52 protein-coding genes, 1 tRNA gene and 1 pseudogene (2 of these 54 cut by a window edge) are annotated in these 55,083 nt (G+C 73.9%); 27 read left to right on the top strand and 27 right to left on the bottom strand.

Annotated elements, in window-relative coordinates:
- Both ACFZCF_RS23980 and ACFZCF_RS23975 read right to left on the bottom strand, forming a co-directional pair.
- On the bottom strand, positions 1-523 hold the 5' portion of the coding sequence (locus ACFZCF_RS23980; RefSeq protein WP_388447237.1) for a glycosyltransferase family 2 protein. Its footprint begins 524 nt before the window's first position; the window shows 523 of its 1,047 coding nt (coding positions 1-523); its start codon is at positions 521-523; its stop codon lies beyond the left edge, outside the window.
- Positions 520-1,356, bottom strand: coding sequence for a glycosyltransferase family 2 protein (locus tag ACFZCF_RS23975; RefSeq protein WP_388447235.1), 837 nt, complete (start codon positions 1,354-1,356; stop codon positions 520-522). Before ACFZCF_RS23975 ends, ACFZCF_RS23980 begins: the two co-directional genes overlap by 4 nt.
- Before the next feature lie 639 nt (positions 1,357-1,995).
- Here ACFZCF_RS23975 and ACFZCF_RS23970 point away from each other — a divergent pair.
- Positions 1,996-2,802, top strand: coding sequence for an SGNH/GDSL hydrolase family protein (locus ACFZCF_RS23970; RefSeq protein ID WP_388447233.1), 807 nt, complete (start codon positions 1,996-1,998; stop codon positions 2,800-2,802).
- On the opposite strand, the gene ACFZCF_RS23965 is transcribed toward ACFZCF_RS23970, so the two are convergent.
- Positions 2,786-3,814 carry a protein kinase gene (locus ACFZCF_RS23965; RefSeq protein WP_391288643.1) on the bottom strand — a complete coding sequence of 343 codons (1,029 nt, stop codon included), beginning with the start codon at positions 3,812-3,814 and terminating at the stop codon, positions 2,786-2,788. The genes ACFZCF_RS23970 and ACFZCF_RS23965 overlap by 17 nt on opposite strands.
- Before the next feature lie 297 nt (positions 3,815-4,111).
- On the opposite strand from ACFZCF_RS23965, the gene ACFZCF_RS23960 reads away from it, so the two are divergent.
- Positions 4,112-4,384: a hypothetical protein gene (locus ACFZCF_RS23960; RefSeq protein ID WP_388447229.1), complete on the top strand. Its 273-nt coding sequence runs from the start codon at positions 4,112-4,114 to the stop codon at positions 4,382-4,384.
- Positions 4,385-4,536: 152 nt separating this feature from the next.
- On the opposite strand, the gene ACFZCF_RS23955 is transcribed toward ACFZCF_RS23960, so the two are convergent.
- The 3 genes from ACFZCF_RS23955 to ACFZCF_RS23945 all read right to left on the bottom strand — a co-directional run bounded on the left by ACFZCF_RS23955 (position 4,537) and on the right by ACFZCF_RS23945 (position 7,516).
- On the bottom strand, positions 4,537-5,733 hold the full coding sequence (locus tag ACFZCF_RS23955; protein ID WP_388447227.1) for a CaiB/BaiF CoA transferase family protein: 1,197 nt from the start codon (positions 5,731-5,733) through the stop codon (positions 4,537-4,539).
- 71 nt (positions 5,734-5,804) lie between these two features.
- On the bottom strand, positions 5,805-6,581 hold the full coding sequence (locus ACFZCF_RS23950) for an ABC transporter permease (protein WP_391288640.1): 777 nt from the start codon (positions 6,579-6,581) through the stop codon (positions 5,805-5,807).
- Positions 6,578-7,516, bottom strand: a complete 939-nt coding sequence (locus ACFZCF_RS23945; RefSeq protein ID WP_388447223.1) for an ATP-binding cassette domain-containing protein — start codon at positions 7,514-7,516, stop codon at positions 6,578-6,580. The genes ACFZCF_RS23950 and ACFZCF_RS23945 overlap by 4 nt, the downstream gene beginning before the upstream one ends.
- A gap of 60 nt (positions 7,517-7,576) precedes the next feature.
- On the opposite strand from ACFZCF_RS23945, the gene ACFZCF_RS23940 reads away from it, so the two are divergent.
- A complete protein-coding gene (locus ACFZCF_RS23940) occupies positions 7,577-8,320 on the top strand; it encodes a TetR/AcrR family transcriptional regulator C-terminal domain-containing protein (protein WP_391288637.1) in 744 nt (247 codons plus the stop codon).
- Here ACFZCF_RS23940 and ACFZCF_RS23935 read toward each other — a convergent pair.
- The 4 genes from ACFZCF_RS23935 to hmgA form a co-directional block, all read right to left on the bottom strand.
- The gene (locus ACFZCF_RS23935) at positions 8,307-9,539 is read right to left on the bottom strand and encodes a type ISP restriction/modification enzyme (protein WP_391288635.1); all 1,233 of its coding nucleotides are present in this window, start codon (positions 9,537-9,539) and stop codon (positions 8,307-8,309) included. The genes ACFZCF_RS23940 and ACFZCF_RS23935 overlap by 14 nt on opposite strands.
- Positions 9,540-9,563: 24 nt before the next feature.
- A complete protein-coding gene (locus ACFZCF_RS23930) occupies positions 9,564-10,553 on the bottom strand; it encodes a hypothetical protein (protein ID WP_391288633.1) in 990 nt (329 codons plus the stop codon).
- 115 nt (positions 10,554-10,668) lie between these two features.
- Entirely contained in the window at positions 10,669-11,418 is a 750-nt protein-coding gene (locus tag ACFZCF_RS23925) for a UTRA domain-containing protein (RefSeq protein WP_391288631.1), read from the bottom strand.
- A gap of 65 nt (positions 11,419-11,483) precedes the next feature.
- A complete protein-coding gene (gene hmgA / locus ACFZCF_RS23920) occupies positions 11,484-12,797 on the bottom strand; it encodes a homogentisate 1,2-dioxygenase (RefSeq protein ID WP_391288629.1) in 1,314 nt (437 codons plus the stop codon).
- A gap of 166 nt (positions 12,798-12,963) precedes the next feature.
- Here hmgA and ACFZCF_RS23915 point away from each other — a divergent pair, with 166 nt between their 5' ends.
- The 10 genes from ACFZCF_RS23915 to ACFZCF_RS23870 all read left to right on the top strand — a co-directional run bounded on the left by ACFZCF_RS23915 (position 12,964) and on the right by ACFZCF_RS23870 (position 26,258).
- Positions 12,964-15,261 carry a right-handed parallel beta-helix repeat-containing protein gene (locus tag ACFZCF_RS23915; RefSeq protein WP_391288627.1) on the top strand — a complete coding sequence of 766 codons (2,298 nt, stop codon included), beginning with the start codon at positions 12,964-12,966 and terminating at the stop codon, positions 15,259-15,261.
- Positions 15,258-16,139 carry a hypothetical protein gene (locus ACFZCF_RS23910; protein WP_391288625.1) on the top strand — a complete coding sequence of 294 codons (882 nt, stop codon included), beginning with the start codon at positions 15,258-15,260 and terminating at the stop codon, positions 16,137-16,139. Before ACFZCF_RS23915 ends, ACFZCF_RS23910 begins: the two co-directional genes overlap by 4 nt.
- Positions 16,136-17,425, top strand: coding sequence for a hypothetical protein (locus ACFZCF_RS23905; protein ID WP_391288624.1), 1,290 nt, complete (start codon positions 16,136-16,138; stop codon positions 17,423-17,425). Before ACFZCF_RS23910 ends, ACFZCF_RS23905 begins: the two co-directional genes overlap by 4 nt.
- Positions 17,426-17,444: 19 nt before the next feature.
- Positions 17,445-18,092 carry a TetR family transcriptional regulator gene (locus ACFZCF_RS23900; RefSeq protein WP_388447205.1) on the top strand — a complete coding sequence of 216 codons (648 nt, stop codon included), beginning with the start codon at positions 17,445-17,447 and terminating at the stop codon, positions 18,090-18,092.
- Positions 18,093-18,188: 96 nt separating this feature from the next.
- The gene (locus ACFZCF_RS23895) at positions 18,189-20,405 is read left to right on the top strand and encodes a molybdopterin-dependent oxidoreductase (protein ID WP_391288621.1); all 2,217 of its coding nucleotides are present in this window, start codon (positions 18,189-18,191) and stop codon (positions 20,403-20,405) included.
- A gap of 118 nt (positions 20,406-20,523) precedes the next feature.
- Positions 20,524-21,948 carry a CitMHS family transporter gene (locus tag ACFZCF_RS23890; protein ID WP_388447201.1) on the top strand — a complete coding sequence of 475 codons (1,425 nt, stop codon included), beginning with the start codon at positions 20,524-20,526 and terminating at the stop codon, positions 21,946-21,948.
- A 117-nt stretch (positions 21,949-22,065) separates the two neighbouring features.
- Entirely contained in the window at positions 22,066-22,719 is a 654-nt protein-coding gene (locus tag ACFZCF_RS23885; protein WP_388447199.1) for a hypothetical protein, read from the top strand.
- Positions 22,706-23,491, top strand: a complete 786-nt coding sequence (locus ACFZCF_RS23880) for a class F sortase (protein ID WP_391288619.1) — start codon at positions 22,706-22,708, stop codon at positions 23,489-23,491. Before ACFZCF_RS23885 ends, ACFZCF_RS23880 begins: the two co-directional genes overlap by 14 nt.
- 249 nt (positions 23,492-23,740) lie before the next feature.
- Positions 23,741-25,132 (top strand): aldehyde dehydrogenase family protein, encoded by a 1,392-nt coding sequence (locus ACFZCF_RS23875; protein WP_391288617.1) that lies wholly within the window; start codon positions 23,741-23,743, stop codon positions 25,130-25,132.
- 46 nt (positions 25,133-25,178) lie between these two features.
- Positions 25,179-26,258, top strand: coding sequence for a zinc-binding dehydrogenase (locus ACFZCF_RS23870; protein ID WP_388447193.1), 1,080 nt, complete (start codon positions 25,179-25,181; stop codon positions 26,256-26,258).
- A 22-nt stretch (positions 26,259-26,280) separates the two neighbouring features.
- On the opposite strand, the gene ACFZCF_RS23865 is transcribed toward ACFZCF_RS23870, so the two are convergent.
- The 3 genes and pseudogenes from ACFZCF_RS23865 to ACFZCF_RS23855 form a co-directional block, all read right to left on the bottom strand.
- Entirely contained in the window at positions 26,281-27,216 is a 936-nt protein-coding gene (locus ACFZCF_RS23865; protein WP_388447191.1) for a DMT family transporter, read from the bottom strand.
- A gap of 105 nt (positions 27,217-27,321) precedes the next feature.
- The gene (locus tag ACFZCF_RS23860; protein WP_388447189.1) at positions 27,322-28,017 is read right to left on the bottom strand and encodes an ArsR/SmtB family transcription factor; all 696 of its coding nucleotides are present in this window, start codon (positions 28,015-28,017) and stop codon (positions 27,322-27,324) included.
- Between the two features lie 213 nt (positions 28,018-28,230).
- Positions 28,231-28,857: pseudogene (locus ACFZCF_RS23855) on the bottom strand (TetR/AcrR family transcriptional regulator); the annotation flags it as partial.
- Between the two features lie 67 nt (positions 28,858-28,924).
- On the opposite strand from ACFZCF_RS23855, the gene ACFZCF_RS23850 reads away from it, so the two are divergent.
- The 3 genes from ACFZCF_RS23850 (at position 28,925) to ACFZCF_RS23840 (ending at position 31,184) form a co-directional block, all read left to right on the top strand.
- Positions 28,925-30,076: an acyl-CoA dehydrogenase family protein gene (locus tag ACFZCF_RS23850; RefSeq protein ID WP_391288613.1), complete on the top strand. Its 1,152-nt coding sequence runs from the start codon at positions 28,925-28,927 to the stop codon at positions 30,074-30,076.
- A 72-nt stretch (positions 30,077-30,148) separates the two neighbouring features.
- A complete protein-coding gene (locus ACFZCF_RS23845) occupies positions 30,149-30,439 on the top strand; it encodes a YiaA/YiaB family inner membrane protein (protein ID WP_388447185.1) in 291 nt (96 codons plus the stop codon).
- Between the two features lie 109 nt (positions 30,440-30,548).
- Positions 30,549-31,184 (top strand): TetR/AcrR family transcriptional regulator, encoded by a 636-nt coding sequence (locus ACFZCF_RS23840; protein WP_388447183.1) that lies wholly within the window; start codon positions 30,549-30,551, stop codon positions 31,182-31,184.
- A 62-nt stretch (positions 31,185-31,246) separates the two neighbouring features.
- Here ACFZCF_RS23840 and ACFZCF_RS23835 read toward each other — a convergent pair whose 3' ends face one another.
- A complete protein-coding gene (locus tag ACFZCF_RS23835; protein WP_388447181.1) occupies positions 31,247-31,708 on the bottom strand; it encodes a MaoC family dehydratase in 462 nt (153 codons plus the stop codon).
- Positions 31,709-31,828: 120 nt separating this feature from the next.
- Here ACFZCF_RS23835 and soxR point away from each other — a divergent pair, with 120 nt between their 5' ends.
- A complete protein-coding gene (soxR, locus tag ACFZCF_RS23830) occupies positions 31,829-32,305 on the top strand; it encodes a redox-sensitive transcriptional activator SoxR (protein ID WP_388447179.1) in 477 nt (158 codons plus the stop codon).
- 450 nt (positions 32,306-32,755) lie between these two features.
- Here the strand turns inward: soxR and ACFZCF_RS23825 are convergent, their stop codons facing one another.
- From ACFZCF_RS23825 to ACFZCF_RS23815, 3 genes are all read right to left on the bottom strand, one after another.
- Positions 32,756-33,367: a hypothetical protein gene (locus tag ACFZCF_RS23825; protein ID WP_388447177.1), complete on the bottom strand. Its 612-nt coding sequence runs from the start codon at positions 33,365-33,367 to the stop codon at positions 32,756-32,758.
- A gap of 176 nt (positions 33,368-33,543) precedes the next feature.
- Positions 33,544-34,842 carry a serine-threonine protein kinase gene (locus tag ACFZCF_RS23820; RefSeq protein WP_391288731.1) on the bottom strand — a complete coding sequence of 433 codons (1,299 nt, stop codon included), beginning with the start codon at positions 34,840-34,842 and terminating at the stop codon, positions 33,544-33,546.
- Positions 34,843-35,141: 299 nt separating this feature from the next.
- The gene (locus ACFZCF_RS23815; RefSeq protein ID WP_388447175.1) at positions 35,142-36,392 is read right to left on the bottom strand and encodes an exo-beta-N-acetylmuramidase NamZ domain-containing protein; all 1,251 of its coding nucleotides are present in this window, start codon (positions 36,390-36,392) and stop codon (positions 35,142-35,144) included.
- Between the two features lie 199 nt (positions 36,393-36,591).
- On the opposite strand from ACFZCF_RS23815, the gene ACFZCF_RS23810 reads away from it, so the two are divergent.
- Together ACFZCF_RS23810 and ACFZCF_RS23805 are read left to right on the top strand one after the other, a co-directional pair.
- On the top strand, positions 36,592-37,368 hold the full coding sequence (locus ACFZCF_RS23810) for an SDR family NAD(P)-dependent oxidoreductase (RefSeq protein WP_391288608.1): 777 nt from the start codon (positions 36,592-36,594) through the stop codon (positions 37,366-37,368).
- Between the two features lie 84 nt (positions 37,369-37,452).
- Positions 37,453-38,046, top strand: coding sequence for a TetR/AcrR family transcriptional regulator (locus ACFZCF_RS23805; RefSeq protein WP_388447171.1), 594 nt, complete (start codon positions 37,453-37,455; stop codon positions 38,044-38,046).
- A gap of 4 nt (positions 38,047-38,050) precedes the next feature.
- Here the strand turns inward: ACFZCF_RS23805 and ACFZCF_RS23800 are convergent, their stop codons facing one another.
- From ACFZCF_RS23800 to ACFZCF_RS23790, 3 genes are all read right to left on the bottom strand, one after another.
- On the bottom strand, positions 38,051-39,265 hold the full coding sequence (locus tag ACFZCF_RS23800; RefSeq protein ID WP_391288606.1) for an acyl-CoA dehydrogenase family protein: 1,215 nt from the start codon (positions 39,263-39,265) through the stop codon (positions 38,051-38,053).
- A 6-nt stretch (positions 39,266-39,271) separates the two neighbouring features.
- Positions 39,272-40,297 (bottom strand): phosphotransferase family protein, encoded by a 1,026-nt coding sequence (locus ACFZCF_RS23795; RefSeq protein WP_388447167.1) that lies wholly within the window; start codon positions 40,295-40,297, stop codon positions 39,272-39,274.
- A gap of 343 nt (positions 40,298-40,640) precedes the next feature.
- Complete coding sequence (locus tag ACFZCF_RS23790; protein WP_391288603.1) at positions 40,641-41,552, bottom strand: MBL fold metallo-hydrolase; 912 nt, start codon at positions 41,550-41,552, stop codon at positions 40,641-40,643.
- A 212-nt stretch (positions 41,553-41,764) separates the two neighbouring features.
- Between ACFZCF_RS23790 and ACFZCF_RS23785 the strand changes: the two genes are divergently transcribed.
- Positions 41,765-42,694, top strand: a complete 930-nt coding sequence (locus ACFZCF_RS23785) for a zinc-binding dehydrogenase (protein ID WP_391288601.1) — start codon at positions 41,765-41,767, stop codon at positions 42,692-42,694.
- A 13-nt stretch (positions 42,695-42,707) separates the two neighbouring features.
- On the opposite strand, the gene ACFZCF_RS23780 is transcribed toward ACFZCF_RS23785, so the two are convergent.
- The 3 genes from ACFZCF_RS23780 to ACFZCF_RS23770 all read right to left on the bottom strand — a co-directional run bounded on the left by ACFZCF_RS23780 (position 42,708) and on the right by ACFZCF_RS23770 (position 44,142).
- Positions 42,708-43,031: a DUF202 domain-containing protein gene (locus ACFZCF_RS23780; RefSeq protein WP_391288599.1), complete on the bottom strand. Its 324-nt coding sequence runs from the start codon at positions 43,029-43,031 to the stop codon at positions 42,708-42,710.
- A 167-nt stretch (positions 43,032-43,198) separates the two neighbouring features.
- On the bottom strand, positions 43,199-43,591 hold the full coding sequence (locus tag ACFZCF_RS23775) for a YidH family protein (RefSeq protein WP_189955004.1): 393 nt from the start codon (positions 43,589-43,591) through the stop codon (positions 43,199-43,201).
- Between the two features lie 23 nt (positions 43,592-43,614).
- The gene (locus ACFZCF_RS23770; RefSeq protein ID WP_388447158.1) at positions 43,615-44,142 is read right to left on the bottom strand and encodes an NUDIX hydrolase; all 528 of its coding nucleotides are present in this window, start codon (positions 44,140-44,142) and stop codon (positions 43,615-43,617) included.
- Between the two features lie 139 nt (positions 44,143-44,281).
- On the opposite strand from ACFZCF_RS23770, the gene ACFZCF_RS23765 reads away from it, so the two are divergent.
- Positions 44,282-45,937 (top strand): FAD-binding dehydrogenase, encoded by a 1,656-nt coding sequence (locus ACFZCF_RS23765; protein ID WP_391288596.1) that lies wholly within the window; start codon positions 44,282-44,284, stop codon positions 45,935-45,937.
- Between the two features lie 91 nt (positions 45,938-46,028).
- On the opposite strand, the gene ACFZCF_RS23760 is transcribed toward ACFZCF_RS23765, so the two are convergent.
- Both ACFZCF_RS23760 and ACFZCF_RS23755 read right to left on the bottom strand, forming a co-directional pair.
- A complete protein-coding gene (locus tag ACFZCF_RS23760) occupies positions 46,029-47,426 on the bottom strand; it encodes a GntP family permease (protein ID WP_388447154.1) in 1,398 nt (465 codons plus the stop codon).
- Positions 47,427-47,463: 37 nt separating this feature from the next.
- Positions 47,464-47,991 carry a gluconokinase, GntK/IdnK-type gene (locus tag ACFZCF_RS23755; RefSeq protein ID WP_391288594.1) on the bottom strand — a complete coding sequence of 176 codons (528 nt, stop codon included), beginning with the start codon at positions 47,989-47,991 and terminating at the stop codon, positions 47,464-47,466.
- A gap of 183 nt (positions 47,992-48,174) precedes the next feature.
- Here ACFZCF_RS23755 and ACFZCF_RS23750 point away from each other — a divergent pair, with 183 nt between their 5' ends.
- From ACFZCF_RS23750 to ACFZCF_RS23735, 4 genes are all read left to right on the top strand, one after another.
- Positions 48,175-48,876, top strand: a complete 702-nt coding sequence (locus ACFZCF_RS23750; protein WP_388447150.1) for a FadR/GntR family transcriptional regulator — start codon at positions 48,175-48,177, stop codon at positions 48,874-48,876.
- A 215-nt stretch (positions 48,877-49,091) separates the two neighbouring features.
- Complete coding sequence (locus ACFZCF_RS23745; protein ID WP_388447148.1) at positions 49,092-50,549, top strand: amino acid permease; 1,458 nt, start codon at positions 49,092-49,094, stop codon at positions 50,547-50,549.
- Positions 50,550-50,677: 128 nt separating this feature from the next.
- A complete protein-coding gene (locus ACFZCF_RS23740; protein WP_391288591.1) occupies positions 50,678-51,763 on the top strand; it encodes an S-(hydroxymethyl)mycothiol dehydrogenase in 1,086 nt (361 codons plus the stop codon).
- Positions 51,763-52,392 carry an MBL fold metallo-hydrolase gene (locus ACFZCF_RS23735; RefSeq protein WP_388447145.1) on the top strand — a complete coding sequence of 210 codons (630 nt, stop codon included), beginning with the start codon at positions 51,763-51,765 and terminating at the stop codon, positions 52,390-52,392. The genes ACFZCF_RS23740 and ACFZCF_RS23735 overlap by 1 nt, the downstream gene beginning before the upstream one ends.
- Here ACFZCF_RS23735 and ACFZCF_RS23730 read toward each other — a convergent pair.
- The gene (locus tag ACFZCF_RS23730; protein WP_391288589.1) at positions 52,379-53,302 is read right to left on the bottom strand and encodes a pseudouridine synthase; all 924 of its coding nucleotides are present in this window, start codon (positions 53,300-53,302) and stop codon (positions 52,379-52,381) included. The two genes, ACFZCF_RS23735 and ACFZCF_RS23730, sit on opposite strands and share 14 nt — an antisense overlap.
- Positions 53,303-53,370: 68 nt before the next feature.
- Positions 53,371-53,458, bottom strand: a tRNA-Leu gene (locus tag ACFZCF_RS23725).
- Between the two features lie 160 nt (positions 53,459-53,618).
- Here ACFZCF_RS23725 and ACFZCF_RS23720 point away from each other — a divergent pair.
- Positions 53,619-54,944, top strand: coding sequence for a M20/M25/M40 family metallo-hydrolase (locus ACFZCF_RS23720; protein WP_391288587.1), 1,326 nt, complete (start codon positions 53,619-53,621; stop codon positions 54,942-54,944).
- Between the two features lie 135 nt (positions 54,945-55,079).
- On the top strand, positions 55,080-55,083 hold the start of the coding sequence (gene chpH, locus ACFZCF_RS23715; protein WP_015032475.1) for a chaplin ChpH. The gene runs 230 nt beyond the window's last position; the window shows 4 of its 234 coding nt (coding positions 1-4); the start codon lies at positions 55,080-55,082; its stop codon lies beyond the right edge, outside the window.

Below are 55,083 nucleotides of genomic sequence, written 5' to 3'. Positions count from 1 at the left end.
TGCGCCGGAAGGAGGCGTTGCCGCCGAGGACGTTGCGGACCCGGACCCGGCCCGGCGGCAGCCCCCGGTAGGTGCAGCCGACGACCCAGTCGAACTCCTCGGGGAACCAGACGGGCCGGCGGCCGGAGGCCCAGACGGGCAGCGTGCGCCCGCCGACGGCGACGACCTCCGGGTCCTCGTAGCCGGCCGCGAAGTGGTGGAGCCAGTCGCGCTCCGCCACCGCGTCGTCGTCGAGGAAGGCGACGAACTCGCCGCGCGCGGCGGCGATTCCGGTGTTGCGGCCGGAGGAGAGGCCGCGGGGGCCCGCGTTGGCGAGCACCCGCACCTCCTCGCGGTGGTCCGCGTACTCCTCGGCGAGCCGGTGGAGCAGCCGCTCGTTGTGGTCGACGACGAGCAGCGTCTCCAGCGGCGGCAGGGACTGTTTCCGGACGGAGTCGACGGCGGCGAGGATGTCCTCCCACCGCTCCTCCGTGTAGGCGCAGATCACCACCGAGAAGCGGAGCGGGGCCGTGCGGTCGCTCAAGACGCCTCTCCCCGGGGGACGTTCACGGAGAACGCGGCGGGGCGGCGGAGCGCCCGGGCGGCCCTCGGGACGCGCTTCTCCTGGAGGATCACCTTGAGGACGCGGAGGCCGTCGCGCACCGCGTTGAGGTTGCTGACGCCGTGGATCCGCAGGTACTCGTGGCTCGGGACCTCCTGCACCTTCAGACCGGCCTTGACGACCCGGATGTTGATGAGGGTCTCGATCTCGAAACCGGTGCAGTCGAGGGTGATCTTGTCGAGGCAGTGCTTCCAGAAGGCGTTGTAGCCGTAGCAGAGGTCGGTGTAGCGGGCGCCGAACTTGCGGTTGACGAGGGAGCAGAGCGCCCAGTTGCCGAGTCGGCGGATGCCGGTCATGTCGTCGGTGCCGCCGCCGTTGGCGAAGCGGGATCCCTTGGCGAAGTCGGCGCCGCCGACGAGGGCGGAGACGTAGGAGACGATCTCCTGTCCGTCGGCGGAGCCGTCGGCGTCGACCATGACGATGATGTCGCCGGTGCAGGCGGCGAAGCCGCTGATCAGGGCGTCGCCCTTGCCCTTTCCGACCTGCTTGACGACTTTGACGCCCGGCCAGTGCGCCTTGGCGACCTCGACGGTGTCGTCCGTCGAATTTCCGTCGACGAGGACGACTTCGTGAATCCATTCCGGCAGCGACTGGAATACGTACGGAAGATTTTCCGCTTCGTTCATCGCGGGAATGACGACGCTCACCGGCGGAGTGATCGCCAGATGGGACGTGATGGCCCGGTACTGGGCCGCTATTCGACTCGGCTCGGTGATTTCTCGGCCCGTGGCGGCCGGGCGCAGGAACGAGCTCATTGGGTCGGTCTCCCTCTCGTCCGGTGGCCCGCCCAACCCCTGGGCGGCCCGGTCGTGTGTCCGGTTCGAAAGGGGGGTTCTCGCCTATCCCCGCACGGAAGCGATCTCCTTGCGGGACCCGCGAGTTGGCATGACTGGCCGCGCGGTACCCGCGACCCGGCGCCTACGCGCGCACCGAGCACGGCACCCCCCTACCGCGCCCCGCTCCGGGACCCCTCGACGGGTCGGCGTCTCCCCAAGAGCCGCTGTGTCGATGAACCGATGCGGGTGAGATGTACGACGGTATTGATGAATGGGACTGTATGGCAAGTCCCGTCGGCGCGGCCTGGTTTCAGGCACTTTGACGAGCAAACGGTGCTCGCACGTGCCCTGTTGTCGATCGGATTCGATCAATCCGTTTCCATGACGGGGGTGGTGGGGTTCCGCCGCCTTCCTGTGGGGACGCGGGCGTACGGGTCGCGTCCCCGTTCGATCGCCGTCGCGCAAGCGGACCCGATGATTCCTCAGGTGGCCGGAAACCGACGGCTCCTGAGGGATGTTCACTCACTCTCCAGGGTCAGTTTTGACATGAACACTTCCGGAAAGGCGGATCCGATGCTACTTCCTGGTAGCGCAGAGATCCTGCTACAGGGAGGTTCCATGAAACTGTCGCGATTCGCGGCCTTCGCGTCCTCGCTCCTGCTCGGTTCCGTCCTCGCCCTCACCGGGGCGGGAGCCGCGCACGCAGCCGAGTCCGCCGCCGTCGACTACGTCGCCCTCGGCGACTCCTACTCCTCCGGCGTCGGTGCCGGCAGCTACGACAGCGCCAGCGGCGACTGCAAGCGCTCCACCAAGGCCTACCCGCGCCTCTGGGCTAACGCCAACGCCCCCTCCTCCTTCGCCTTCACCGCCTGCTCCGGCGCCGTCACCACCGACGTCACCACCAAGCAGCTGGGCCCCCTGTCCTCCGCCACCGACCTCGTCTCGCTCACCGTCGGCGGCAACGACGCCGGCTTCGCCGACGTCATGACGACCTGTGTGCTCCAGTCGGAGTCCACCTGCGTCAATCGGGTGAACCAGGCGAAGGGGTACGTCGACTCGACGCTGCCCGCCCGCCTCGACGCCGTGTACGACGCGATTCGCGCCAAGGCCCCGGCCGCCCGCGTCGTCGTCCTCGGCTACCCGCGCTTCTACCAGCTGAGCGGCAGCTGCGTCGCCGGCCTCAGCGAGACCGAGCGCACGGCCATCAACGGCGCCGCCGACCACCTCAACGCGGCCCTCGCCAAGCGCGCCGCCGACCACGGCTTCGCCTTCGCCAGCGTCGTCCCGGCCTTCACCGGCCACGAGATCTGCTCCGGCTCGGCCTGGCTGCACAGCGTCAACTGGCTCAACATCGGCGAGTCCTACCACCCGACGGCCGCCGGCCAGTCGGGCGGCTACCTGCCGAGCTTCAGGAGCGCGGCGTAGCGGCGGGTCCCCCCACCTCCGCACCCGTACCCGCGGCGCCGGGAACGGCAGGAGCGGTGCTCGACGCCCCGCCCCCGCCCGGACCGGCGCCCGGATCCCCGTCCCTGACGGCCTGCCAGACCAGCGCCGCCAGGATCACGAGGAGTCCCACGACGCCGACGGCGACGACGACGCCCCGCCGGGGCCCCCGCCGTCCCTCCGCGACCGCACGCCCCTCCGTACGCGCCCCGCGCACGCCACCCGGGCCCTCGTGCTCCCGATCCTCCGGCCGCCCCGGTCCGCGCCCCGGCCCCCGCTCCGGCGCGCGCCCCTCGGCGGCGACCTCGCCGCGCGGCCGCTCCCCGAGCTGGGCGACCCGCTCCAACTCCCGTACGGCCCCGGCCCGCACGCCCGCGTCCCGGTCGGCAAGGCCGGCCACCGCCGGCGTCAGCGGACCCGAACGGGGATCGGCGACCATCCCGCCCAGCAGCGCGGCCAGCGCCGCCGCGTCCTCCTCGGCACCCGGCCGCGGCGCGTCCGGCCCGTCGCCGGATGCCGAGACGCCGGTCGCCACGCCCGTCACCACCACCCGCCCGTCGTTGGCGAGCAGCACCCGGTCCCGGCCGATGTCGCGGTAGGGGACACCGGCGGCCCTGGCCGCCCGCAGCGCGGCGAGCACCCCGAGCGCCACCCGCGCCGCCTCCCGGTCCGGCAGCGGTCCGTCCGCCTCCAGGGCCTCCGCCAGCGTCAGCCCGCGGACCAGCTCCATCACGATCCACGGCCGGCCGTGCTCGACGACCACGTCGTACACCCGGGCCACGCCCGGGTCCGAGATCGCCTCCGCCGCCCGCGCCTCGCGCTCGACCCGCGCGTACAGCGCCGGCTCCGCGTCGGGGGGCGTCCCCGGCGGGGCGTGCACCTCCTTGACGGCCACCTCGCGGCCGAGCACCTCGTCCCGGGCGCGCCAGACGAGTCCCGCCGCGCCCTCCGCGAGGGCGTCGAGCAGCCGGTAACGGCCCGCGATCAGCGTCATGGATCCACGGTAGCCGCGCCCCCGCCGGGTGGCGACCCACCCGGACGGCCCTGGGTGGCGTAGATCACATCGGTCCACGGGGCCGCAGGTGGGCGGGGGGAGGGCGGGATGGTTCATGACGATTCGGCAGGTGTTCGAGCCCTGTCCAACTCGCCCTGGAATCAGTTGGATTCGGAGAGTGAGCGACAACCCCCGTACGAGTGCGGTGTATCCCGTCGGCGGTATACACGCGTGTGACCGTGGGGCGATAGGGTTAACCTGCCCGGGCCGGGTGCCCTCGTACGGGTGGGGAGTGACATGGAACAGATAACGATGCGCAGCAGGCCGCGCGTGCCTGCCATCACCTGCGGGAGCAGCGCGACCAGTTCGCGGCTCGACCGCCATCTCGCGGTGCTCGGCGGTCCCGCCGTGCCCCAGCGCGAGGTGGCCGAGGCGACGCTGCTGATGCGGGAACTGACGACGCGTCGACACGAGACGCAGGCCCAGGGCCGGCACGGCGGCCGCGCGCGCGTCTCGCTCTTCGCCCCGCTCCGCCGCCTCCGCCGCACCCTCTTCGGCGCCCGCCACTAGGACAGCGCGCGACCAGGCGGCGGAGCCGCGTCCCCGACGCGTCCCGTCCGCCCCGGTCCGCCACCCGTACCCACCCGCACGCCGAGAGCGCCGGACGCGTCCCCGCCCGTCCGGCGCTTCGTCGTACCCCGGGCCGCCGGACGCCGGCGTCGTCAGGCGATCACGCCGGACATCCGCAGCTCCGCCAGCTCCGCCGCCGGCACGCCCAGGGCGGCCAGGACCGCGTCCGTGTGCTCGCCGAGGGCCGGGACCCGGCCCATCGGCGCCTCGGGGGCGTCGGGGAAGACGACCGGCGGCAGGAGGGACGGCAGGGGGCCGGCCGGGGAGTCCACCGGGCGCCAGCGGTCCCGCGCGGCCAGCTGGGGGTGGCGTACCAGCTCGGCCACCGAGTTGAGCCGCGCGCAGGCGATCCCGGCCGCGTCCAGACGCCGTACCGCCTCCTCCGCCGGCAGCGCGCCGAGCGCCGCCGCGACGGCCGCGTCGGTCGCCGCCCGGCCCGCCACCCGCGCGGCGTTGGTCGCGAACGCCGGATCGTCCGCGAGCTCCGGCCGGTCGAGGACCCGCTCGGCGAGTCGCCGCCACTCCCGGTCGTTCTGCACCGAGAGCAGCACCTGGGAGCCGTCCGCCGTCGGATACGCGTCGTAGGGGGCGATCACCGCGTGCGCGAGCCCCGTGCGCGCCGGGGCCGTACCTCCGTGCGCCCCGTGGTGCAGGGGGTGGCCCATCCATTCCGCGAGCGCGTCGAACAGCGAGACTTCCACGGGCCCGCCCCGGCCGGTCGTCCCGCGCCGCACGAGGGCGGCGAGGACCCCCGTGTACGCGTACATCCCGGCCGCGATGTCGGCGGCCGGGATGCCGGACTTGACGGGCTGCTCCGGGGTTCCGGTGACCGAGACGAGCCCGGTCTCGCACTGCACGAGCATGTCGTACGCCCTGCGGTGCGCGTACGGGCCGTCGGGGCCGTAGCCGGAGACGTCCACGGCGATCAGCCGGGGGTGCGCGGCGCACAGCGCGGCCGCGTCGAGGCCGAGCCGGGCCGCCGCCCCGTGCGCGAGGTTCTGCACGAAGACGTCCGCGTCCGCCACGAGCCGCCCCACCAGCTCCCGGCCGCGCGGGTCCTTCAGGTCGACGGCGACCGACTCCTTGCCGCGGTTGCACCAGACGAAGTGCGAGGCCAGCCCCCTGGCCGCGGTGTCGTAGCCGCGGGCGAAGTCGCCGCCGTCGGGGCGCTCGACCTTGACGACCCGGGCGCCGAGGTCGGCCAGTTGCCGGGTGGCGAACGGTGCGGCGACGGCCTGTTCGACGGAGACGACGGTGATCCCGTCCAGGGGGAGTGGCTGAGTGCTCATGCCCGTCTGCCTATCGCGTCGGGGCGGCGGCTGTCATCGGGATCCGGGTCACGTCGGCCCGCCGGGCCGGTTCAGCGGCGCCCGTACCGGCGGACGGCGAGCGGGGCGAGGACCGCGATCAGGCCGAGCGACCAGAGCAGCGAGGCCGCCACCGGGTGGGCGACCGGCCACGCGGCGCCCTCCGGCACGGGGACGTCGCCGCAGAGCGCGCGCACGGCGGTGGTGACGGCGGAGACGGGGTTCCACTCGGCGACCGTCCGCAGCCACCCCGGCATGCCGTCGGTGGGGATGTACGCGTTCGAGAGCAGCGGCAGCATGAAGGTGGCGCTGCCGAGTTGGCCGGCCGCCTCCTCGCTCTCGGAGGCGAGCCCCAGCAGGATGCCCGCCCAGGTGGCGGCCGAGCGGAAGAGGAGCAGCAAGCCCAGGGCGCCGAGGGCTTCGAGGGCGGTGCCCTCGATCCGCCAGCCCATCGCGAGCCCCACCAGGACCACCGGCAGCAGGGAGACCGTGCTGACCACGAGGTCGGCGGCGGCCTGTCCGAGCGGCACGGCGGCCCGGCCCACCGGAAGGGTGCGGAAGCGGTCGGTGACGCCCCGGTGGGTGTCCTGGGCGGCCTGGAACATGCCGGTCATCAGCCCGCCGGCGGCGGTCGCGACGAGCAGCCCGGGGACGAGGAAGGAGCGGTAGGCGGCGCCGGGCATGGCGAGCGCCCCGCCGAGGACGTAGCCGAAGAAGAGCAGGAAGACGACCGGCATCGTCATCGTCATGAGGGTGAGGGCGGGGGCGTGCCGGACGCGCCGCAGGTTGCGGCCGGCCAGGGCGGCCCCTTCGAGGGCGAGGGCGTTCACGCGGCGGTCTCCTTCCGTCCGGTGAGGCGCAGGAACACCTCGTCGAGGGTGGGCGGACGCAGCGAGGCGTCGACGATGTGGATCCCGGCGGCGTCGATCTCGCGGACCAGCCGGGGCAGGGTGAGGGTGGGGTCGGTGGTGACGGCGCCGACGGTGCGGCGTTCGGCGTCCAGGACCGGGGCCGAGCCGGTCAGCCGGTCGAGGACCGCGGCGGCGGGCTCCAGGGGCCCGGTGCCGGCGAGGACCACCTCGGCGCGGTGGCCGACGAGCGCCTTGAGCTCGGCGGGGCTGCCGCGGTGGGCGGCCCGGCCGTCCTCGACGAGGACGACGTCGTCGGCGAGCCGGTCCGCCTCCTCCAGGTACTGGGTGGTGAGCAGCACCGTCGTGCCCTCGCCGGAGAGTCCCCGGACGGCGTCCCAGACGGCCTGCCGGCTGCGCGGGTCGAGGCCGGTGGTCGGCTCGTCGAGGAAGAGGACCGCGGGACGGCCGAGGAGGCTCGCCGCGAGGTCCAGGCGGCGCCGCATGCCGCCGGAGTAGGTGCGGGCGAGCCGGCCGGCGGCGGCGGTGAGACCGAACTCCTCCAGCAGTTCGTCGGCGCGGGCGCGCGGGAGGCGCAGCAGCCGGGCGAAGAGGCGCAGGTTCTCGGCGCCGGTGAGGTCGCCGTCGACCGAGGCGTACTGGCCCGTGACGGCGATCCGGCGGCGTACGGCGGCGGGGTCGCGGACCAGGTCGTGGCCGGCGACCCGGGCGCTGCCGGCGTCGGGCGCGAGGAGCGTGGTGAGGATCCGGACGGCGGTGGTCTTGCCCGCGCCGTTGGGGCCGAGGAGGCCGCAGACCGTGCCTTCCGGGACGGCGAGGTCGAGGCCGCGAAGGGCGTGGACCTCGCCGTACCGCTTCTCCAGACCCTCACTAAGTACAGCGTACGTAGTTGTCATGGGGGCACCGTACCTCACTACGTACGCTGTACGTAACTACGATGGAGGCGAGGTGATGAGATGGCGGGCCGAGCGGCCGAACCCGAAGTGATCTGGGCGCGCCCCGAGCGCGCCGGCCGAGGCCCCCGACCGGCCTTCAGCAGGCAGGACGTCGTCGACGCCGCCGTCCGCATCGCGGACGCCGACGGCATCGACGCGGTCTCCATGCGGCGGATCGCCGCCGAACTCGGCTGCGGCACCATGTCGCTGTACAACTACATCCCCCGCAAGGAGGACCTGTACGAGCTGATGGTCGACGCGGCGAGCGCCGAGTACGCCTTCCCGGACCGGCCCAGCGGCGACTGGCGGGCCGACATGACCGACCTGGCCCACCAGACCCGGGCGATCATGTACCGGCACCCGTGGCTCTCCCGGGTCATGACCACCGCCTACGGCTTCAGCCCGAACGCCCTGCGCTACCTGGAGTGGTGCCTCGGCTGCCTCGTCCCGCTCGACGTGCCCGCCGGACTCAAGATGCAGCTCATCGCGATGGTCAACGGCACCGTCATGGCCACCGTCCGCAACGAGCAGGACCTCGCCGAACGCGCCCGCGGCCTGCCGTGGACCGAGGAGGAGGAACAGGCCGTGCGCGGCGCCTACCTCAGGGACCAGGTCGCGAGCGGACGCTACCCGCACCTCGCCGCGCTGCTCGCCGAGTCCGCCGCCCCCGCCGACCCGGACGAGATCTTCGCCATGACCATCGCCCGGCTCCTCGACTCCTTCGCCGCGGCGGAACCGGGCGGGGGAACCGTCACACCAGCATGAACTGGCCCCCCGGGCCCTCCTCCTGATGGTCGAGCACCGACGCCGGCCGGCGCGCCCGGTCCGGCACCGGCAGCACCCCGGCCGCCCGCAGCGCCGCCCGGCCCGGCCCACCGCCGCCGGGCGCCGCGAACGGCGCCCGCTCCGCCTCCCGCGCCCCCAGCAGCGCCAGCACGGTGATGAGGTCGAGGAGCTCGGAGGTCCACTCCTGCGGCCAGGCCGCCGGACCGATCGCCTCCAGCGACCCCGCCTCGGCCGGCGCGGTCCGACGGGCGAACCACTGCTCCACGACCCGCACCCCGCCCACCCGGTACTCCCACGCCTCCTCGGGCACCGGCGAGATCCGGCCCCCGCCGACGCTCAGGACCTCGTCCCCGGGGTCGTACGCGAGCGAGTCCGGGCGCGGCGGCAGCGCCGCCCGCACATACGGCCGGCGACCGCCCGGCAGCCGGGGCCGCGCCCCGCTCAGCGCGCCCCGCAGCTGGACGTCCAGCAGTTCCCGGCCGAGCGCCACGCCCGCCGCCCACGTCTCCCGATCCGGCGGCAGCGGCACCCGGCACCCGGCGGGGGAGGGGACGGCCGCCGCGACGACCCAGGCCAGCCACCCGGCCGGCTCCACCGCCCCGTACCGCTCCCGCAGGAAGCCCGGAAGCCCGGGCGCCAGATTCGGCTCCGCCCCGCCCGGCCGCCGGAACAGCGGCCGGATCCGGCCCGGGCGGCCCGCCGACGAACGCCCCTCGGGCAGCGCGCCCGTCACCAGCAGCACCGGCCCGGCCGCCCCCGGCGCCCACGCCTGCTCCACGGCGAAGAGCTGCGGCTCGCCCGCCACCCGCCACAGCTCGGGCCGTGCGGCGTCGAGGAGCCGGTGGTCGGGGAGCAGCCACTGCTCGTCGAACGGCCCGGTCAGCACCCGCACCGGCTCCGGGCACGGTCCGGACTCCCGGGCGAACCCCCCGGTCCCGGTCCGCTGCCCCGGCAGCGCCGCGACCGCCGTCCCCGTCGTCCGCGCCCGGCTCGGCCGGAACAGCGCCTCGCGCTCCCCGCCCTCCGCCGTCACCAGCCGGTCCCACCGACCGCGCAGCGTCCGCGCGTCGGGCGCCACCACCCACGCCCGCCCGAACCGCGGCGGCGCCACCGACCACGGCATCAGCTCGTCGAGCAGGGGCGTGTCGTCGTCCGCTGAAAGGTCCTGCCGCCGGAGAGCCTCTGTCACGCCCCGCATGCTAATCCGACACGCACCGCACCCTCACGTGCGCCGTCCGTGAGCGATCGGCGACTCCGCAGCCTGTGCGGTCAGTTCCTCGAACAGGCGACGGTATGCCCCGGGGTCCCGCTCGAAGTCCGCTTCGGCCGCGAGGGCGGCCCGCTCCGCGTCCTGCCCTCGGAGCAGGTCGACCGAGGTCTGTGCGAACCGCTCCTGGAGGCCGTCCCGTTCGGCATCGGCCAGCAGCCGGCGCAGCTCCGCGACGGCCGCCTCGGCCGCGTCCCGGGCGGCGGGCCCGGCCTGGAGCCTGGTCCGCAGTCCGGCCGCGGGGGCGGCCTCCTTCAGGAGCACCGTCAGCCGGGCCGACAGCTCCAGCGCGGCCTCCGCTGCCGGGTGCGCCTGCGGTCCTGCCTCCCGCAGCACCCACAGGGCGCGGACCAGTTCGGGATCGGGCGCCGGGCCGAGCGCCCCCTGCCGTCCGGCTTCCCGTGCCGCCTTCAAGGCGCGCCCGTAATCCTCGGCCGCCCATCCGGCGGCCTCGGCCAGCGCGGTCGCGCGGCGCACGAGCCGCGCCTCCACGCCCAGGATCCGGGGAAGGGCCCGGAGGTTCCCGCCGACCAGCCCCACCGCGGCGGCCAGGATCCCCAGGGCCAGGATGACCCCGCCGGGATCGGAGTCGTTCTTGAACTTCAGGTCCGTCGTGGGGTCCTCGAGGTCGCCCTGGTCCGGCCCCTCGGTGTACATGAAGCCGGACTCGTGCCCGTAGCCACGGCTGTCGCCGTAGTTCGGAACCTTGAGCCAGCTGCTGCGGGTGGGGTCGCAGTGGTACGCCCCCTCCCTCGTCTTCTTCGCGTACGGATCGCTCCACCGCACCCGGCAGGTGCCGTCGGACTTCTCCTCGACCACCGCCAGGTCGATCTGGCGCGTCGCGATCGGTTCCGGCTCCGGTTGGGCGATGGAGATGCCCACCCCGCACACGGAGAGCACGAAGCCGAGCGTCAGGACCCAGCGGAAGAAAGGTTTGTGTCTCATGTGATCCCCCCTCCGGCCAGTCTCCTCCGGGGCGGGCCCACGGGGAAGGGGCGTCCCGGGCAGCGCGCGGGGTCCGGCCCTGCCGGGCCCCGGCAGGCTGCGCGTCCGTCCGGCGTCAGTGCGCCTCGACCGTCACCGTGAAGGAGAAGCGGTCGCCGCGGTAGCGGATGCGGGCGACGTCGACGACGCGGCCGTCGTCGGCGTAGGTGACGCCGGTGTAGTGGAGGATCGGGGAGAGCAGCGGGACCCGCAGGAGTTCGGCCGTCTCCGGGTCGGCGAGGCGTGCCTCGACGGTGTCGGTGATGCGGCTGATCGGGACCCCGACGACGTCCCGGAGCACCTTCGTCATCGGCCAGCGCTCCAGGTCCGCCGGGTCGATCGCGGCGGCGAACTCGGGCCGCACCGCGTTCTCCGCCCAGTTCGTCGGTTCGTCGCTCTCGCCGTCGGAGCGCAGCCTGCGGTAGGTCACGACCTCGGCCACGTCCGGGAAGTACTCGGCGAGCTCGCCGGGCACCGGCTCCGGCCCATGGCCGAGGACCGTGGTCCGCTCGCCGGACTGCTGGGCCACGATCGCGTCGATCGAACCCAGCAGCCGGCGCGGCGTGGAGCGCCGGGCGCCGGGCTCGATGAAGGTGCCGCGCCGCCGGTGCCGGCTGATCAGCCCCTCCTCCTCCAGCTCCTTCAGGGCCTGGCGCATGGTCAGCACGCTGACGCCGTAGTGCGCCGCGAGCTGCTCCTCCGTGGGCAGCCGCAGCGAGGCGTCGGGCGTGCGGCCCAGTATGGAGGCGCGCAGGGACTGCGAGACCTGGTACCACAACGGCAGCTTGCGGTTCAGGATCAGCGAGTCGGGGGCGAAGGCGGTCACGGCGTTCTCCGTACGACGGCGCGGTGGGACGGCTGAGCGGACTCTACGCGGCCGGAAAGCGGAGCCTACGGCCGGAAATGACGCTCAAGACCCTGCCACACGTCGTCGTAGCCGCGCTGCAGGTGGTCGGCGCCGGCGGCCTGCGCGGTCGCGGTCACCGGCCACCGCGTCTCGAACATGAAGGCCAGGCCGTCGTCGATCTTCTGCGGCTTCAGCTCGGCGGCGCTCGCCCTGTCGAAGGTCTCCCGGTCGGGGCCGTGCGCGGACATCATGTTGTGCAGCGAGCCGCCGCCGGGCACGAAGCCCTCGGCCTTGGCGTCGTACGCGCCCTCGATGAGGCCCATGTACTCGCTCATCACGTTCCGGTGGAAGTACGGCGGCCGGAAGGTGTCCTCGCCGACCAGCCAGCGCGGGGCGAAGACCACGAAGTCGACGCCGGCCAGGCCGGGGGTGTCGGAGGGCGAGGTCAGCACGGTGAAGATCGACGGGTCGGGGTGGTCGTAGGAGATCGTCCCGATGACGTTGAAGCGGCGCAGGTCGTAGACGTACGGGGTGTGGTTGCCGTGCCAGGCGACGACGTCCAGCGGGGAGTGGCCGTACGTCGCCGTCCAGAGGTTGCCGCAGAACTTGTTGACCACCTCGACCGGACCCTCGACGTCCTCGTAGGCGGCGACCGGGGCGCGGAAGTCCCGGGCGTTGGCCAGGCCGTTGGCGCCGATGGGGCCGAGGTCGGGGAGCTGGAAGGGGGCGCCGTAGTTCTCGCAAACGTAGCCGCGCGCGGTCTCGTCGAGCAGCTCGACGCGGAAGCGGACGCCGCGCGGGATCAGCGCGACCTCGCCCGGGCGGGCCGCGAGCAGCCCCAGCTCGGTGCGGAGGAGGAGGCCGCCGCGCTCGGGCACGATCAGCAGCTCGCCGTCGGAGTCGCCGAAGACCCGCGCCATGGAGGCGTTGGCGTGGTAGAGGTGCACGGCCATGCCGGTCCGCTGGGTCACGTCGCCGTTGCCGCCGAGGGTCCACAGGCCGGCCAGCCAGTCGGTGCCGGGCGCCGGGTCCGGCAGCGGGTTCCAGCGCAGCCGGTTGGGGTCGGCGACCGTCTCGGCGAAGGGGGCGGTGCGCACCGCGCCGTTGTCGGTCCGGACGAACGGCGGGTGGGCCGCCGACGGGCGGATCCGGTACAGCCACGAACGCCGGTTGTGCGCCCGCGGCTCGGTGAACGCGCTGCCGCTGAGCTGCTCGGCGTAGAGCCCGAGCGGGGCGCGCTGCGGCGAGTTGCGGCCCTCCGGCAGGGCGCCGGGGAGCGCCTCGGAACCGTGCTCGTTGCCGAATCCGGTGCTGTAGGTGAGCGCCTCGGCCGTCTTCCTGGCCTGCTCGGTCGTCATCGCCCGCTCCTGTCCTGAAAGAAATCCTATAGATGACCGTAGGATTCTGCGCCGCTCCCGTCAACGGGGCGGGGGGATCGGCGTCGGCGGAACGTCCGCGCACCCGCGGCGATCCGTCCGTGCACGACGGGGTCGAAAAGATGAACAATGCTCTACTCTCGCGGCCATGTCGTGGACCAGAAAGCTCGTCTCCGTGCTCTCGGTCGTGCTCGCGGTACTCGCCGCGGCCCTGTCCACCGCCCCCGGCGCCCAGGCGCACGAGGAGCGGCCCGTCACCTTCCCCGACGGCTCCGGCAGCGTGCCGAAGCTCCGCACCGGCGAACCCGACCTCCTCGTCTGCAAGACGGACCGGGTCGACTTCGAACGCCGGATCGCCGCCTTCCCGGCCGCCCTCAAGGCCCGCAACCAGGAGCTCTTCGCCCGCTGCGGCCGCTCGGGGTACCGCCACCTCCAGCAGGCCGTCGACGCCGTCGACCGCCCCGGCATGAACATCGCGATCCTGCCGGGCCTGTACGAGGAGGAGCCCTCGCTCCCGGCCCCCACCGGCGCCTGCGCCTCCCTGGACGCCCCCACCTCCTCCTTCGGCTACCAGATCCTGTCCTACGAGCAGCAGGTCCGCTGCCCGCACAACCAGAACCTGGTCGCCGTCCTCGGCAAGAGGGACCTCCAGATCGAGGGCACCGGCGCCTCCCGCCTCGACGTCGTCCTCGACGCGAAGTACGCCAAGCTCAACGCCCTCCGCGCGGACCGCTCCGACGGCGTCTACTTCCGCAACTTCACCGCCCAGCGCACCACCTTCAACTCGCTGTACGTGCTGGCCGCCGACGGCTTCGTCATCGACGACGTCCTCACCCGCTGGAACGACGAGTACGGCTTCCTCACCTTCGCCTCCGACCACGGCCTCTACAAGGACTGCGAGTCCTACGGCAACGGCGACTCCGGCATCTACCCCGGCTCGGCCTCGAACATCAACGACGGGCGCGGCTACGACGTCCCCCGCTACTCCATCGAGATCACCGGCTGCCGCAGCCACCACAACATGGTCGGCTACTCCGGCACCGCCGGGGACTCGGTCTGGGTCCACGACAACGAGTTCGACCACAACATGGGCGGCGCCTCCATGGACTCCGCCTTCCCAGGCCACCCCGGACTCCCGCAGAACCACGCCAGGTTCGAGCGCAACCTGATCCACGACAACAACCAGGACTACTACCGGTACGTCGCCGACGGCACCTGCGCCAGGCCACCCGCCGAGCGCGGCTACGAGAACGGCGTCGTCTGCCCGCAGATCTCCATGCCGCCCGGCTCCGGCATCATCACCGCCGGCGGCAACTGGAACCTCTACGAGGACAACTGGATCTACGGCCACGACCGCACCGCCTTCTACCTCAACGCCGTCCCCGCCTTCATCCGCGGCGAATCCGCCTGGTCCAAGCAGACCGACACCTCCCACCACAACCGCTACGCGAACAACCACCTCGGCACCGACAAGGCCGGCACCCCCCGCCCCAACCGCGCCGACGTCTGGTGGGACGGCCAGGGCCGGCAGAACTGCTGGCAGGACGGCACCGGCGCCTCCAGCCCCCGTACCCTGCCCGTCTGCGGCGCCACCCGCGGCGACGTCTCCGGCGCCACCGCCCGGCTCGTCGGCGAACCCGTCAAGCTCGCCCAGCTCCTCGTCTGCGCCGACTACGACGTCCAGGCCCGCCGCCTGCCCGCCGGCTGCGACTGGTACGGCGCCCGCGGCCTGGAACGCGTCGAGGTCCAACTGGCCCTCGCCACCTCCCTCCTCCTCGCCCTCGTCGGCACCGCCCTCTGGTGGCGCCGCCTGCGCGGCCGCCGCCTCGCCGCCGTCGCCCTCGCCACCGGCCTCGCCGGGCTCGCCCTCGACGTCGCCGGCGCCACCCTCACCCTCGCCTCGACCCACGTCCCCGCCCTGGCCCTCCTCCTCACCGGCGCCTGGTGGACCGTCACCGGCCTCCTCCTGCGCCCCACCCGGCCCGTCTTCGCCTGGACGACGGTCGCCCTCGGCCTCCTCACCCTCCTCGACGCCTTCGACAAGGCCGTCCTGATGATCCCCGGCACCCCCCTCAGCCCCGCCTGGCTCCGCCTCCTCCTCGGCGCCGTCTGGATCCTCTGGGCCGTCACGGCCACGGCCACGGCTACGACCACGGCCACCGGCACTGGCACCGGCACGGCCACCGGAACCAGCACCGACACCGGCACCAGCACGGGCACCGGCGCCGACACGGCCACCAGCACGGTCACTGGCATTGGCTCGGGCACCGCCACTGGCGCCGCCACCGCCACCAGCCCGGAACCCCCGTCCGGAGAACCCGGGGTCGGGGGAGGCGGGGCCCGAGAGCCCGAGGCCCGGGGAGGCGCGGCCGGAGAACCCGAGCCCGAGGGCCCCGAACCTGGGGCGCGCAAGGCCGGGAAGCCCGGCGAGGGGACCACCGCATGACCCGCCGCCCGGGAGCCCTGTCCGCCTCCCGCCCCGAGGCCCGCGCCCTGGCCCGCCCCGCGCCCCACCGTCGTACGGCCCCGCTGCCGGCGACCGCCGTGCTCGCCGTCGTCCTGCTCCTGGTCGCGGGGTGCGGCGACCGGCCCACCACGCATCACCGGCCCGGGACCGGCCACGAGCAGGCCACCGGCGAGGCCGGCACCCTGCTCGCCGCCCGCGACGACTCGGGGCACCGCCTCCGCGACCTGCCCGCCGCGGACGCGCCCGCCGTCCGCGCCGAGGCCCACCCGGACACCGAGGGCGGCTGGAACGTCCACCTCACCGTGGAGAGGTTCCGCTTCACCCCCGAGTCCATCGGCGGCGCCGCCCTGCCCGGCCGCGGCCACGCCCGCCTCCGCGTCGACGGCCGCGAGACCGCCCGCGCCTACGGCCCCTGGCTCCACCTCCCGCCCGGCGCCCGCACCTTCACCGTCCGCCTGTACGCGGACGACCACACGGTCTGGTCCGTCGCCGGCACCCCCGTCCAGACCACCCTCACCCTCCCCCTCTCCACCTCCGCCTCCACCTCCGCGCCGCCCTCCCCGTCATCCTCCGCACCCCCCACCCCTTCTCCCGACGGACGCACCCTCGACATCCGCGTCACCGGCTCGACCGTCGCGCCCGCCCCCTCCCGCGTCGAGCTGAGGAAGGGGGAGCGGGTCACCCTCCGCGTCACCTCCGACCGCGCCGACACCGTGCACGTCCACGGCTACGACCGCGAGGCCCCCCTCACGCCCGGCGCCCCCGCCATCCTCACCCTGACCGCCGACCGCACCGGCCTCTTCGAGGTGGAGACCCACGAGTCCGGACTCGTGCTCACCCAACTGGTCGTCCGATGAAGGGAGTCCGGGCCGCCGCCCCGCCGCTCCCGCTCGCCCACGGCGTCGGCGCCCAGCACGACCTGCCCCTCTCTCCCTTCTACGCCTACGCCGGCGCCTTCACCGCCCTCCTCGTCTCCTTCCTCGGCCTCGCCCTGCTCTGGTCCTCCTCCCGTTTCCGCGGCGACCGAGCAGGCCGCCCCCTCCCCGCCTCCCTCCAGCGCCTCGCCGACGCCCCCGCCACCCGCACCGCCCTCCGCCTCCTCGGCGCCGCACTCGCCCTGTTCTTCCTCGCCCACCTCCTCCTCGGCCCCGACGACCCCGACCGCAACCCCGCCCCGGGCGCCCTCTACGTCCTCCTCTGGGTCGGACTCGTCCCCGCCTCCCTCCTCCTCGGCCCCGCCTGGCGCCTCCTCAACCCGCTGCGCGCCCTCCTCTCGCTCCGGCCGCCCCGCGCCCCCCGCCCCGTCCCCGCCGCCGTCGGCATCCGCCCCGCCGCCGCCGGACTCCTCCTCTTCGCCTGGCTCGAACTCGTCGCCCCCGCCAACACCTCCCGTCCCGTCCTCCTCACCGCCCTCGCCGTCCACCTCGCCGTCCAACTCCTCGGCGCCGCCCGCCACGGCGCCGACTGGTTCACCCACGCCGACCCCTTCGAGGCCTACTCCTCCCTCTTCGCCCGCCTCTCCCCACTCGGTCGCCGCGCCGACGGCCGACTCGTCCTCCGCTCGCCCTTCGACGGCCTCGACTCCACCCCCGGGACCCCCGGGCTCGTCGCCACCGTCTGCGTCCTCCTCGGCACCACCGCCTACGACGGCCTCTCCGACAACCCCCGCTGGATCACCACCCTCCAGACCTCCTCACTCGGCCCGACCGCCACCGCCACCCTCGGCCTCCTCTCCGCCGTCGCCCTCACCGCCACCTGCTACGGACTCTGCGCCGGCACCCTCCGCCTCCTGAACCGCGGCCTCACCACCCCTCTCACCTCCTTCGCCCACTCGCTGCTCCCCATCGCCCTCGGCTACCTCACCGCCCACTACTTCTCACTCATCGCAGTCGAAGGGCCACGCACCGTCATGATGGCAGCCGGCACTGACAACGCCCCCTCGCCCGCTCCACCCCTGGGCCCCGGGGGCCTCGCCGCCCTCCAGGTCGCCTCGATCGTCACCGGCCACGTCCTCGGCGTCGTCGCCGCCCACGACCGGTCCGTCCGCCTCTTCCCGCCCGCCCGGGCCGTCGCCGGCCAACTCCCGCTGTTCGCGCTGATGATCGCGTACACCCTCGGCGGCATCGGACTGCTCATCGCCTGAACCGGATCGGACCGGCATCATGGACCCCGTGCCCCAGACCCGCCCGCACGACGCGCCCCCCGCGCTCCGCCGCACCCCCGTCCAGCAGCGCAGCGCCGAGCGGCTCGCCCGCATCCTCGACGCCTGCGCCGGACTCCTCGACGAGACCGGCTACGAGCAGCTGAGCACCCGGGCCGTCGCCGTCCGCGCCGGCGTCCCGATCGGCTCCGTCTACCGCTTCTTCGGCAACAAGCGGGCCATGGTCGCCGCCCTCGCCCACCGCAACCTCGACCGCTACGCCGAGCGGATCTCCGCCCGCTTCGAGCGGACGCCCGTCCTCGACGAGCACTCCGCCATCGACGGCGTCCTCGACGAGTTCCTCGCGATGAAGCGCAGCGTCCCCGGCTTCGCCCTCGTCGACTTCGGCGTGCCCGCCGCCGACGAGGCCGGGGAAGGGGCCGCCGAGGACCCCAACGGCATGGTCGCCGAACGGATCTGCGGCCTCCTCGCCGCCCACCTCGGCCGCACCGCCGACGAGACGCTGCGCCGCAAGGTCCTCGTCGGCGTCGAGACCGCCGACACCCTGGTCCGCCTCGCCTTCCGCGCCGACCCCGCCGGCGACCCGGCGCTCATCGACGAGACCCGGCAGCTGCTCCACGCCTACCTCGCGCCCTCCCTGGCCGGCTGACCGCGCGGGGCGGAGCCGCGCTTCCCCTCCCGTACGTCCCTACCGGTCGGTATGCTCGCCGCGACCGCCGCCCCGCCGCCGTCCACGGGAGACGCCATGTCCACCGCCCCACGCATCTGCCCCCTCTGCGAAGCGACCTGCGGACTCGTCCTGACCCTCGACGGCAGCCGGGTCACCGGCGCCCGAGGCGACCGGGACGACGTCTTCAGCCGAGGCTTCCTCTGCCCCAAGGGCGCCGCGTTCCCCCAGGTCGACGCCGACCCCGACCGACTGCGCACCCCGCTCGTCCGCGAGGACGGCAGGCTGCGGGAGGCGAGCTGGGAGGAGGCCTTCGACACGATCGCGGCGAGGATCCGCCCGCTGATCGAGGATTACGGCCCCGACGCCCTGGGCATCGTCCTGGGCAACCCCAACGTCCACACGATGGCCGGAGCGCTCTACCCGCCCCTCCTCCTCCGCGCCACGGGCACGAGCAACCTCTTCACCGCCTCCACGCTCGACCAGATGCCCAAGCACGTCTCCAGCGGCCTCCTCTTCGGGGACCCCTTCGCCATCCCCGTGCCCGACCTGGACCGCACCGACCACCTCCTGGTCATCGGCGCCAACCCGCTGGACTCCAACGGAAGTCTCTGCACCGCCCCCGACTTCCCCGGCCGGCTCGCCGCGCTCCGCCGCCGCGGCGGCACCCTCACCGTCGTCGACCCCCGGCGCACCCGCACCGCCCGCCTCGCCGACCGCCACCTCGCCCCCCGGCCCGGCACCGACGCCCTCCTCCTCGCCGCCCTGGTCCACACGCTCTTCGCCGAGGACCTCGCCGACCCCGGCCCGCTCGCCGACCGCACCGAGGGCGTCGACCGGGTCCGGGACGCCGTACGGGAGTTCAGCCCCGAGGCCGTCGCCCCGGTCTGCGAGCTCGACCCCGACACGATCCGCGCCGTCGCCCGGGAGCTCGCCGCGGCGCCCACCGCCGCCGTCTACGGGCGGATGGGCAGCTCCACCGTGTCCCACGGCACCCTCGCCAACTGGCTCGTCGACGTCCTCAACGTCCTCACCGGCAACCTCGACCGGCCCGGCGGCGCCCTCTTCCCCCGCTCCGCCACCGCTCCGGCGCCCGGACCCGCCGGTCCTGGCCGCGGTTTCCTCCTCGGCCGCCGCCGCAGCCGCGTCTCCGGACACCCCGAGGTCAAGGGGGAGTTCCCGCTCGCCGCCCTCGCCGAGGAGATCGACACCCCGGGGGAGGGACGCATCCGGGCCCTGATCACCATCGCCGCCAACCCCGTCCTCTCCGCCCCCGACGGGCTCCGGCTCGACGCGGCCCTCGAAAGCCTCGACCTGATGGTCTGCGTCGACCCCTACCTCAACGAGACGACCCGCCACGCCGACGTCGTGCTGCCCCCGCCGCCGCCCTCCCAGAGCGCCCACTTCGACTTCGCCTTCAACGGGTTCGCCGTCCGCGACCAGGTCCGCCACACCCCGGCCGCCGTGCCCCTGGAGGCCGGGCTGATGGACGAGTGCGAGATCCACGCCCGGCTGATCCTCGCCGCGTCCGGCATGCACGGCGCCCCGCCGTCCGCCGTCGACGACCTCGCCGTGGACGCCACCCTCGCCAAGGCCGTCACCCAGCCGCACTCGCCCGCGTTCGGCGCCGATCCGAAGGAGTTCGCCGCCGGGCTCGGCGGGGCGAGCGGAGCCGAGCGGCGCCTGGACCTGATGCTGCGCCTCGGCCCGTACGAGCTCACCCTCGACGAGCTGAAGGCGCACCCGCACGGCATCGACCTCGGCCCGCTCAAGCCCCGCCTCGACGAGGTCCTGAGGACCCGCAGCGGCCGGATCGAACTCCTCCCTGACCCGATCGCCGCCGACCTGCCCCGGCTGCGGGCCGCCCTCACCGCCGTACCGGAGCCGGGGACCCTCCTGCTGGTGGGCCGCCGCCACCTGCGGTCCAACAACAGCTGGCTCCACAACGCCCCGGCGCTCAACGGGGGTTCCAACCGCTGCACCCTCCAGGTGCACCCGCGGGACGCCGAGCGGCTGCGGCTCGCGGACGGCGGTCCCGCCAGGATCGCGGGCGCGGGCGGCGAGCTGACGGTGGAGGTCGAGGTCACCGACGCGGTGCGGCCCGGCGTGGTCAGCCTGCCGCACGGCTGGGGGCACGACCGGCCCGGCACCCGCATGTCCGTGGCCGCCGCCCGGCCCGGCGTCAACGTCAACCAACTGCTCGACGGCACCCTCCTCGACCCGCTCTCCGGCACCGCCGTCCTCAACGGCTTCCCGGTGGAGGTGGCCCCGCTCGAACCGGCACCCCTCCTGTGACCTGGGGTTTTGCTCGTATTGCTCACGAGTCGACCCCTTGTTGAGGCCGGAAGGGGGCACCTACGGTCATCCGGACCGCCGCTCGGCGGCTGTTCAACGGTGAACGTGAGGTGCCTCCATGCTGACCGTCCTCGGCTTCGCCATGATCGCGACCTTCCTGGTCCTGATCATGATGAAGAGGATGTCGCCGATCGCGGCGCTCGTCCTGATCCCCGCCCTGTTCTGCGTCGCGGTCGGACAGGGCGCGCAGCTCGGTGACTACGTCATCGACGGCGTGGGCAAGCTGGCCCCCACCGCGGCCATGCTCATGTTCGCGATCGTCTACTTCGGCGTGATGATCGACGTCGGCCTCTTCGACCCGATCGTCCGGGCCATCCTGCGCTTCTGCAAGGCCGACCCGGTCCGCGTGGTCGTCGGCACGGCGGTCCTCGCCGCGATCGTCTCCCTCGACGGCGACGGCTCCACCACCTTCATGATCACCGTCTCGGCGATGTACCCGCTCTACAAGCGGCTCGGCATGAGCCTCGTCGTCCTCACCGGCGTGGCGGCCACGGCCAACGGCGTGATGAACACCCTGCCCTGGGGCGGTCCCACCGCCCGTGCCGCGACCGCGCTCAAGCTCGACGCCGGCGACATCTTCGTGCCGATGATCCCGGCCCTGGCGGTCGGCCTGCTCTTCGTGCTCGCCCTCGCCTACGTCCTCGGCCGCCGGGAGCGGAAGCGGATCGGCTACCTCACCCTCGACGAGGCGCTCGCCCCCGGGGCCGACGCGGAGACCGTCCTCGTGGGCGCCGGCGCGAGCGAGGGCAAGGGCGAGGGGGCGGCCCGGCGGACCGGCGGCGGTGCCGGCGCGGCCGGCGACGCCCCCGGGGAGGCGGAGCAGGACGCCCCGGCCACGGGCTTCCAGGGCCTCGACCCGCACCGCGCCACGCTCCGGCCCCGGCTGTACTGGTTCAACGCCGCGCTCACCGTCGGCCTGCTCACCGCGATGATCCTCGAAGTGCTGCCGATCCCGGTGCTCTTCCTCATCGGCGCCGCCCTCGCGCTCACCGTGAACTTCCCGCGCCCCGCCGACCAGAAGGAGCGGCTGGCCGCGCACGCGGACAACGTCCTCAACGTCTCCGGCATGGTCTTCGCCGCCGCCGTCTTCACCGGTGTCCTCACCGGCACCGGCATGGTCAAGCACATGGCGGACTGGCTGGTGGGCGCCATCCCCGACGCGATGGGCCCGCACATGGCGCTGGTCACCGGGGTGCTGAGCCTGCCGCTCACCTACTTCATGTCGAACGACGGCTTCTACTTCGGCGTCCTGCCCGTCCTGGCCGAGGCTGGCGCCGCCCACGGCGTGTCCCCGCTGGAGATCGCCCGCGCCTCGCTCGCCGGCCAGGCGCTGCACATGTCCAGCCCGCTCGTCCCGGCGGTGTACGTGCTGGTCGGCATGGCGAAGGTGGAGTTCGGCGACCACACCCGCTTCACCGTGAAGTGGGCCGCCCTCACCTCGCTCGTGGTGCTCGCGGCGGGGGTCCTCTTCGGCATCGTCTGAGCCGGACGGGCGACTTGGGCGCGGCGCGGGCATGTCGCTACCGCGTGTGTCGGGTCGGTGACGGATAGTCGGATTATCGCCAAAGATGATCGCTCTGCTCATCCTGGAGGAACCCGCATGACTGTCCGTACCTTCCGTCCCGTCGTCGGCGCCGCCGCCGTCTCCGCAGTCCTCGGCGGCCTGGTCTTCGCCGGCGCGCCGGCCGCCTACGCCGCCCCCGGTGACAATGGCGACGTCAAGATCCACCACGCCGGCCGCGCCGACGAGCCGCCGCGGACCCCGGAGACCGACCAGCGCAACGAGCCGAAGGTCTGCACCTTCTACATCTCGGCCCTCGGCTTCGACGGGCTGCAGACGCTCAACTGGACGATCGCTCCCCAGCCCCCCAAGGGCGGCACCGTCAAGAGCGGGGCGATCATGGTCGACCCGGCCGGAAACGGCTTCACCCCGGACATCGAGCTCCCCGACGGCATGTACAAGGTCGAGTGGACCTGGACGGGCCAGATGGGCGCCAAGAAGAGCAAGGTCTTCCGGGTCGACTGCGACCGCTTCACCAACCCGCCGAACGGCGGCAACGGAAACGGCGGCAACGGCCACCACAAGCCCCCGCACGGCCCGGTCGGCGCCGGCGGCGGCGGTGCCGCCCAGCTCGCGGCCGAGCAGGACTCCTCGGCCTTCGGCGTCGGCGCGGCCGCCGCGGCCGGCCTCGCGGGTCTCGCCGGCGTGGTGCTGATCCGCCGTTCGCGCCGCCGCAGCAATGGCGCGGCGTAAGGCCCGTCTCACGCGCCGGCAGCGGCGGCTCTTCCGGCTCGCCAGGACCGTGGCGGTGGCCACGGTCCTGGTGACCGGGGGCGTGTGGTGGAGCGGGGACGGAGACCCCGTCGACCCGCGGCCCGTGGCGGCGGTCGACGCCAAGTCCGTTCCCGCGGCCGCCGACGCCCCGGCGGCAGCCGGCGGCGAGCGGGACGCCGGACCGAAGGACGGCGTCCGGAGCCGTGCCGGCGGCGCCGAGGCCCGCCCCCGCGCCTCGGCGCCGCCGGCACGGCCCGCGAAACCGGCGCCGCCCCCCGCCCCGCTCTCCCGCTCGCGCCCCACCGCCCTCGCCGTTCCCGCGATCACCATCGAGGCATCCGTCCTGGACCTCGCGCTCGACCGGAAGGGGCAGCTGGGCGTGCCCCCGGTCGACGACCCGGAGAAGGTCGGCTGGTACGCGCGCGGTCCGGCCCCCGGCGAGCGGGGCACGGCCGTGATGGTCGGCCACCGCGACACCCTCACCGGGCCGGCCGTCTTCCTCGACCTCGGCTCGCTCGGCCCCGGCAACACCGTCCGGGTGGCCCGCGCCGACGGACGGGTCGCCGTCTTCACCGTGGACAAGGTGCGCACCTATCAGAAGTCCGCCTTCCCGGACAAGGAGGTGTACGGCTCCACCGGCCGCCCCGAACTCCGCCTGCTGACCTGTGGCGGCGCCTACGACCGGGGCTCGGGCTACGACGCGAACATCGTCGTCTTCGCCCACCTCACCGGTGTCGACAAGACGATCTGAACGACCGGGACCCACACCGGCCCCGGGGCGGGTACCGTCGGCCCCCCAGGGCCCCGGCCCCGGCCCGGGGCCGTTCCGCGGGCCCGCCCTGCACCGCCGCGGGACGGTGCGCCGTGCGATGAGACCGGCCCCACTCCGACACCCCCTGGCGCCCTAAAACTAACGTCGCTAGTTTAGGGGCGGCGGAGCCGAACCCTCGGCCCCGCCGCCGCAGGCGAGCGGTCGAGTGCAGAGGGAATGGGGAAGCTGATGAAGGCCCACGACGCGATGTACATCGGTGGGGAGTGGCGGCCCGCGGCCGGCTCCGGGACGATCCCCGTCGTCGACCCCGCCACCGAGCAGGTCATCGCCCACGTCCCGGCCGGCACGGCCGAGGACGTCGACGCCGCCGTGCGCGCCGCCCGCGCCGCGCTGCCCGGCTGGTCCGCCACCCCGCCCGCCGAGCGGGCCGCCCGGATCGCCGCCCTGCGCGACGCGCTGGCCGCCCGCGCCGAGGAGATCGCCGCCACCGTCACCGCCGAACTCGGTGCCCCGGCGAAGATCGCCGCGGCCGTGCACGCCGGACTGCCGGTCGCGGTGGCCGGCACGTACGCCGAACTGGCCGCCACCCACCCCTTCGTGGAGGAGGTCGGCAACTCCACCGTCTACGCGGAGCCGGTCGGCGTCGTCGCCGCCATCACCCCCTGGAACTACCCGCTCCACCAGATCGTCGCCAAGGTCGCCCCCGCCCTCGCCGCCGGCTGCGTCACCGTCCTCAAGCCCGCCGAGGACACCCCGCTCACCGCCCAGCTGTTCGCCGAGGCCGTCCACGAGGCCGGCGTCCCGGCCGGCGTCTTCAACCTGGTCACCGGCCTCGGCACGGTCGCGGGCCAGGCCCTCGTCGAGCACCCCGGCGTCGACCTGGTCTCCTTCACCGGCTCCACCGCCGTCGGCGCCCGCATCGGCGCACTCGCCGGCGGCGCGGTCAAGCGGGTCGCCCTCGAACTCGGCGGCAAATCCGCCAACGTCATCCTGCCCAGCGCCGACCTCGGCAAGGCCGTCGCCGTCGGCGTCGGCAACGTCATGGCCAACTCCGGCCAGACGTGCAGCGCCTGGACCCGCATGCTGGTCCCCGCCGACCGGTACGAGGAGGCCGTGGCGCTCGCCGCCGAGGCCGCCGCCAAGTACACCCCCGGCGAGCGCCTCGGCCCGCTGGTCTCCGCCCGCCAGCGCGACCGCGTCCGCGGCTACATCGAGAAGGGGATCGAGGAGGGCGCGCGGCTCGTCACCGGCGGCGCCGAGGCCCCGCTGGAGACCGGCTACTACGTCGCGCCGACCGTCTTCGCCGACGTCACGCCCGACATGACCATCGCCCGCGAGGAGATCTTCGGCCCGGTCCTCTCCCTCCTCCGGTACGAGGACGAGGACGAGGCCCTCGCGATCGCCAACGGCACCGAGTACGGCCTCGGCGGCGCCGTCTGGGGCGAGGAGACCGAGGCCGTCGCCTTCGCCCGCCGCATGGAGACCGGCCAGGTCGACATCAACGGCGGCCGGTTCAACCCGCTCGCCCCCTTCGGCGGCTGGAAGCGCTCCGGCATCGGCCGCGAGCTCGGCGCGCACGGCCTCGCCGAGTACCTCCAGACCCGGTCCCTGCAGTTCTGAGCCCCGGCCCGCGCCCCGTCCCGAATCCGCAGAAAGGGAGCCTCCCGTGATCCGTGCCGCCGTCCTGCCCGCCGTCGGTGCCCCGCTGGAGATCACCGGCATCGAGCTGCCCGAGCCCGGCCCCGGCCAGGTCCGGATCCGGCTCGCCGCGGCCGGCGTCTGCCACTCCGACCTGTCGCTCTCCAACGGCACCATGCGCGTCCCGGTCCCGGCCGTCCTCGGCCACGAGGGCTCCGGCACCGTCGTCTCCGTCGGCGAAGGGGTGACCCACGTCGCCCCCGGCGACGGCGTCGTCCTCAACTGGGCGCCGTCCTGCGGCACCTGCCACCCCTGCTCGCTCGGCGAGGTCTGGCTCTGCGTCAACGCCCTGAACGGCGCGGCGAACGTGCACGCCCGCACCGCCGACGGCCGCGAGCTGCACCCGGGCCTCAACGTGGCCGCCTTCGCCGAGGAGACGGTCGTCGGCGCCGAGTGCGTCCTGCCCGTCCCGGACGGCATCCCGCTCGCCGACGCCGCCCTGCTCGGTTGCGCCGTCCTCACCGGCTGGGGGGCCGTGCACCACGCGGCCCGCGTCCGGGAGGGCGAGACCGTCGCCGTCTTCGGGGTCGGCGGCGTCGGCCTCGCCACCCTCCAGGCCGCCCGGATAGCCGGGGCCTCCACGATCGTCGCCGTGGACGTCTCCCCGGAGAAGGAGCGGCTGGCGCGGGCCGCCGGAGCCACCGAGTACGTCGTGGCCTCCGAGAAGACCGCCCGCGAGATCCGGGCCCTGACCGGCGGGCACGGCGTCGACGTGGCCGTCGAGTGCGTGGGCCGCGCCGTCACCATCCGCGCCGCCTGGGAGTCCACCCGGCGCGGCGGCCGCACCACCGTCGTCGGCATCGGCGGCAAGGACCAGCAGGTCTCCTTCCACGCCCTGGAGATCTTCCACTGGGGCCGCACCCTCGCCGGCTGCGTGTACGGCAACGCGGACCCGGCCGCCGACCTGCCGGTCATCGCCGCGCACATCCGGGACGGCCGCTTCGACCTGGGCGCGCTCGTCACCGAGCGGATCACCCTCGACGGCATCCCCGGCGCCTTCGACGCGATGGTCCAGGGCAAGGGCGGCCGCGCCCTCGTCGTCTTCTGAGCCCGCGCCGACGGCGCGGCCGTCACGGGGCGTCCGCGGTCTCCTCCGGGGAGTCCGCGGACGCCGGGGCGGCGGACCCGCGCGGACGGGACCGCGCCACCGCCACCCCGGCCAGGCACAGCGCGCCGCCGACCAGCGTCAGCGCCCCCGGCAGCTCGCCGAGCAGCGCCCAGGCCATCAGGACCACCAGGGCCGGCACGGCGTACGTGGTCGCGCCCATCCGTCCCGCGGTCGTCCGCGCCAGCGCGTACGCCCAGGTCGTGAACGCGAGAGCGGTCGGGAAGACCCCGAGGTAGACCATGTTCGCGGTCGCGGAGAGCGGCGCCCGCGCCGCCTCCGTCACCAGCTGTCCGGCGAAGGGGAGGCAGGCCGCGGCGCCGATCGCGCAGCCGAAGGTCGTCACCTGGAGCGGGCTCGCGTGGGCCAGGGCCGGCTTCTGCGCCACGACCCCGCCCGCGTACGCCACCGCCGCCAGCAGGCAGAGGGCCACGCCCAGGACCGAGGCGTGGCCGTCCTCGCCGGACATCGACAGGCCCACGGCCACCGCGCCCGCGAAGGACACCGCCATGCCGGCGATCAGCCTGGGCGGCAGCCGCTCGCCCAGGAAGCGGGCGCCGAGGAGGGCGATCAGGATCGGGCCGACGTTGACGAGCATGGCCGCGGTACCGGCGTCGACCTCCCGCTCGCCCCAGTTCAGGACGACCATGTAGACCCCGAACCACAGGAGTCCGGAGACGAGGATCCCCGGCCACGCGCCCCGGGCGGGCAGCCCCTCGCGCCGGATCAGGAGGACGGCCCCGAGGACCAGCGCCCCGGCGAGCAGCCGCCCGAGCGCGAGCGCGCCGGGGGAGTAGGCGGCCCCGGCGCTGCGGATGGAGACGAAGGCGGACGCCCACAGGACGACGGTGACCCCGGCGGCGGCGAGCGCGAGCCGGGCGGAGGAGACGGTTCTAGGCATGCCCCGACGGTAGGACCCGCACCCTTCGGTCCACACCGCAATATCCCCGGCTCCCCCCCGGCCCGCCGCCCGGACGCGCCCCGATCCCGCTCCCGGTGCCGCCGCTCACCGCACCGCGTCGGCCTCGATCCCGAGCTCGCGCCGCAGGGCGCGTTCCCCGGCCGGGGTGACCTTCACCGCGCGCTCGGAGCCGATGCGCACGCACCAGCCGCTGTCCAGCGCGTGCGCGCAGAGCGCCGCGCCGGCGAGGCCCGCGAGGTGGGGGCGGCGCTCGGTCCAGTCCAGGCAGGCGCGTGCGAGGGGTCGCCTGCCCTTCGGTACGAGGGAGATCCCGAGGCCCGCGAACCACGCCAGGCCGCGGTCCGTGAGCGCGAACCCGGTGTCCTGGCGCAGCAGTCCGCGCGCGGTCAACGCGTCGGTGACGGCGATCCCGAGCCGTCCCGCGAGGTGGTCGTAGCAGGTGCGGCCGCGGGCCATCGCCCGTCCCGCGCTCGCCGCCGCCAGCGAGCGGGGCGCCGCGGCCGCGCCGGGCCCGGCCAGGCCGGCGAGCTCCTCCACCAGCTGAGCCATCCCGGGACCGGCGAGCCGTACGTACCGGTGCCGGCCCTGGCGTTCCTCGGTGAGCACCCCGCCGGCGACGAGCTTCCCGAGGTGTTCGGTGGCGGTGGACGGCGCCACGCGCGCGTGCCGGGCGAGTTCCCCGGCCGTCCAGGCGCGTCCGTCGAGCAGGGCGAGCACCATGGCGGCCCGGCTCTCCTCCGCGAAGAGCGCCGCGAAGGCGGCGAGTTCACTGGCTCCCATGGATCCAGGATCACCCGCTCACGCTTCGGCCGCGCCCGAACCATGGGCCGCCCGCCCGCTCCCCGAGCCGGCCCGCCCGCTTCCCGAGCTCTCCGGCCCGCTCCCCGAGCCCGCCTTCCCCTTCCCCGAGCCCGTCCGTCCCTCTCCCTCTCCCGCGCCCGCCTCCGGTCGTCCCTCTCCCGTGCCCGGTCCGCCCTCGGCCGCGTCCAGCACCTCGTACTGCGCGCCCAGGCCGTCGAGCAGGGCCCGCAGGCCCGTCGCGAAGGCGCCCTCGTCGACCTTCTCGCGGTGCTCCGCGAGCCGGTGCGCCTGGCCGAGATGGGGGTAGTCGGCGGGGTCGTACGCGGTCTCGTCGTCGACGAAGCCGCGGGCGAAGGAGCCGAGGGCCGAGCCGGTGACGAAGTACCGCATCAGGGCGCCGATGTGGGTGGCCTGGGCGGGCGGCCAGCCGGCCCTGACCATGGCGCCGAAGACGGCGTCGGCGACCTTGAGGCCCGCCGGGCGGCGGCCGGGGCCCTGCGCGAGGACCGGCACGATGTGCGGGTGGTCGGCGAGGGCGGCCCGGTAGGAGAGCGCCCAGTCGTGGAGGGCGGTGCGCCAGTCGCGCGGGTCGTCCGGCGCAAACATCGACAGGTCGATCTTGGCGCTCACCGCGTCCGCGACCGCGTCCAGGATCTCGTCCTTGGTGCGGAAGTGGTTGTAGAGCGAGGGCCCGCTGACGCCGAGCTCCGCCGCGAGCCGCCGGGTCGAGAGCGCGTCCAGGCCCTCCGCGTCGACGAGCTCGCCCGCCTTCTCGACGATGCGGTCTCGGCTGAGCAGGGGCTTGCGCGGTCGGGCCATGGCGCACATAGTAGGCGGCACCAATAAAACTAGCAGTGGTAATTAAAGGGATGGGTGAGGTGGCACCGTGGATCTGGCGCTGAGCGAGGAGCAGCAGGACGTACGCCGGCTCGCCGAGGACTTCGTCGCCCGCGAGGTCGCCCCGCACGCCGTCGCGTGGGACCGCGCCGAGGAGGTGGACCGGGGCATCGTGAAGAAGCTCGGCGCCGTCGGCTTCCTCGGGCTCACGCTCCCCGAGGAGTACGGCGGCTCGGGCGGCGACCACCTCACGTACTGCCTCGTCACCGAGGAGCTGGGGCGCGGCGACTCCTCGGTGCGCGGGATCGTCTCCGTCTCCCTCGGCCTGGTCGCCAAGACCCTCGCCTCCTGGGGCACCGAGGAGCAGAAGCGGACCTGGCTGCCCCGGCTGGCCTCCGGCGAGGCCCTCGGCTGCTTCGGCCTCACCGAGCCCGGCACCGGCTCCGACGCGGGGAACCTGAGCACGCGGGCCGTGCGCGACGGCGGCGACTACGTCATCGACGGGTCCAAGATGTTCATCACCAACGGCACCTGGGCCGACGTCGTGCTGCTCTTCGCCCGCACCGGCGGCGCCCCCGGCCACCGGGGCGTCTCCGCCTTCCTCGTCCCCGCCGACACCCCCGGTCTCAGCCGCCGCGCCGTCCACGGCAAGCTCGGGCTGCGCGGGCAGGCCACCGCCGAACTCGTCCTGGAGGGCGTGCGCGTCCCCGCGTCCGCGATGCTCGGCCCGGAGGGCAAGGGCTTCGCCGTCGCCATGTCCGCCCTCGCCAAGGGCCGGATGTCGGTCGCCGCCGGCTGCGTCGGCATCGCCCAGGCCGCCCTCGACGCCGCCGTCCGCTACGCGGGGGAGCGCGAGCAGTTCGGCAAGCCCATCGCCTCGTACCAGCTCGTCCAGGAACTCCTCAGCGACATCTCCGTCGACGTGGACGCGGCCCGGCTGCTCACCTGGCGGGTCGCCGACCTCGTCGACCGCGGCGAGGACTTCGCCACCGCCGCCTCGAAGGCCAAGCTGTACGCCTCCGAGGCCGCCGTGCGCTGCGCCAACAACGCGCTCCAGGTCTTCGGCGGCTACGGCTACATCGACGAGTACCCCGTCGGCAAGCTGCTCCGCGACGCCCGCGTGATGACCCTCTACGAGGGCACCAGCCAGATCCAGAAGCTCATCATCGGGCGGTCGCTCACCGGGGTCTCCGCCTTCTGAGCCCCGGACCCCAGCGGATTCTGAGTACCCGTGCGGATGTGGCGCCCACCACATCCGCCGGAAGCTCTCCCCATGAGCGAGTCACAGGTCAAGCAGCAGAACACCAGCGCCTACCACGCCCAGGCCGTCATCTCCTTCGCGATCGCCCTCGCGGCCGTCTCCATCGGGATCTACCAGTTGGAGGCCAGCGCCTGGGTGCGCGCCTTTCTCGCGGTCTCCGTCCTCTACCTCACCACCTCGGCCTTCACCCTCGCCAAGGTGGTCCGCGACCGGCAGGAGACGGAGCGGATCGTCAGCCGGGTGGACCAGGCCCGTCTGGAGAAGCTCCTCGCCGAGCACGACCCCTTCCAGCAGAAGCTCTGAGCTGCCCCTGAAGCGCCTCCGGGCGCACCCCGGAGCGCGGACGACTCTAAGCGCTTGCTCAGCTTCGTTGTATGGTGTTCGTCCTGACCGGTCCGAGGAGGAGTGTGGGATGAGCGCGGCGGAGCAGACGCCCGAGGGCGAGGACGTGCCCTGGGGCGAGGTCACGCCCGAGGCCGCCCGGAGGCTGCTGGTCGCGGCCGTCGAGGCCTTCGCCGAGCGCGGCTACCACGCCACCACCACCCGGGACATCGCCGGGCGGGCCGGCATGAGTCCGGCCGCGCTCTACATCCACTACAAGACCAAGGAAGAGCTGCTCCACCGGATCAGCCGCATCGGCCACGACAAGGCGCTGGAGATCCTCCGTGCCGCCGAGTCCGGGGGCGGCGCCGCGTCCGAGCGGCTCGCCGACGCCGTGCGCTCCTTCGTCCGCTGGCACGCCGAGCACCACACCACCGCCCGCGTCGTCCAGTACGAGCTCGACGCGCTCGGCCCCGAGCACCGCGCCGAGATCGTGGAGCTGCGCCGGGAGACCGACGCGAGCGTCCGCCGGATCATCGAGCAGGGCGTGGCGGCCGGCGAGTTCGACCAGGCCGACGTCGCCGGCACCACCGTCGCCGTCCTCTCGCTCTGCATCGACGTCGCCCGCTGGTTCAACCCCGAGGGCCGCCGGACGCCCGACGAGGTCGGCGCGCTCTACGCCGACCTCGTGCTGCGCATGGTGGGCCACCGCGCTCCGGCGGCGTAGCGGCGCCTCGGGGCGGAGTCGCTTTGAAGCCGAGACGCCTCGGAAGCGGAAGCGGAGGCGCCTCAGAAGAAGTAGCGCGAGACCGACTCGGCGACGCACACCGGCTTGTCGCCGCCCTCGCGCTCCACGGTCACCTTCGCGGTGACCTGGACGCCACCGCCGGCCTCCTCGACCTTCGTCAGCACGGCGGTGGCGCGCAGCCGCGAGCCGACCGGCACCGGCGCGGGGAAGCGCACCTTCTCTGTGCCGTAGTTCAGTCCCATCCTCATGCCCTCGACCCGCAGCACCTGCGGCACGAAGAGCGGCAGCAGCGAGAGGGTGAGGTAGCCGTGCGCGATCGTCGAGCCGAAGGGGCCCTCGGCGGCGCGCTCCGGGTCCACGTGGATCCACTGGTGGTCGCCGGTGGCGTCGGCGAAGAGGTCGATCCGCTTCTGGTCGATCTCCAGCCAGTCGCTGTGCCCCAGCTGCTCGCCGACCCCCGCGCGCAGCTCCTCGGCGGAAGTGAAGATCCTCGGCTCGGCCATGTGCCCGGTCCCTTCTCGTACGACATACCAAACGGTTTGTGTCTAAGCGCTTGCTCAGCATGTGGGGTGAAGTTCTCCGTGTCAACGGACCGGCGGGGACGGACCAGTAGGGTTCGAGGGGTGCCGCAGATTCCCGAGAAGATCCACGAGCTCACCGTCGGTCAGCTCTCCGCCCGCAGCGGTGCCGCCGTCTCCGCCCTCCACTTCTACGAGGCCAAGGGACTCATCGGCAGCCGCCGCACCGCCGGAAACCAGCGCCGCTACGGGCGTGACGCCCTGCGCCGGGTCGCCTTCATCCGCGCCGCCCAGCGCGTGGGCATCCCGCTCGCCACCATCCGCGAGGCCCTCTCCGAGCTGCCCGAGGAGCGCACCCCGACCCGCGAGGACTGGTCCCGGCTCTCCGCCACCTGGCGCACCGAGCTCGACGACCGCATCAAGCAGCTCGGCCGGCTCCGCGACCACCTGTCGGACTGCATCGGCTGCGGCTGCCTGTCCCTGGAGACCTGCGTGCTCTCCAACCCCGACGACGTGTTCGGCGAGCGCATGGCCGGCTCCCGCCTGCTGCCCGTCCGCCGCGAGGACAAGGACCAGGACTGAAGGACCGGAGCGCCGGCGGGCCGGTGCGAACGGGGAGATCCGTCGGCACGGCGCGTACCTGCTCCGCCGCGATCCGCCGCTCTCCGCCGCGCTCCACCGCGATCCGCCGCGCCGGGTCCGGGAGCGTCTCCCGGTGCCGGATACGCGCCGATCCGCCGCTCCGGACCGGATCGGCCCCCGCGTGCGCCGTCACGCTCACCGGTACGCGGCCGGCTCCCCGCACCGCCGTCGGCGCGGGTCCCGCCGCCCGGGGCGAGAGCGCACCTCCGCCGCGGGGCGTCCGGCGGCCGCGCACGTCGCCCCGCCCGTCGCCACCGAGGCCGCCGCGGCCCGGGCGAGCCCGGCCGGATCACGCGGCGCCACCGTCGGCTCCGCGGCCCCGTCCACCTACCGTCCGGCGTCGCCGGAGCATCGGAACCCCCGGGCTCCGCGGCCGCGTCGGGGGCCGGGTCAGGCCGCCGGGACCAGGGGGCGGCTGCGTGTCCCCCGGGCGCGGGCCAGGGCGCCGGGGGTCAGGACGGCGCGGGGCACCTCGACGCCGCAGTCCGTGCACACCGGGCCGTACCATTCGGGGTCCCCGGGGCCGTCGGCCCACGCGATCCCGGTGCCCGAGCACACGGGGCACGCCTCGCCCGGCCCCCGCTCCAGGGCGGCCACGAGGCGCCGCATCACCTGCGGCAGCGGGTCCGTCGGATGGACGGCCGGATCGCCGCACCGCACCACGCCGTTGCCGCCCCAGACGTCCCGGTGCCAGTCGTCCAGCGCGCCCAGGGCGCGCAGCCCGTCGTGCTTCTCGCGGCGGCGCCGGGCGGCGAACTCCGCCTCGTACGCCAGCCATACGGCCCGCGCCTCCTCCAACTCCTCCAGGGCGGCCACCAGCCGCGCCGGATCGAGCTCCCGGTCGTCGGGTCCGAACCCGTGCCTGCGGCACAGGTGGTCCCAGGTCGCCCGGTGCCCGTAAGGAGCGAACCGCTCCAGGCACTTGCGCAGGGAATACCTGCGCAGCGCCGTGTCGCAACCCTGATCACGCACCTGTCTCGCGAGACTCCGGAAACCGGCCATCGCTCGCCACCTCCGTCGCTGGTCGCCGCGCATCCGCGGTACCAGAGGGACGAACGGCGGCGCCGCCGTGTTCCGCCCGAACGCCCGACGAGCGGGACGTGGCGAGAAGACGCCACTCGCTCGCAGGCGTCCCGATCGCGTGCTCGGCGGCATCCGCGCAGGTCAGCGCGAGTGCCTCAGCGCCGACCGATCCGGGCGGCCGAGACCACCACCCGGGCCAGCTCCGGCCGTCGGACGTCGCTGTGCGAACGGACCACGTCCGCCGTGTCCACGCTCACGCAGCCCGAGGCCGGGACGCCGTCCCGCAGCACCGTCGCGAGCCTCCGCCGCGGCGCCCCCGGCACGCCCTGCACGCCGTCCCAGCCGATCGCTCCCCACCGGGGGTCGCGCGCCGCGATCCGCCCGAGCGGCCCCGTCAGGGACGCCGAGTCGCGGGCCGCGAGGGAGGCCAGCGGGTAGAAGACGCCGAGCGCGGAGTCGTGGTGGGAGTGGCAGGCCACCACCGGCCCCCGCACCCGCAGCTGCATGTCCTTCAGGGCCCCCGACCGGTCGGGGGCGTGCGGCAACCGGGCCGCGAACGCGTAGTGGGAGAAGGCCCCCTGGAGCAGCGTCATCGACCTGACCGGCCGCAGGGCCCCCGGCAGCCCGCGCAGGGCGTACGCCACCAGCCGGGCGCCCATGCTGTGCCCCACGAGGTGCACCCGCAGCCCCGGCGCCGCCCGCGCCACCTCGGCGAGGAGCGGCCCGAGCCCGCGCTCGCCCACCTGCCCCGCACGCCGCTTCATCACGTAGTACGTGGCCTGCCGCAGCGCCTCCCGGCCGCCCTTCCAGAGCCGCCCGAACCCCTCGCCCGACCGTCCCGGAGGCGCGACCGCCCCCGTGCCCGCCCCCGCCTGAGTCCCGGCCTCCGCCTCGGCCGCGTCCGCGAACAGGGCACACATCTCCATCGGATCCGCCACCAGGAACGCTGGTATGTCCCCACCCGAGCCCGAGCCCGAGCCCGAGCCAGACCCCGGCCCGGAACCCGGCCCCGAACCCGCGGCCACCCCCCGGCCCGCCGCCTCCCCGCCGACGTCCGCCAACTCCCGCAGCAGCGCCCCGAACTCGGCGAACGCGGCCTCCTGGGGCGGTGCCAGCTCCAGCAGCTCGGTGAGCCGTGCGACCGTCCGCTCCTTCTCCGGGAGCACCGTCACCAGCGCCCGGAAGTCCGGCACCGGCTCGTCCGTGAACATCATCGAGGGCCAGACCACGCCCGCGTACCCCGCCTCGACACCCGGAGCGAGCAGCTCCGGGAACGGGGCGAAGAAGTCCGCGTACCACCGGGTCGCGCCGGACGGGGAGTTGTTCCACCCGTGGGCGAACACGATCAGGTCCGTCAGCCCGCGCCGCGCCAGTCCGACCAGTTCGGCGCCCTGCCCGGCGGGCCCCTCCCCGTCCTTGTCGAAGACGATCTCCCGGTACGGATCCACACTCATCCCGCTCACGGCCCGCCCGTCCCTCCCCGTCGAGGAAGCGCCCAGGGGACGCGTCCCGCGACCCCTGGGCAGCATGCCCGAATCCGGCCGTTCCCAGACCTCTCCGGGCGGTACGGACCTCGGCGCGGCCGGGCCGCCGTGACGACCGGGAAGTGGATCGGTCCGTCGTATGCGCCGGGCGGCCGCACGGAGGGCGCCGTGCCCCCCCCGCGGGAGGGCGCGCCGATGTGCCGGAGCTCCCGGCGCGCCGCGAGCCAGGCCCACCCGGGCGATTCCGTCCCGCCGGGGCGGCCCCGCCCTCACCGGTACAGCAGGTGCTCCCGCCGGACGGCGCGGAAGGCGGCCAGGTCCTCGGACCAGGCGGCCACGATGTCGTCGGTGCCCGCGCCGGCGTCGACGAGGGTGCGGACGCGGGTGGAGCCGGTGAGCTTGTCGATCCAGTGGTCGGGCCGCCAGGCGAAGCCGGACCAGGAGGCGCGGGCGGTGACCAGGAGCGCGATCCCCGCGCGTACCGGGTCGAAGGCCTCGCGGTCGTGGACGTGCAGCTGCACGCCGCCGACCGTGCGGCCCTGGAACTTGGAGAAGGTCGGCGTGAAGTAGGCCTCGCGGAAGCGGACCCCGGGCAGCTCCAGGGCGTTCGCCGCCTCCGCCCAGCGGCGGTCGACGCCCTCCGCGCCGAGGAGTTCGAAGGGACGGGTGGTGCCCCGGCCCTCGGAGAGGTTGGTGCCCTCGAAGAGGCAGGTGCCCGAGTAGACGAGCGCGGTCTCCGGCGTCGGCATGTTGGGGCTGGGCGGCACCCACGGCAGTCCGGTGGCGTCGAAGAAGTCCGACCGCCGCCACCCCGTCATGGGCACCGTCTCCAGCTCCACGGGCCGGGGCAGGAACTCGGCGTTGAACAGGAGCGCCAGCTCGGCCACCGTCATCCCGTGCGCCTGGGCGATGGGCTCGCGGCCCACGAAGGTCGCGAAGGCCCGGTCGAGGACGGGACCGAGGGCCGCCCGGCCGCTCACCGGGTTCGGCCGGTCCAGGACCACGAACCGCTTCCCGGCCAGCTCCGCCGCCACCATGCAGTCGTACAGCGTCCAGATGTACGTGTAGAAGCGGGCGCCCGCGTCCTGGATGTCGAAGACGACGGTGTCCACGCCGGACGCCGTGAAGACGTCCGCCAGCGGTCGCCCGCTCTTCAGGTACGTGTCGTACACCGGCAGCCCGGTCGCCGGGTCGTCGTACCGGCCCTCGGAGCCGCCCGCCTGCGCGGTGCCCCGGAAGCCGTGCTCCGGGCCGAAGACGGCGACCAGGTCGACCCGTTCGTCGGCGTGCATGACGTCCACCAGGTGGCGGGCGTCGGAGGCGATCCCGGTCGGGTTGGTGACGACGCCGACCCGTTCGCCGGCCAGGAGGGCGTACCCGTCCGCCGCGAGCCGCTCGAAACCGGTCCGCACGCGCGCGTGCCCCCGCCCGGGGGCCGCCGCGGCCGGGGCCGCCGTCGTGGCGGCCAGCGCCCCTCCGGCGGCCAGCAGACCCCGGCGCGACAGTCTCGTCCGCTTCATGCGCGCTCCCGCCTCATGCGTGCTCTCGCCTCATGCGTGACATGGGCACGCAGGCTAGCGCTCACGACGCCGCGGGGGAACGAGGCGTGCGGAAGGCGTCCACCGAAGGCACGAGGTCTTCCACCGCTCCATACCGACCGGTTAGTCTGCTCGCTGTCGAAGGAATCCACGAGCCGCACCGAACCACCTGGAGGGGTCCATGAACGCGGGCACGCACGAGCTCCGGGGCGCCGGCGTCGTCGTCACCGGAGCGGGCGGCGGCATCGGCGCCGCCCTCGCCCGGCGCTTCGCCGCCGAAGGCGCCCGCGTGGTCGTCAACGACCTCGACCCGGGCCGCGCCAAGGCCGTCGCCGACGAGATCGGCGCGCCCGCCGTCCCCGGCGACGCCTCCGCGATCGTCGACGAGGCCCGCGACGCCCTCGGCGGCACGGTTGACGTCTGGTGCGCCAACGCCGGACTCGGCTCCGGCGGAGACGCCTTCGCCGACGAGGCCGTCTGGGCCGCCGCCTGGGACGTCAACGTCATGGCCCACGTCCGCGCGGCCCGCGCCCTGCTCCCCGACTGGCTGGAGCGCGGCACCGGCCGCTTCGTCTCCACCGTCTCCGCCGCCGGCCTGCTCACCATGATCGGCGCCGCCCCCTACAGCGTCTCCAAGCACGGCGCCTACGCCTTCGCCGAATGGCTCTCCCTCACCTACCGCCACCGCGGCCTCAAGGTGCACGCCATCTGCCCCCAGGGCGTCCGCACCGACATGCTGACGGCCACCGGCTCGGCCGGCGACCTCGTCCTGGTCCCCACCGCCGTGGAGCCCGAGACCGTCGCGGACGCCCTCCTCGACGCCATCGCGGAGGACCGTTTCCTCGTCCTGCCGCACCCGGAGGTCGCCGACTTCTACCGGAACCGGGCGGGCGACCCCGAGCGCTGGCTCGGCGGCATGAACAAGCTCCAGCGGCACTGGGAGGCGGGCGCGCGCTAGCGCACCCGGCGACGGATGGGAAGATCTACCGACGACAGACCCCGTGCGCCAGGAACGGGGCAGCGGAACGGAAGGCGGCGGAGCATGGCCAGGACGACGGACGGGGACGGTTCGCCCGTCCCCCAGAGGCTCCTCGCCGCCGCCACCCGGCTCTTCGCGGAGCAGGGCTACGACCGCACCTCCGTCCAGGAGATCGTCGAGGCGGCGGGCGTCACCAAGGGCGCGCTGTACCACTACTTCGGCTCCAAGGAGGACCTCCTCCAGGAGGTCTACGCGCGCGTGCTCCGCCTCCAGCAGGAGCGGCTCGACGACTTCGCGGGCTCCGACGCGCCCGTCGAGGAGCGGCTGCGCGCCGCCGCCGCCGACGTCGTCGTCACCACCATCGAGAACCTCGACGACGCCTCGATCTTCTTCCGCTCCATGCACCACCTGAGCCCCGAGAAGAACAAGCAGGTCCGCTCCGAACGCCGCCGCTACCACGAGCGCTTCCGCGCCCTCGTGGAGGAAGGCCAGCGGGCGGGCGTCTTCTCCTCCGCCACGCCCGCCGACCTCGTCGTGGACTACCACTTCGGCTCCGTGCACCACCTGTCCACGTGGTACCGCCCGGACGGGCCGCTGACCCCGCAGCAGGTCGCCGACCACCTCGCCGACCTCCTGCTGCGGGCCCTGCGCCCCTGAGCCCTCAGAGGTAGCGCTTCAGCTCGCGGCGGGCCAGCGACCGCTGGTGCACCTCGTCGGGCCCGTCCGCGAGCCGCAGGGTCCGCGCCGCCGCCCACAGCTCGGCGAGCGGGAAGTCCTGCGACACGCCGCCCGCGCCGTGCGCCTGCACCGCCTTGTCGATGATGTCCACCACCGCGCGCGGGGTGGCGATCTTGATGGCCTGGATCTCGGTGTGGGCGCCCTTGTTGCCGACGGTGTCCATCAGCCAGGCCGTCTTGAGGACGAGCAGCCGCAGCTGTTCGATCGTCACCCGGGCGTCCGCGATCCAGTTCTGCACCACGCCCTGCTGGGCGAGGGTCTTGCCGAAGGCCGTACGGGAGACGGCCCGGCGGCAGGTCAGCTCCACCGCCCGCTCGGCCATGCCGATCAGCCGCATGCAGTGGTGGATGCGGCCCGGGCCGAGCCGGGCCTGGGCGATGGCGAAGCCGCCGCCCTCCTCGCCGATCAGGTTCGCGGCGGGGACCCGCACGTTCTCGAAGACCACCTCGGCGTGTCCGCCGTGGTAGTGGTCCTCGTAGCCGTAGACCCGCATCGCCCGGCGCACCTCGACGCCCGGCGTGTCGCGCGGGACGAGGATCATCGACTGCTGGCGGCGGGGGTCCGACCCGTCGGGGTCGGTCTTGCCCATCACGATGAAGACCCTGCAGTCGGGGTTCATCGCCCCGGAGATGTACCACTTGCGCCCGTCGACCACGTACGAGTCCCCGTCCCGACGGATCCGGGTCTCGATGTTGGTCGCGTCGGAGGAGGCGACCTCGGGCTCGGTCATCGCGAAGGCGGACCGGATCTCGCCCGCGAGCAGCGGCTCCAGCCACTGCTTCTTCTGCGCGTCGTCGGCGAACTGGGCGAGCAGCTCCATGTTCCCGGTGTCCGGGGCCGCGCAGTTGAGGGCGGTCGGCGCGAGCTGCGGGCTGCGGCCGGTGATCTCGGCGAGCGGGGCGTACTGGAGGTTGGTCAGCCCGGCCCCGTACTCCTCGTCCGGAAGGAAGAGGTTCCACAGTCCCTGGCGCTTGGCCTCGGCCTTCAGCTCCGCCACCACCGGCGGCTCGTCCCACGGGGAGGCGAGCGCGGCGCGCTGCTCCTCGGCGACGGCCTCGGCGGGGTACACGTGCTCGTCCATGAAGGCGAGGAGCCGGGCGCGCAGCTCCTCGGTGCGGGCGTCGTAGGAGAAGTCCATGGCGGGTCAGCCCTCCTGAAGGGTGGTCAGGCCGTGCTCGATGAAGACGGGGACCAGGTCGCCGATGCGGTCGAAGCCGGCGCCGACGGTCTGCCCGAGGGTGTAGCGGTAGTGGATGCCCTCCAGGATCACGGCGAGCTTGAACCAGGCGAAGGCCGTGTACCAGGAGAGGGCGGAGACGTCCCGGCCGGAACGGGCGGCGTACCGCTCGACCAGCTCGGCGGCGGCCGGGTGGCCGGCGGCGGTCGCGGTGGTCGAGATGGGTGAGCCGGGCAGGTCCAGCGGGGTGCTGTACATGACGAGGAGGCCCAGGTCGGTCAGCGGGTCGCCGAGCGTGGACATCTCCCAGTCGAGGACGGCCCGGATCCGGTCGTCGTCGCCGACGAGGGCGTTGTCGAGCCGGTAGTCGCCGTGCACCACGGTCGGCGCGGGAGAGTCGGGCAGCGCGCGGCCGAGGGCGGCGTGCAGCTCCTCGATGCCGGGCAGGTCGCGTCCCCGGGAGGCGGCAAGCTGCTTGCCCCAGCGGCGCAGCTGCCGGTCGAGGAAGCCCTCCGGCCGGCCGAAGTCGTCCAGCCCGACGGCCCCCGGCTCCACCGCGTGGAGGTCGACCAGGGTGTCGACCAGGCCGAGGACGGCGGCCCGGGTGCGCTCCGGACCCAGCGGTGCCAGCTGGGCGGCGGAGCGGTACGGGGTCCCCTCGACGAACTCCATCACGTAGAAGGGCGCCCCGAGCACCTCCTCGTCCTCGCACAGCAGCACCGTGCCGGGCACCGGCACCGCGGTCCCGCCGAGGGCGCTGATCACCCGGTGCTCGCGCCGCATGTCGTGCGCGGTGGCCAGGACGTGCCCGAGCGGCGGGCGGCGCACCACCCAGCGGCCGGTGCCGTCGGTGACGACGTACGTGAGGTTGGAGCGGCCGCCCTCGATCAGCCTGGCTTCCAGGGGACCGGACACCAGCCCCGGCCGCTCGCGGTCCAGATGGCGGCGCAGGCGCTCGGGGTCGAGGCCGGGTGGCGGGGCGGGATGGCTCATGGGGCGTACCTCCGGTGGGTCGGTCGGTCGGCGTTCATGATGACCGACCAGTCGGTATGTCGTCCAGGGGGCCCCGAAACGGCCGAGGAGGACCGGAACCCGTCCGGCCCTCCCCGCGCGCGTGCCCGCCGCGCTCCCGCGCCCGGCGCACGCGCGCGTGCCCCACCCGGGCACGCCCGCACCCGCGCTCGCCGGCACCGCACGCCCACGCGCCCGCACTCGGGTCCGCCCGAACCCGCGCGCGCATGCCCACAACCGCGTACACCCGCACCGGCGGCCGCCCGCACCCGCGCCGGCGCCCGCCCGCACCCGCGCCGGGCCCGGCCCGGCCCGGCCCGGCCCCTCAGGCGTGGCAGGCCACCGGCACGCCGCCGTTCATCGCCGCCATGTCGCCGAACACGGCGGTGGGATCGAGCGGATGTCCTTCCGGGAGCCCGTCCAGCTCCGCGTACGCCCGGTGCAGGTTGGCCACGAGGCGCTCGCTCTCCCGCCACGCGGCGAACTCGCCCAGCTCCGCCCGCCGCGCGGTCTCCAGCGGCGGATCGCCCTGGGCGCGCCCCTCGGCGGCCAGCTCCAGCACCCATCGCAGATACCGCTCGGTGGCGTCGTACGCGCTCGGGTCCGTCACCGGCCCGTGCCCCGGCACCACCCGCTCCGCGTCCAGCGACCGCAGCACGTCGAGCGCGCGCAGCGAGCCGGACACCGTGCCCATGGGCACGAACGGGGTGCCGCCCTGGAAGACCAGGTCCCCGGTGAAGACCACGCCCCGCTCCGGCAGGTGCACGATCGAGTCGCCGGTCGTGTGCGCGGGACCCGGGTGCAGCACCCGCACCTCGATGCCGCCGGCGTACACGGTCAGCCGGTCGCGGTACGTGAGGTCGGGCGGCGTGATCTCGACCCGGCCGAAGTCGTTCCGCGGCCACAGCAGGTGCAGCTGGTGCCCGGCGGCCAGTTGCTCGGTCCGGCAGTTCTCGTGCCCGACGATCCGTGCCTCCGGCCGGAACACGCCGTTGCCGTAGGTGTGGTCGCCGTGGTGGTGGGTGTTCACGATCGTGCGCGGCAGCGGCAGCCCCGCGGCGAGCACCGCCTCGCGCAGCAGCAGGGCGCGCCGCTCGGTGGCGGTCGTGTCGACGAGCAGCGACTCGCCCGGGTCGCCCAGGAAACCGGCGTTGTTCAGGCACCAGCCGCCGTCGGGCTGGACGTAGGCGTGGACGTGCGGCGCGAGCGTGACCACGTACGGGTCGGTGGCAGGCACAGGGCTCCCCGGGAGAAATGTCGGTCGGATCGGCGGGTTTCGGTGAGGCGGGCATGATCGACGGATCAGCGGAAGCCTGCCATCGACCGGCCCGCGCCGGGGGCGCTTTCCCGCGGCTTCCCTCCCGTCGTCCCCCGCGAGGGCCGCTCCCTCCGTTCCCGACGGCCCCGCCCGGCTTGCGGAGCGCCCCGCCCGCGCCGAGGGTCGGAGTTATGAAGGCCATCAGCTACCGCCGCTACGGCGGCCCCGAGGTACTGGAGTACGGCGAGCTGCCCGACCCGAAGGTGGGGCCCGACGAGGTCCTGGTCAGGGTGCGGGCCGCGGCGGTCAACCCGGTCGACTGGAAGGCGCAGGCCGGGTACCTCGACGGGATGATCGACGCCGTCTTCCCCGTCGTCCCCGGCTGGGACGTCTCCGGCGTCGTCGTCCGGCCCGGCGTCTCCGTCACCGAGTGGGCGGAGGGCGACGAGGTGATGGGGTACGTCCGGGAGGACTTCCTCGCGCACGGCACCTTCGCCGAATACGTCGCCGCCCCCGTCCGCACCCTCGCCCGCAAGCCCCGCTCCTGCTCCTTCGAGGAGGCCGCGGGGCTGCCCCTCGTGGGGCTCACCGCCTACCAGGCGCTGCACACCGCGCTCTCGGTACGGTCGGGGGAGACGGTCCTGGTCCTGGCGGCGGGCGGCGGAGTCGGCACGATGGCCGTGCAGATCGCCCGGCACCTCGGCTGCCGCGTCCTCGGAGCGGTCCGGGAGTCGGGCGTGGACCGGGTGAGGGAACTCGGCGCCGAACCGGTCCTCTTCGACGAACGGACCTTCGCCCACCAGGTCAAGGAGCTCGCCCCGAAGGGCGTGGACGCCGTCCTGGACACCCTCGGCGGCCCCTTCCTCCCGCACGCGGCGAAGCTGCTCGCGCCCGGCGGCCGGCTCGCCTCCATCGCCGACGGGGAGGCCCTGGCGCTCGGCGGACGCTACTTCTGGGTCCGCCCCGACGCCGCCGACCTGGCCGCGCTGGCCGACCTCGCCGACGAGGGAGTCCTGGACGTGCGCGTGGCCAAGACCTTCCCCCTGGAACGCGCCGCGGACGCCCAGCGGGCCAGCGCGGAGGGCGGCCTCCAGGGCAAGGTCGTGGTGACGGTGCCGTAGCCCGGGGCGGCGATCACCAGATCAGCACCGCCCCGCACACCGCCAGCGCCACCGTGCACCCCGCGGCCAGCACCGCCCCCCGGGCCGACAGGACCGGGGGCCGGGCGGTGTCCAGGGTGCGGATGCGGCGGTGGGAGACGGCCAGGAAGGCGATCCACAGGAGGGCGGCGAGGGCGAGGCCGGTCAGGCCGGCCGCGGTGGCGCCGTCGAGGAGGGCCAGCTTGATGCCGAGGACGGCCACGACCGTCCATGACAGCGTGGTCCGGCGCCAGGCGAGCCGGGTCCGTTCCGGCTGGAGCCCGGGATCCCGGGCCTCACCCCCGGCGAACCCGGACACGGACCCAACGCCCGACCCCGACCCGGCCCCCGGCCCCGACCCGGTCCCTGGCCCGGTCCGAGCCCCCGATCCCGACCCGGCACCCCACCCGGTCCCGGCCCCCGATCCCGACCCGGCCCCCTCCCCGGATCCTGCCCCCGCCCCCGATCCCGGCGCGGCACCGCCCACTACCCGGCCCGCCCGAAGACCACGAGGACCACCATCGCGACTGCCACCACGGCGACGGTGAGGCTCAGGACCGCCGGGAAGCGGGAGACCGGCAGGTCCTCGCCCCGGCGCATGGCCCGCTCGCAGCGGATCCAGTGGTTCACCGCCCGCAGCGCGCACAGCACGCCGGCGGCCAGCAGGGCGAGCGCGAGCCCGACCCGGACCGCCCAGCGCAGGTCCGGCAGGAACTGGTCGACGGCGAAACCGCCGCCGATGAGCGCGAGCGCCGTCCTGATCCAGGCGAGGAACGTCCGCTCGTTGGCGAGGGAGAAGCGGTAGTCGGGGGTCTCGCCCTCGTCCCGGATCCGCCGCGGCGCGAACCACAGCCGCAGGCTCTGTACGAATCGGCTCACCCCGGCACCCTAACGGCCCGCCGCTACGCCTCCGGGCCCGCCGCCAGCCGCTCGTACGCCGCGAGTCCGTCCGGCACCCACTCCCAGGCCCCGGGCGCGCCGGGCAGCCGCTCGCGCAGTTCCTCCTCGGTGAGGAAGGCGTGCCAGGCGACCTCCTCCACCTGCGGCCGCACCGGCAGGTCGCAGCGGACCTCGTACACGGACGACCACCACTTCCCGGCCACGCCCCCGGAGTCGTAGAGGAACTTGAAGAGGAAGTCGGGCCGGGGGAGCCCGGAGACGCCCAGCTCCTCCTCGGCCTCGCGGAGCGCGGCGTCCTCGTAGGACTCGCCGGCGCCGACGACCCCGCCGACGAACAGGTCGTACAGGGACGGGTACACCAGCTTCGTCGGCGTCCTGCGGTGCACGAAGAGCCGGCCCTCGGCGTCCCGCACCCGGATGAAGGTGCAGCGGTGGATAAGGCCCCGCGCGTACACCTCACCGCGTGGTGCCCGTCCGATCACCCGGTCGTCCTCGTCGACGACGTCGATCATTTCCTCAGCGGCGCTCATGCGCCCATGAAACCACCACGGGGACCACGGCCCCGCCGCCGGGATTCCGCGACCGGCGGGGATCACCGCCCCTGCCCGCAGCGGACTTCCCCCGCCCGAACGGTTGACTCGATACATCCGTGTATCCAAGATGCGGTCCATGTCCTACGACGCCGATGTGATCGTCATCGGGGCCGGCCTCGCCGGTCTCGTCGCCACCGCCGAACTGGTCGACGCCGGCCGGTCCGTGATCCTCCTGGACCAGGAGCCCGAACAGTCGATCGGCGGCCAGGCCCATTGGTCCTTCGGCGGCCTCTTCCTCGTCGACTCGCCCGAACAGCGCCGACTGCGCGTCCGGGACAGCCACGCCCTCGCCCTCCAGGACTGGATGGGCACCGCCGGCTTCGACCGGCCCGAGGACGCCTGGGCCCGCCGCTGGGCGGAGGCGTACGTCGACTTCGCCGCCGGCGAGAAGCGCTCCTGGCTCCACGCGCGCGGCATCCGCTTCTTCCCCGTCGTCGGCTGGGCCGAGCGCGGCGGCTACGACGCCACCGGCCACGGCAACTCCGTCCCCCGCTTCCACATCACCTGGGGTACGGGACCCGGCCTCGTCGCCCCCTTCGAGGCGAAGGTCCGCGAGGGCGTCGCCCGGGGCCTCGTCACCTTCCGCTTCCGCCACCGCGTCACCTCCCTCGGCCGCACCGCCGGCGCCCTCGACACGGTCACCGGCGAGCTCCTGGAGCCCTCGGACGCCGTGCGCGGCACCGCCAGCAGCCGTACCGTCACCGGCTCCTTCGAGCTGCGGGCGCAAGCGGTGATCGTCACCACCGGCGGCATCGGCGGCAACCACGACCTGGTCCGCGCCCAGTGGCCCGCCCGCCTCGGCACCCCGCCCGCGAAGCTGCTCTCCGGCGTCCCCGCCCACGTCGACGGCCTGATGCTCGGCATCGCGGAGAAGGCCGGCGCCCGGCACGTCAACCGCGACCGGATGTGGCACTACACCGAGGGCATCGAGAACTGGAGCCCGATCTGGGCCCGGCACGGCATCCGCATCCTGCCCGGCCCCTCCTCCCTGTGGCTCGACGCCACCGGCAAGCGGCTCCCGGTGCCGCTCTTCCCCGGCTTCGACACCCTCGGCACGCTCGAGCACATCATGCGGACCGGCCACGACCACACCTGGTTCGTCCTCGACCGGCGGATCATCGGCAAGGAGTTCGCCCTCTCCGGCTCCGAGCAGAACCCCGACCTCACCGGCAAGTCCGTCCGCGACGTCCTCGGCCGCGCCCGCGCCGACGTCCCCGGCCCCGTCCGGGCGTTCATGGACAAGGGCGCCGACTTCGTCGTCGAGGACGACCTGTCGGCGCTCGTCCGCGGCATGAACCGGATCACCGGCCGGGACCTGATCGACGAGGCGGCCCTGCGCCGCGAGGTCACCGCCCGGGACCGCGAGATCGCCAACCCCTTCACCAAGGACCTCCAGATCACCGCGATCCGAGGCGCCCGCGGCTACCTCGGCGACCGCCTCATCCGCACCGCGGCCCCGCACCGCATCCTCGACCCCAAGGCCGGCCCGCTGATCGCCGTCCGCCTCAACATCCTCACCCGCAAGTCCCTCGGCGGCCTCCAGACCGACCTCTCCTCCCGTGTCCTCACCGAGACGGGCGAGCCCCTGCCGGGCCTGTACGCGGCGGGCGAGGCCGCCGGATTCGGCGGCGGCGGCGTCCACGGATACCGCTCCCTCGAAGGCACCTTCCTCGGCGGCTGCGTCTTCTCCGGCCGCGCGGCGGGCCGGGCGGCGGCGGGCGCCGTGGGCTGACCGCGCACGGCGTGGGCCGAGACCGCGCACGGCGAAGGGCCCCGGACCTCCTGGGGGAGGTCCGGGGCCCTTCGCGGCACCGCCGTCGCCGCTACACCAGCAGCGAAAGCAGCAGCACGAACACCAGGCCCACCACCGAGATGATGGTCTCCATCACCGACCAGGTCTTGATCGTCTGGCCGACGTTCATGCCGAAGTACTCCTTCACCAGCCAGAAACCGGCGTCGTTGACGTGGCTGAAGAAGAGCGAACCGGCACCGATCGCCAGCACGAGCAGCGCCGTCTCACCGGTCGACATGCCCGCGGCCAGCGGGGCCACCAGGCCCGCCGCCGAGATCGTCGCGACCGTGGCGGAGCCCGTGGCGAGCCGGATGGCGACGGCGATCAGCCAGGCGAGCAGCAGCGCCGGGATCGACCAGCTCTTGGAGAAGTCCAGGATCATCTGACCGACGCCGATGTCGATCAGGGTCTGCTTGAAGCCGCCGCCGGCGCCGACGATCAGCAGCACGCCCGCGATCGGGGCGAGGGACTTCTCGACGGTCGAGGACAGCCGCTCCTTGGTGAAGCCGGCCGCGCGGCCCAGCGTGAACAGCGCCACTATGACGGCGGCGAGCAGCGCGATCAGCGGCGAGCCGATGACGTCGGTGACCTTCTGCACCCCGTTCTCCGGGTCGTCGACGACGATGTCGACGAGCGCCTTCACCAGCATCAGGACGACCGGCAGCATGACGGTGGCGACGGTGACGCCGAAGCCGGGGCGCTTGTCCAGGTCCTCCGAGGGACGCGACGGGATCATGTGCTCGGGCGCCTGGATGTCCACCCAGCGGGCGGCGTACCGGGAGAAGAGCGGGCCGGCGATGATCACGGTGGGGACGGCGACGACGAGGCCGAGGGCGAGGGTGACGCCCAGGTTGGCGCCGACGGCGTCGATCGCGACGAGCGGGCCGGGGTGCGGCGGGATCAGCCCGTGCATCACGGAGAGACCGGCGAGGGCGGGGATGCCGATCCGCATCAGGGAGTAGTTGCCGCGCTTGGCGACCATCAGGACCACCGGGATCAGCAGCACGATGCCGACCTCGAAGAAGAGCGGCAGACCGATCACCGAGGCGATGAGGACCATCGCCCACGGCATGGACCGCCTACTGGCCTTCGCGAGGATCGTGTCGACGATCTGGTCGGCGCCGCCGGAGTCGGCGAGCAGCTTGCCGAGGATCGCGCCGAGCGCGATCAGCACGCCGACGCCGGCGACCGTGTTGCCGAGCCCGGTGCTGAACGCCTTGATGGTGTCCGCGAGCGGCGCCCCGGCGAACGCGCCGAGCGCGAGCGAGCCGATGGTCAGCGCCAGGAACGCGTGCAGCTTGAACTTGGTGATGAGCAGGACGATGACGGCGATGCCGGCGAGAACGGCGATGCCCAGCTGGGCGTTGCCGGCCGAGGTGATCGGTTCGACGGCATCCGCTGCCAGGGTCTCGACGCTGAGACTGGTCACGGTGGTGTCCTTCGTACGGGCAGGTGGGGGAGAGGGGTCAGCCGGCGAGGCGCCGCAGCGCGGCGACGGCCCGGTCGGTGATCTCCTGGGGGGTGCCGGAGACGTCGACGGCGACGCCGGCCTCGTCGTCCTGCAGCGGCTGCAGGGTGGCGAACTGCGAATCGAGCAGAGCGGTGGGCATGAAGTGGCCCTTGCGGGAGGCCATCCGGCCCTCGATCAGCTCCCGGTCGCCGGTCAGGTGGAGGAAGACGATCCCGGGGGCGGCCGCGCGCAGCCGGTCCCGGTAGATCCGCTTCAGCGCGGAACTGCTCACCACCCCGCCCAGCCCGGCCCGCTCGTGCGCCCAGGCGCCGATGGCGTCGAGCCACGGTTCGCGGTCGGCGTCGTCGAGCGGGACGCCGGCCGACATCTTGGCCACGTTGGCCGCCGGGTGGAAGTCGTCGCCCTCCGCGTACGGCAGGCCGAGGGCGTCGGCGACCAGCGGGCCGATCGTGGTCTTCCCGGTCCCGGCGACGCCCATGACGACGACGACCGGGGGAGCGGCGGGGTGGGGGGTGGTGCTCATGGGGGGTGCCTCGCTGTCTTCTTCGACATCGGTGCTGCTCGACAGCGGTGCTGTCTTCGCGACATCGATCCGTCGCGCTCATGAAACCTATTGAGTACGACGTATTCAAGGGTCTGTGACATAAAAGTAGTACTTTTAATTCCCGATGTGATCACCGGAGCGCCCCCGCATAGGCTGAGCCCCATGACGACATCGGCCCAGGGGCTCCACTCGCACGTGCTCGCCACCCTGGGCCTGGCCATCACCGCCGGGGAGTACCCGCCCGGCACCGTGCTCCGCACCGACGAGCTCGCCCAGACCTTCGACGTCTCCCGGACCGTCGTCCGCGAGGTGGTCCGCGTCCTGGAGTCGATGCACCTGGTGGAGTCCCGCCGCCGGGTCGGCGTCACGGTCCTGCCCACCGAGAGCTGGAACGTCTACGACCCCCAGGTCATCCGCTGGCGCCTGGCCGGCGCCGACCGCCCCCGCCAGCTCCGCTCGCTCACCGTGCTGCGCTCGGCCGTGGAACCCGTCGCCGCCGGCCTCGCCGCCGCCCACGCCACCCCTGAGCAGTGCCGGGAACTCACCGAGCGGGCCCTCGGCATGGTCGCCACCTCGCGCGGCCGGCAGCTGGAGGCGTACCTCGTCCACGACATCGCCTTCCACCGGGTCGTCCTGAACGCCTCGGGGAACGAGATGTTCGCCCGCCTCGGCGACGTCGTCGCCGAGGTCCTCACCGGCCGCACCCACCACCACGTGATGTTCGAGGACCCCGACCCGGCCGCCGTCACCCTCCACGTCCAGGTCGCCGAGGCGGTACGGGAGCGGGACGCCGCCCGCGCCGAGGCCCTGACCCGCGAGATCGCCGTCGGCGCGCTCAAGGAGCTGGACGTCCTGGCCCCGTGACGGCCCCCGCCCGACACGCCCCGCTCGTACGCCGTACAGCGCTCCGTAACCTCTGAACTAGCTCAAATACGGGCGTTCAGTGAATTCGCTCACAGTCAGTGAGTGGGCCTTGCCGTGAGGATGTCGGCTGGCCGTGCAGGGACGACCCCCACGAAGGGACCCGCCCGGCCGGGTACCGCACAGCCCCGACCTCCCTCACGAAGGCGAACAACTCCATGACTGACCGCGTCACCGCGGCCGAGCCGCTGTCCGCCGCCCCGGCGCACACGGCCGCCTCCCCCCACGTGGACGCCGGCGACGCCGGGTACCGCAAGGACCTCAAGTCCCGGCACATCAACATGATCGCCATCGGCGGCGCCATCGGCACCGGGCTCTTCCTCGGCGCCGGCGGCCGGATGGCCAGCGCCGGCCCCTCGCTCTTCATCGCGTACGCGGTCTGCGGCGTCTTCGCCTTCTTCGTGGTCCGGGCCCTCGGCGAGCTGGTGCTCTACCGCCCGTCCTCCGGCGCCTTCGTCTCCTACGCGCGCGAGTTCATGGGCGAGAAGGGCGCCTACACGGCCGGCTGGCTCTACTTCCTCAACTGGTCGACCACCGCCGTCGCCGACATCACCGCCGCGGCCACCTACGCCCACTTCTGGTCGATGTTCAGCGACGTCCCGCAGTGGATCCTCGCCCTGATCGCCCTCGCCGTCGTCCTCGCCGCCAACCTCATCTCGGTGAAGTACTTCGGCGAGATGGAGTTCTGGTTCGCGATCATCAAGGTCGCCGCGCTCGTCGCCTTCATGCTCGTCGGCATCTTCCTCGTCGTGACCTCGCACGACGTCGGCGGCTCCACCCCGGGCCTCGCCAACATCACCGAGAACGGCGGCATCTTCCCCAACGGCATGATGCCGATGCTCCTGCTCATCCAGGGCGTCGTCTTCGCCTACGCCTCCGTCGAGCTCTGCGGCGTCGCCGCCGGCGAGACTGAGAACCCCGAGAAGATCATGCCGAAGGCGATCAACTCGATCATGTGGCGCGTCGGCCTTTTCTACGTCGGCTCCGTCGTCCTGCTCGCGCTGATCCTCCCGTACACGGCCTACTCCGGCGACCAGAGCCCCTTCGTCACCGTCTTCGACAAGCTGGGCATCCCCGGCGCCGCCGGCGTGATGAACCTCGTCGTCCTCACCGCCGCCCTCTCCAGCCTCAACTCCGGCCTCTACTCCACCGGCCGCATCCTGCGCTCCATGTCGCTGGCCGGCTCCGCGCCGAAGTTCACCGGCGTCATGAACAAGGGCGGCGTCCCCTACGGCGGCATCCTGCTCACCGCAGGCTTCGGCGTCGTCGGCGTGATCCTCAACGCCAAGATGCCCGAGGACGCCTTCGAGCTGGTCCTCAACTTCGCCTCGATCGGCATCATCGGCACCTGGGCCATGATCATGGTGTGTTCGCTTCTCTTCGTCCGCCGCGCCGAGCAGGGCCTCCTCGCCCGCCCCGCCTACCGGCTGCCCTGGGCCCCGTACACCCAGATCGTGACCCTGGTCTTCCTCGGCTCCGTCCTCGTCCTCATGTGGATGGACGGCGGCATCGGCCGCACCACCGTGAACTGCCTGCCGCTGATCGGCGCGGCCCTTGTCGGCGGCTGGTTCCTGGTCCGCCGCCGCGTCCGCGAGACCTCCGGCCGGCAGGACTGACCCCACCCCCTCGACTCCCCCCACGGGAGCGGCGGACCCCCGCGGGCACGGCCTGCGGGGGTCTCGCCTTTTATCAGGAGATAGTGGTACCCAGGAGGCTTACAAGATCCTCTGAAGGGAAGTCAGCGATGCCACAGCACGTACGGGGCGTCATCGCCCCCGGCCGCAACGAGCCGGTGCGGATCGAGACCGTCGTCGTCCCCGACCCGGGCCCCGGCGAGGCCGTCGTCCGCGTGGAGGCCTGCGGCGTCTGCCACACCGACCTGCACTACAAGCAGGGCGGGATCAACGACGACTTCCCCTTCCTCCTCGGCCACGAGGCCGCGGGCACCGTGGAGTCGGTCGGCGAGGGCGTCACCGACGTCGCCCCCGGGGACTACGTGATCCTCAACTGGCGGGCCGTCTGCGGCCAGTGCCGGGCCTGCCGCCGCGGCCGCCCCTGGTACTGCTTCGACACCCACAACGCCCGGCAGAAGATGACGCTCCTCGACGGCACGGAGCTCTCCCCGGCCCTCGGCATCGGCGCCTTCGCCGAGAAGACCCTCGTCGCCGCCGGCCAGTGCACCAAGGTCGACCGCTCCGTCGCCCCCGAGATCGCCGGCCTCCTCGGCTGCGGCGTGATGGCCGGCATCGGCGCCGCGATCAACACCGGCAACGTCTCCCGCGGCGACACCGTCGCCGTCATCGGCTGCGGAGGCGTCGGCGACGCCGCCATCGTCGGCGCCCGCCTCGCCGGCGCCGCGAAGATCATCGCCGTCGACGTCGACGAGCGAAAACTGGCCAAGGCCGAGGAGATGGGCGCCACCGACACCGTCGACTCCCGCACCACCGACCCCGTCGAGGCGATCCGCGCCCTCACCGGCGGCTTCGGCGCCGACGTCGTCATCGAGGCCGTCGGCCGCCCCGAGACGTACCGGCAGGCCTTCTACGCCCGCGACCTCGCCGGCACCGTCGTCCTCGTCGGCGTCCCCACCCCCGAGATGCAGCTCGAACTGCCCCTCCTGGACGTCTTCGGCCGCGGCGGCTCCCTCAAGTCCTCCTGGTACGGCGACTGCCTGCCCTCCCGCGACTTCCCCATGCTCATCGACCTGCACCGGCAGGGCCGCATCGACCTCGGCGCCTTCGTCACCGAGACCATCGCCCTCGACGACGTCGAGAAGGCCTTCGCCCGCATGCACGAGGGCGACGTGCTGCGCTCCGTGGTGGTGCTGTGATGACCGCCCGCATCGACCACCTCGTCACCTCCGGCACCTTCAGCCTCGACGGCGGCACCTGGGACGTCGACAACAACGTCTGGATCGTCGGCGACGACGAGGAGGCGATCGTCATCGACGCCGCCCACGACGCCGACGCCGTCCTCGAAGCCCTCGACGGCCGCACCCTGCGCGCCATCGTCTGCACCCACGCCCACGACGACCACGTCGGCGCCGCCCCCGCGCTCGCCGCCGCCACCGGCGCCCGCATCCTGCTCCACCCGGCCGACCAGCCGCTGTGGAAGCTCACCCACCCCGACCACGCCCCCGACGGCGAGCTCGCCGACGGGCAGGTCCTCACGATCGCCGGCACCGACCTGAAGGTCCTCCACACCCCCGGCCACGCCCCCGGAGCGGTCTGCCTGTACGTCCCCGACCTGGGCACCGTCTTCACCGGCGACACCCTCTTCCAGGGCGGCCCCGGCGCCACCGGCCGGTCCTTCTCCGACTTCCCCACCCTCGTGGACTCGATCAGGGAGAAGCTCCTGACCCTCCCGCCCGGGACGGTCGTCCGCACCGGCCACGGCGACTCCACGACCATCGGAGCCGAGGCCCCGCACCTGGAGGAGTGGATCGTCAGGGGCCACTGAGCGAGAGGCGGCTCGTGAACCGCCTCTCCTCGCCCGTGAACGGGTCGGCGAACTCCAGCGCCGCCGCCAGCAGCCGCAGCGGCCGCCGGTAGTCCTCCGGCCCGTCCTCACGCACCACCGGATACAGCGGGTCGTCGACGATCGGCAGCCCCAGGGCGTTCATGTGGACCCGCAACTGGTGCGTCTTCCCGGTCTCCGGCAGCAGCCGGTACCGCCCATGGGCGCCGACCCGCTCCACCAGCTCGATCCGGCTCACCGCGTTCGGCTCGCCCGGCACCTCCCGGGCGGCCAGCACCCCCCGCTCCTTCTCGATCCGGCTGCGCACCGTCACCGGCAGCCCCACCGTGGGGTCGTACGGCGCCACCGCCTCGTACTCCTTGCGCACCCGCCGCTCCTTGAACAGCAGCTGGTACGCCCCCCGGTCCGCCGGCCGCACCACGAAGAGCACCAGGCCCGCCGTCAGCCGGTCGAGCCGGTGCGCCGGCTGCAGCTCCGGCAGCCCGAGCTCCGCCCGCAGCCGGGCCACCGCCGTCTCGGTCACGTGCCGCCCGCGCGGGGTCGTCGCCAGGAAGTGCGGCTTGTCCGCCACCAGGATCCGCTCGTCCCGGTAGACCACCCCGACCTCGAACGGCACCCGCTCCTCGGGCGCCAGGTCCCGGTGGAACCACAGCCACCGTCCCGGCTCGTACGGCTCCGAGGCCGCCGCCGCCCGCCCGTCGGCCCCGACGAACCGCCCCGCGTTCAGCATCGCGCCGATCCGCTCCGCACCGACCGCCGCCCCGTACCGTCCCAGGAGGTACGCCCCCACCGTCGGCCAGGCCCCCGCGGGATCCTCCGGCAGCCGGAGCCGTACGGGGTCGATCCCGTCCCGCTGCGGCAGCGGCGCCGCCGGAACCCTCTTCCTGCGCACCGCTCCGCCTCGCCCTCGCCCGTACAACGCCGAAGTCCCGGTCGAGTGAACTCGACCGGGACTCCTACTGGTGTCCGAGGGGGGACTTGAACCCCCACGCCCGATAAAGGGCACTAGCACCTCAAGCTAGCGCGTCTGCCATTCCGCCACCCGGACAAGGTGTCTGTCTCGCGGCCCTGGGCCGTTCCGACGAGGAAAACCATAGCAAACAATCGGACCGGCGGATCACCACGCCCTTGCGCCGCCGGGGCGGCTGCGGGGGAGGATGGGGGCGACCACCAGCAAGCACGTGGGGCACGTCGTGGGAGGAAGCAGCGTGAGCGAGTCGAACACCGGCCGGACCGTCGCGGGCGAGGACGAGGTCGTCGACCTCTGCCGCGACCTCATCCGCATCGACACCAGCAACTACGGGGACCACTCCGGCCCGGGGGAGCGCGCCGCGGCCGAGTACGTCGCCGAGAAGCTCGCCGAGGTCGGCCTCGAACCCAGGATCATCGAGTCCCACAAGGGGCGGGCCTCCACCGTCGCCCGCATCGAGGGCGAGGACCCGTCCCGGCCTGCCCTGCTCATCCACGGGCACACCGACGTCGTCCCGGCCGACGCCGCCGACTGGACCCACCACCCCTTCTCCGGCGAGGTCGCCGACGGCTGCGTCTGGGGCCGCGGCGCCGTCGACATGAAGGACATGGACGCGATGACCCTCGCGGTCGTCCGGGACCGGCTGCGCAGCGGCCGCAAGCCCCCGCGCGACATCGTCCTCGCCTTCCTCGCCGACGAGGAGGCCGGCGGCACCTACGGCGCCCGCCACCTGGTCGACAAGCACCGGGACGTCTTCGACGGGGTCACCGAGGCCATCGGCGAGGTCGGCGGCTTCTCCTTCACCGTGAACGAGAACCTCCGCCTCTACCTGGTGGAGACCGCCCAGAAGGGCATGCACTGGATGCGGCTCACCGTCGAGGGCACGGCCGGCCACGGCTCGATGACCAACGACGACAACGCCATCACCGAGCTCTGCGAGGCCGTCGGCCGGCTCGGCCGCCACCAGTGGCCGGTCCGCGTCACCAAGACCGTCCGCAGCTTCCTCGACGAGCTGTCCGACGCCCTCGGCACCCCGCTCGACCCCGAGGACATGGACGGCACCCTCGCCAAGCTCGGCGGCATCGCCAAGATGGTCGGCGCCACCCTGCGCAACTCCGCCGCCCCCACCATGCTCGGCGCCGGCTACAAGGTGAACGTCATCCCCGGCCAGGCCACCGCCCACGTCGACGGCCGCTTCCTGCCCGGCTACGAGCAGGAGTTCCTCGCCGACCTCGACCGGATCCTCGGCCCCAAGGTCAAGCGGGAGGACGTGCACGGCGACAAGGCCCTGGAGACCAGCTTCGACGGCGCCCTCGTCGACGCCATGCAGCTCGCCCTGCGCGCCGAGGACCCGATCGCCCGCGCCGTGCCGTACATGCTCTCCGGCGGCACCGACGCCAAGTCCTTCGACGACCTCGGCATCCGCTGCTTCGGCTTCGCCCCGCTCCAGCTGCCGCCGGAGCTCGACTTCGCCGGCATGTTCCACGGCGTCGACGAGCGCGTCCCCGTCGACGGCCTGAAGTTCGGCGTCCGCGTCCTCGACCGCTTCCTCGACGCCTGCTGAACGCCGTATTCGGCAGCGCGTTTGAGCGTGCCCGGAAAGAGTGAATGCACCCGGGTGCTCGTAGCCCCCACCCTTCCCCCTCGTTACAGGTGATGCGGTCCGCGGCTGGGGCCGCATTGTCAACTAGGAGGAATAATGA

This window comes from Streptomyces sp. NPDC007945, from assembly GCF_042958885.1.
In the GTDB taxonomy this organism is placed as follows: domain Bacteria; phylum Actinomycetota; class Actinomycetes; order Streptomycetales; family Streptomycetaceae; genus Streptomyces.
This window is presented reverse-complemented; position numbering and strand designations above follow the sequence as displayed.

Bases quoted from the DNA above. Each gene is read 5' to 3' on its own strand.
- ACFZCF_RS23860 (WP_388447189.1), bottom strand. From the start codon at position 28,017: ATGGGAGCCAGTGAACTCGCCGCCTTCGCGGCGCTCTTCGCGGAGGAG.
- ACFZCF_RS23945 (WP_388447223.1), bottom strand. From the start codon at position 7,516: ATGACAACTACGTACGCTGTACTTAGTGAGGGTCTGGAGAAGCGGTAC.
- ACFZCF_RS23835 (WP_388447181.1), bottom strand. From the start codon at position 31,708: ATGGCCGAGCCGAGGATCTTCACTTCCGCCGAGGAGCTGCGCGCGGGG.
- ACFZCF_RS23885 (WP_388447199.1), top strand. From the start codon at position 22,066: ATGACTGTCCGTACCTTCCGTCCCGTCGTCGGCGCCGCCGCCGTCTCC.
- ACFZCF_RS23875 (WP_391288617.1), top strand. From the start codon at position 23,741: ATGAAGGCCCACGACGCGATGTACATCGGTGGGGAGTGGCGGCCCGCG.
- ACFZCF_RS23820 (WP_391288731.1), bottom strand. From the start codon at position 34,842: ATGAGTGTGGATCCGTACCGGGAGATCGTCTTCGACAAGGACGGGGAG.
- ACFZCF_RS23800 (WP_391288606.1), bottom strand. From the start codon at position 39,265: ATGGACTTCTCCTACGACGCCCGCACCGAGGAGCTGCGCGCCCGGCTC.
- ACFZCF_RS23735 (WP_388447145.1), top strand. From the start codon at position 51,763: ATGACCGCCCGCATCGACCACCTCGTCACCTCCGGCACCTTCAGCCTC.
- ACFZCF_RS23765 (WP_391288596.1), top strand. From the start codon at position 44,282: ATGTCCTACGACGCCGATGTGATCGTCATCGGGGCCGGCCTCGCCGGT.
- ACFZCF_RS23895 (WP_391288621.1), top strand. From the start codon at position 18,189: ATGTCCACCGCCCCACGCATCTGCCCCCTCTGCGAAGCGACCTGCGGA.
- ACFZCF_RS23755 (WP_391288594.1), bottom strand. From the start codon at position 47,991: ATGAGCACCACCCCCCACCCCGCCGCTCCCCCGGTCGTCGTCGTCATG.
- ACFZCF_RS23865 (WP_388447191.1), bottom strand. From the start codon at position 27,216: ATGCCTAGAACCGTCTCCTCCGCCCGGCTCGCGCTCGCCGCCGCCGGG.
- ACFZCF_RS23750 (WP_388447150.1), top strand. From the start codon at position 48,175: ATGACGACATCGGCCCAGGGGCTCCACTCGCACGTGCTCGCCACCCTG.
- ACFZCF_RS23805 (WP_388447171.1), top strand. From the start codon at position 37,453: ATGGCCAGGACGACGGACGGGGACGGTTCGCCCGTCCCCCAGAGGCTC.
- ACFZCF_RS23970 (WP_388447233.1), top strand. From the start codon at position 1,996: ATGAAACTGTCGCGATTCGCGGCCTTCGCGTCCTCGCTCCTGCTCGGT.
- ACFZCF_RS23940 (WP_391288637.1), top strand. From the start codon at position 7,577: ATGGCGGGCCGAGCGGCCGAACCCGAAGTGATCTGGGCGCGCCCCGAG.
- ACFZCF_RS23960 (WP_388447229.1), top strand. From the start codon at position 4,112: ATGGAACAGATAACGATGCGCAGCAGGCCGCGCGTGCCTGCCATCACC.
- ACFZCF_RS23955 (WP_388447227.1), bottom strand. From the start codon at position 5,733: ATGAGCACTCAGCCACTCCCCCTGGACGGGATCACCGTCGTCTCCGTC.
- ACFZCF_RS23915 (WP_391288627.1), top strand. From the start codon at position 12,964: ATGTCGTGGACCAGAAAGCTCGTCTCCGTGCTCTCGGTCGTGCTCGCG.
- ACFZCF_RS23825 (WP_388447177.1), bottom strand. From the start codon at position 33,367: ATGGCCGGTTTCCGGAGTCTCGCGAGACAGGTGCGTGATCAGGGTTGC.
- ACFZCF_RS23815 (WP_388447175.1), bottom strand. From the start codon at position 36,392: ATGAAGCGGACGAGACTGTCGCGCCGGGGTCTGCTGGCCGCCGGAGGG.
- ACFZCF_RS23740 (WP_391288591.1), top strand. From the start codon at position 50,678: ATGCCACAGCACGTACGGGGCGTCATCGCCCCCGGCCGCAACGAGCCG.
- ACFZCF_RS23785 (WP_391288601.1), top strand. From the start codon at position 41,765: ATGAAGGCCATCAGCTACCGCCGCTACGGCGGCCCCGAGGTACTGGAG.
- ACFZCF_RS23810 (WP_391288608.1), top strand. From the start codon at position 36,592: ATGAACGCGGGCACGCACGAGCTCCGGGGCGCCGGCGTCGTCGTCACC.
- ACFZCF_RS23890 (WP_388447201.1), top strand. From the start codon at position 20,524: ATGCTGACCGTCCTCGGCTTCGCCATGATCGCGACCTTCCTGGTCCTG.
- ACFZCF_RS23930 (WP_391288633.1), bottom strand. From the start codon at position 10,553: ATGAGACACAAACCTTTCTTCCGCTGGGTCCTGACGCTCGGCTTCGTG.
- ACFZCF_RS23745 (WP_388447148.1), top strand. From the start codon at position 49,092: ATGACTGACCGCGTCACCGCGGCCGAGCCGCTGTCCGCCGCCCCGGCG.
- ACFZCF_RS23845 (WP_388447185.1), top strand. From the start codon at position 30,149: ATGAGCGAGTCACAGGTCAAGCAGCAGAACACCAGCGCCTACCACGCC.
- hmgA (WP_391288629.1), bottom strand. From the start codon at position 12,797: ATGACGACCGAGCAGGCCAGGAAGACGGCCGAGGCGCTCACCTACAGC.
- ACFZCF_RS23965 (WP_391288643.1), bottom strand. From the start codon at position 3,814: ATGACGCTGATCGCGGGCCGTTACCGGCTGCTCGACGCCCTCGCGGAG.
- ACFZCF_RS23840 (WP_388447183.1), top strand. From the start codon at position 30,549: ATGAGCGCGGCGGAGCAGACGCCCGAGGGCGAGGACGTGCCCTGGGGC.
- ACFZCF_RS23935 (WP_391288635.1), bottom strand. From the start codon at position 9,539: ATGCGGGGCGTGACAGAGGCTCTCCGGCGGCAGGACCTTTCAGCGGAC.
- ACFZCF_RS23900 (WP_388447205.1), top strand. From the start codon at position 17,445: ATGGACCCCGTGCCCCAGACCCGCCCGCACGACGCGCCCCCCGCGCTC.
- ACFZCF_RS23795 (WP_388447167.1), bottom strand. From the start codon at position 40,297: ATGAGCCATCCCGCCCCGCCACCCGGCCTCGACCCCGAGCGCCTGCGC.
- ACFZCF_RS23770 (WP_388447158.1), bottom strand. From the start codon at position 44,142: ATGAGCGCCGCTGAGGAAATGATCGACGTCGTCGACGAGGACGACCGG.
- ACFZCF_RS23905 (WP_391288624.1), top strand. From the start codon at position 16,136: ATGAAGGGAGTCCGGGCCGCCGCCCCGCCGCTCCCGCTCGCCCACGGC.
- ACFZCF_RS23910 (WP_391288625.1), top strand. From the start codon at position 15,258: ATGACCCGCCGCCCGGGAGCCCTGTCCGCCTCCCGCCCCGAGGCCCGC.
- ACFZCF_RS23975 (WP_388447235.1), bottom strand. From the start codon at position 1,356: ATGAGCTCGTTCCTGCGCCCGGCCGCCACGGGCCGAGAAATCACCGAG.
- ACFZCF_RS23880 (WP_391288619.1), top strand. From the start codon at position 22,706: ATGGCGCGGCGTAAGGCCCGTCTCACGCGCCGGCAGCGGCGGCTCTTC.